This is a genomic window from Planktothrix prolifica NIVA-CYA 540 (assembly GCF_963864145.1).
GTDB classification, from domain to species: domain Bacteria; phylum Cyanobacteriota; class Cyanobacteriia; order Cyanobacteriales; family Microcoleaceae; genus Planktothrix; species Planktothrix agardhii.
In genome coordinates this window covers 4,575,225-4,632,227 of the sequence record NZ_CAWLTW010000001.1, presented here as the reverse complement: position 1 = coordinate 4,632,227, position 57,003 = coordinate 4,575,225, and the positions used below count along the sequence as shown (strand labels likewise).

Here is a 57,003-nt window from a genome sequence, read left to right as displayed (position 1 = left end):
TTACCGCCCTGGGTTTGCTGCATCAAACTCAATAAAAAACACTTAAAACCAGATGGTACAAGAAACAAGGTTTCAAGGAGGGATTTCCCTATTCCCTATTCCCTCCCCCCCCTAGCCCCCCGTGCACGGGGGGCTAGGGCAGGGCTGTTTCAAAGTCGGATCTAAAATGCGATCGCTAAACTCTAAAAGCATTTCTCTGTAAAGAAAAGGAGAATTATTTCAACAGTTTTGATATTTTCTGTTTAAATATTGTCTAAGACTTGCCCCAGATCAAAGGTTTAGCGATCGCAATTTTTGAGAATGAAACAGCCCTGGGGGCTAGGGGGGGCTATTCCCTGTTCCCTAGATCAAGTCCTAGGTGGCAAAGGACTTACCACAACCGCAGGTTTGAGTGGCTTGGGGATTGGTAAACTGAAACCCGCCACCAATTAGAGCATCCGTATAATCAAGGACTAGGCCGTAAATGTAGAGTAGGCTTTTGCGATCGCAAACGACCTTAAACCCCTCATAATCAAACACATCATCATCCTCTCGAATGGTACTAGGGTCAGCAAAATCCATTAAATAGGACATTCCAGAACAACCGCCCTGGCGGACTCCGACGCGCAGACATAGATCTTTTCCTTGCTTTTCCCGCAGAAATTGGACTTGTTTGATGGCTGATTCGGTCATCTGAACCCCTTGGGTTGGGGCTTGAGTCGTTTGTGTCATGGGTTAGCCTGACTCCTGTGGTAATGTTTTAAACTGATCAAAAAATAATAGCCTTCTGATCGAGCTTCTCTATTTCTAATAGTTTATCGCAATTAAACCTTGCTGGGCGACCGAAATTTGTGTCCTTTTTCCTCTGAGGGACGGGGAAAAGCGATCGCTATTTCTCCTCCCAATCGGCTATTTTTTGCCCAACTATTCCGGTTGTTGAGAATGTTGTCTAAGCCGCCAACTGAATAATAAGGCTAGAATAACCGAAGGTAAGCAAACGGCGATTAAGGCAATGGTTGAGGACGTGGGAATTGTCAGCAATGGGCCAACGAATTTGATCAAAACCGATAATCCTAGGGATAGGAGTAGAACTTTAAGTAAAAATGTGATTTTGTTATCCATAGATGGCATTCTATAAATATAGAGGGTGCGATCGCTATTTCATAGTTTACTTTAAAAATACCAATGCCAAACCAAGACCCGGAATTATTAGAAAAAATTCGCCAGCAGTTTGACTCAGCACCCTATCCTAGAACTCCCTTAGAACAATCACCTAAAACCGATTATGAGTTACTATTTATCCATAATTTAGCAACTTGCTATTATCTAAAATATCAGAAAGTTATTAACACAGAAGGTAAAATTATTTTAGATGCTGGATGTGGAACTGGATATAAATCCTTAGTGTTAGCAGAAGCCAATCCAGGGGCTAAAATTGTGGGGATTGATATTTCTGAACCCTCGATTGAACTGGCTCGCCAGCGTTTAAAATTTCATGGGTTTGACAATGCAGAATTTTATGTTTTACCCATAGAAAATTTACCCCAACTGGGTTATGAGTTTGATTATATTAACAATGATGAATCGTTGTATCTGTTCCCTGATATCACAGTTCCTCTGAAGGCGATGAAATCCGTTTTAAAGCCAGAGGGAATAATTAGAAGTAATCTTCATAGTGCGTTTCAGCGTGCTAATTATTTTAGAGCGCAATCCCTATTTAAAATGATGGGATTAATGGACGATAACCCGACGGATTTAGAGATTGAGTTAACTGGGGAAATCATGCAGGCGTTGAAAGATCAAGTCTTCTTGAAATCACAAACCTATAATTCTGAAAAAATCAAAGAAAAGGAATGGGTATTAATGAATTATCTGTTTCAAGGAGACAAAGGTTACACAATTCCTGAACTATTTGCAGCCTTAAGAAACTCAGACTTAGAGCTAATTAGTATGGTAAAATGGCGAAACTGGGAAGTGATCGATTTATTCAAGGATGCTGAGAATTTACCAGCATTTTTAGGGATGAGTTTACCCGAACTCTCAATAGAAGATCGCTTACATTTCTATGAACTCTTACATCCTATCCATCGTTTGCTTGATTTTTGGTGTGGTCATCCCATTGCAAATGAGTCTATCGTTCCGGTGAGTAACTGGACAGATGCAGACTGGCAAACAACCCAAGTCCATCTCCATCCCCAACTGAAAACAACCAAAGCTAAAGAGGACTTAATTGAATGTGTCAAGACCCAAAAGTCTTTTGAAATCAGTCAATATGTTAAGTTACCGACTCTTTTACCAATCACCCTTGAAAGTCGTCGTGCTGCCTGTTTGCTGCCCCTGTGGGAGACGGAACAGCCTATTATGTCCCTGGTAGAACGTTGGCAACAGATCCAACCTGTAGACCCGGTTACCCTAGAACTGATCGATCCTCAAATTGCGTTTGATCAGGTAAAGGAATTACTGACAACCCTAGATGCCTTTCTGTATGTGCTTTTGCAGCATTCAGGATCAAATTGAAAAAAAATTTTGTCGGGGTGATATGAAACTTTAGAGCAGTGGGTAAGTTAGAACTACAAGATAAAAAGTTAAACATCCCCCCAAACGGAGAAAAGATTATGAAGACCGAATTTAAAGCGAAATTCCTGCAATACGTTTCTAATAGAAAAAAAGAAGAAGGTTTCACCTTAATTGAACTGTTAGTTGTTATTATCATTATCGGTATTCTGGCTGCGATCGCTCTGCCTTCCTTCCTCAGCCAAGCTAACAAAGCCAAACAATCTGAAGCCAAACAATACTTAGCTTCGATTAATAAAGGTCAACAAGCCTATTACGCAGAAAACACGAAGTTTGGTTCCAATATTGCAGCACTTGGTATTGGTATTAAAACGGCTACTAGCAACTACACCTATTCTATCGGAACAAGTGGTACAGGTGGTGTAACCTCTGCTGGTAAACCAGCAACCGGTTTGAAAGGCTACGCAGGTGCTGTTGCCCTGATTGGCCCCGCCGGTCAAGACAAAACAACCCAGACTATTCTCTGTGAGACAACCGGCCCATCGAATCCTGCTACACTAACGGTAGGATCAACAGATTGTGGTGCCATGAGCGCCGTCACCAAGTAATGGGTGATAGTTTTAGAGCTTTTGCTTGTTAAAAGCCCAAAGCAGATAGATAAATATCTATCTGCTTTGTTTTTATATTAAGGAATGAAAAGCCAATAAGGTGACTAATTGAGCAATAATTTACGGTAGATCAGGGTTTCTGGGGTTTAATTGTGCAAGTTATTTATTTTTCATTCCTAATCAACCATTTTATAATTTTATGATTACTGATAATTCATTAGAAATTGTACTAGATTGGCAGCAAAAAGCTAATCAATTTTTCATTGATGGAAGCTATGAAAAAGCTGCTGATCTTTATCAGCAAGTGATAGAATTTGAACCCGGGGTGAAGCTGAATTATTGGTATTTAGGTTTAAGTCTATTACTGCAAGGACAAGAGGTTGAAGCTCAAACGACTTGGTTATTGGCTATGGCTGATGGTCAGTCAGAAGAAGTAGAGCAGTGGACAGAAGAATTAATTCAAGTTCTACAAACAGAAGCACAGAAGAAAAAAGAAAAGGAAGAATATGAATTAGCTTGGCTAATTAGACAACATAGTAGAGAAATTTATCCCGCAGATATTAACAATTTATTGGACTTAGTTGGATTATCGACTGTACTTAAAACTTATACAGGAGATCAGCTAATAGAATGGGGAGTCATTGACTTACTGAAAAATGAACAGGCTGCTGTCGATTTTGAATTATTACTAGAAGTATTAACCAGTATCATTTTTATGGCCCCCGATGATCCAGTTTCTTTTACTTTAGTAGAAACTGCTTTGACCATTGCTAAGGACGTTATTCCTTTATTAAAGATACTAATGACATTTGTTAACCAGCTTTCTTACTGTTCCAGAAAATTTACTTTAGCAATTAAGTTTACAGAACTAGGTTTACACTATTCTAATAATCATCCGAGTTTACTGTATAGTTTATCTGAATTTTATCAGGACAATTGGCAATTTGATCAAGGAATAGAAACAGCCAAATTATGCTACTCTGCGATGGAGAGCATACCAGGAAAAGTTCATGCTAGTTTTATGATGATGAAAGCTTTAATGAGTGCGGGAGGTAATTGGGATGAATTCTGCTCAGTTATAGAAAATACCAAACAGCTTTTATATTCTTTAATGTCTAAAAACAAAAATATACAGATTGATGATGTTGATGATATTCCTTGGAATTGTACATTTTTCTTTCCTTATTACCAAGATAATTTAAAAGAAAATCTTGAAATTCGTCGTCAGGTTTCCCAATTTTGTCAAAAGCAATTTCATCAACTGGTGCGAGAAAGAATAGAAAAGAATCAGCAGAAAAAATCGCTCCTTGCAACACAAAATCAGTTAACTAAACGGTTAAAAATTGGATATATTTCCCATTGTTTCAGAAGTCACTCTGTAGGATGGTTAGCGCGATGGTTGATTAATTACCATGATCGAGAAAAGTTTGAACTCTATGGTTACTTAGTTTGTGCAGAACCGAATCCGGGAGCAGTGCAACAATGGTACATCAGCAAGTTTGATAAAGTGCATCAACTTGGAATCTCTGGCTCAGAAGTGGCAGAAAAAATATATGAAGATGAAATTGATATTTTGATTGATCTTGACAGCTTGACTTTAACTACAACTTGTGAGGCAATGGCAACCAAACCTGCTCCTATTCAGGTGACATGGTTAGGGTGGGATGCTTCAGGAATATCAACAATAGATTATTTTATTGCTGATCCCTATGTTTTACCTGAAGATGCTCAACAATATTATGAAGAAAAAATTTGGCGTTTGCCACAAACTTACCTAGCGATAGATGGGTTTGAATTAGCTACGCCAACATTGCGACGAGATGAGTTAAATATTCCCAATGATGCTGTTATCTATTTTAGCGGGCAGAGGGGATTTAAGTACAACCCTAATACCGCAATGCTACAGATGAAAATTTTAAAACAAGTTCCTAATAGTTATTTTTTAGTGAAGGGTCTTGCTGATCAAAAATCATTAAAAAATTTCTTTTTTGAAATTGCAGAGTCTGAAGGAATTGCGAGTGAGCGTCTTATATTTTTACCTTTAGCTGGTTCAGAAGCTGAACATCGCACAAATTTAACTATTGCTGATATTGTACTGGATACTTATCCTTATAACGGTGCAACAACCACAATGGAAACTTTATGGATGGGAATTCCAATGGTAACACGAGTGGGTCAGCAGTTCTCCGCTCGCAATAGTTATACCATGATGATTAATGCAGGGATAACAGAAGGTATTGCTTGGACAGATGAAGAATATGTGGAATGGGGTATTAAGTTAGGAAAAGATGAGAATTTACGCCAACAAATTGCTTGGAAATTAAGGAAAAATAGACAAACTGCTCCGTTGTGGAATGGGAAACAATTTACCCGTGAAATGGAAAATGCTTATGAACAAATGTGGCAGAAGTATATTGAGGGGAAAAATTGATTGTTATATGAATGAATCAGCATTAGCTAAAATTTTGTTCCTTGAGGCGACGACGTTCAATGATTCGTTCATCAGTATTCAGTTGAAGTAAATTAATCGTTGTGCGCCCTTCATGGGTTAATCCAATAAGGTGATAATTTTCTAGGTGAAAATGGTCTAGCCTGGATTGGGTACCAGGGTGTTTTCAAAGTCGGGGGTAAAAAAGAAAATAATAGTGATCTTTTCTTGATAAAATCAAAAATAGATCAGCATTTTTTTGAGTTTTAAAAATATGTTAAATAGTATAATAGAACAAATAAAGTTAGTCAAGGATTTTCGGAAAAATCGAGGCAAAAGACATGAGCTATGGGTAGTGTTGACTATTATTATTTTAGCAATGCTGACGGGAAATGTTAGTTATAGGGAAATAGACAATTTTAGAAAAGCTGAGGAAAATAATCTGATTAAATTACTGGGTATTCCGGCAAAAAAATTACCATCTTATAGCACAATAAGACGAGTAATGATCGGGATAAAACTGATAGATATTCAGTCAACTTTTCAGTTAATAGTTGAGAAATATTATCGAGAAAAAGCCGGATTAGACTGGATTACAATTGATGGTAAAAGTTTGAAAAATACTCTGACAAATCAAGAAAATGAACAACAAAATATGCTAATAATGGTATCTTGGTTTAGTCAAGAAACAAAGTTAGTAATAAAGGCAGAAAGTTTTGAAAGCAAACAGGGGTCAGAAAACGCTAAAGTCCGCTCTATGATAGAAAATTGTGATTTAGTTAATAAGATATTTACCCTAGATGCTCTGCATTGTAGTCAAGAAACAACTCAGGCAATAATCGAGAGTAAAAATGATTATTTAATTACAGTAAAAGGGAATCAGATAAAATTGCATAATCGCCTGAAGCAATTAGCAAAAATCAAGAAACCATTAACCGTATATCAGTCAAAAGATAATAGTCATGGACGTTATGTAGTCAGAAAAATCTCAGTATTTGATGGTCACCAGGTGAAACATAAAAATTACCCTGATCTCAGAAGTTTCATCGAAGTAGAAAGAATAGGTTTTCGAGGAAATAAAGAATATCATCAAACCTTATATTATATTAGTAGTCAAAAATTAAATGCCAAAACATTTGCGGAAAAGATCCAAGAGCATTGGTTAATAGAAAATCAAGTACATTGGGTCAAAGATGTAATTTTTAATGAAGATAAATCAAGAATAAAAGGGATTGACGTGGCCGAAAAATTTTCATTATTAGTAACATTGATTTTGAATATTTACAGAAGTTTGGGATTCGTCTCAATTAAAGATGGACAGTCATGGTTAGGAAATAATTGGTCGAAAATCTTAGCGATCGCCTGAATTGATTCAGTTAAAAAACCTATTTTTATCAAAAAATATCAAAAATATTTAAGAACAAATAGCCATGAAGTCTCATCAATCAAGACAATGGCTATATTTTCCTGTTAATAAATGTCAAAATTGTTCATTCTTAATATTTCCAACTTATTTGATAAAAATTAGACAGAATTTGACCAGAAAATTTGATGATTTTTTTTGAATATAGCGATCGCATTTTTGAAAATGAAAACGCCCTGGATTGGGTACGGGGGTTAAAAAGAAAACTGAATTGTCCTGTTTTTGGGTCAAAAGAACCGAGATCAGACCCTTTATATCGGTTACAACGCCAGCAAGAATAAGCTAAATTATCGGCTTGGGTCAAGCCACCGTGTTTCTCTGGAATAACGTGATCAACTTCGTGAGGAAAGAAACTAAAATCGGCTGTAACTTGACAGTATTCACAACAATAATTAGCCCGTTGTTCAACAAGACGACGGAGTTGAGCCGGAATATAAGTCATAGGTTAGACTGACGAATTAAGTAGGGTAAATTGCCCATTTTTAGCAGAATTATTAAGTGTTCGATGCGTTCATATTCGTCAAGTTCCTGTTTTTCTGAAGGAGTTAGTTTGCCTGCTTGACTACGACTTAAGAGAGTGTGCAAACGGCTTTGCATTTCCGGGGTGGGACGAAACTCGGAAATTTGCTCAGGAGTAGGTTGACTGGCGATAAAAGTCAGGATGTAGTGATAAACTTGAGCCGGAAGTGGAGATTGAACTAGACACTGATGCAAAAGTTCAGGCAGTTTGTCTCCTAATTGAGTAAGTTGAGAGGAAAGTTCTTCAGGGATTTCAATGGTAAAAAGAGCCATTATTCTTAGGGATAAACTGTATAGCCAATTAAGGTTATCTGCTATTATAGCGGAATTTTCTCTAACCTAGTTAACAGCAAATCATTGTATTGTGGTAGGTTGTACATTTAATAAGTTCAATATGGCAAAAGTATCCCCTCAAACTTTGACAATTATTTTCAACCTGCAACGACGGTTAGTGGAACTAATTGATCAAGCAAAAACAGCCGAGTATAATTTGTTTGAAGACTACGGTGAGACGGAGGAAACAATTCCAGAACTGGAACAATTACAAAATGGCGCAGAACGTCTGAGAAATCCTTATTCTCGTCTAGCTACTCTGACATTAGCGATCGCTGAGGCTCAACCTATTGCTCCTGCTGCTATGATCAATTCATTGAGTCAAACTGTGGAAGAGGCATCAGCAAGTTCTGATGCTGTTGAAGCCAGCATTATGGAAATCAAAAGAAGTTGGAATCTGCCATGAATAGAGAACGAACAATACCAGATGCAGAGACAAGAGCGCGAAATGTCGCTCGGATGCGTGATGCCTGCCGTCGGGTTGACGCTGTTACCCTAGCACTGGATGAATTAATCGCTATGGTAGAAGAACATAACCGTCACAGTCCACTAACTTTATACCGATTAGCTAAGTATAAGGGTGAAGCGGTTGAACAAAAGAGTCAGACTTGATGTTAAAGAATACTTGTTGAAATAAGTCAGCCATGAAATCAATTTCGGTCGTAGAGACGTTCCATTTAACGTTTATACGACCAGTTTTAAATGGTTAGTAAAGGCAAGTTTTTAGTGTTCTAAATCATAAACTGGGATGATTTCTGCACCGACAGATGCGATCGCTTCTTGATTTTCAGCATTCAACTTAATTCGACCCTGTAGTTGAGAACATAAAGCAGACCACTGGCTGGAATTTAGCTGACCCATTAAAACAATTTCTACACTGTCATCAAGCTCTAATTCTTCTTCCATTAACAAATTCATCATCACACTAGATAATGCTAAATTTGCATCTTCATCTGATATGTTTTGATGATCAATAAGTAAAGTCATTTTGCTTCGGTTGGGATGAGTTGCGAGGGCTTTAATGAGACTAACTAATTCTGGATAAAGCACTTCTTCAGGTTGATTCCAATCAGGAAACACAACTAAATTTATATCTCTTAAATTAAAACGGATCAGAGTAGCTTTAATTAAAGCTACTCTGATAGTATCGGCCATGTTTGACCAAGAAAACTTCTGAACTTGTTCTAAACCTGCTTCGATTAAAAACTCACGGACTTTGAGTTTCTGTACTTCACACAAAGCATCTGTTAATCCATTTACATCATGATCATTGACATATAAAGCTGCTTCTCCAGCGACTTCAGGAATTGAAGCATTAGAACAAGTAATCACAGGACAGCCACAAGCTAAAGCTTCCAAAATCGGTAAGCCAAATCCTTCATAAATAGAAGGATAAACTAAAGCTACGGCTCCTGAATAAGCCGCTTTTAATTCTTCATCATTGAGTTGTAAAGGATGAACAACAACTCCAGGGGTATATTGTCTAAATTCTGACATAAAGAAAGCACCTGTTCCCGTACACACTAACTCAAAGCCATGAGCCGTAGAAAGTTGAGAAAAAGCTTTAAAAAATAGCTCTCCATTTTTATAACCATTGCTCATCCCCACGAGAATAAAATAGGGTTTATAAATTCCATATTTAATTCTAAATTGACGAATTTCTTCTACCGTAGCCTGAGTATAGATAGAAGATACACCACAATGAGCGACTGTAACGGCATCTAAAGAGAGATTAGGAAACAGTTTTACTAGATCCTTTGCTGTATTTTCAGAAATAGAAATATAAGCAGAAGCATGGCGAATAGCCTGATGTTTTTCTCGCCACATCGGTTCATTCAAATTTCCCCCTAAAACTTCAGGAATCATATCATAAGCCATGAAAACTGAAGGGGTTATTAGAGGAGTAGTATAGTATGTTGAAATGAATAAATCTGCTTCTTCTTCATCGCAGATATACTGCAACATTTGCTTATCTTGGTCTGTGTTACTATAACTATAAGCTGGAATGGTTCGATATCGGATGCCACGGATGCGGGGCGCTGTTCCGGCTCGATCTAAGACTAAAATATGTTTACTAAAGTCTTGAGTAGACCATTCTTCGAGTAAAGATTTCCAAACCCTGGCAATTCCTGTTTGGTAAAGTTGGAAAAAAACGCCATCAATCAAAATTTGAGGTTTAGGGTAAACGCCAAATAGGTCATTGATAAAATTGCAGATGAGGTTAAAGTCTTTTTTCTGATCAAATTTTAAATCTACATCTAAATCAGAAGTATATTGATAATCAATAAATTTTAGACCCTCGGCTGTAAATAATAGATTCCAAGGTCTAATATCCGCTACATTATCAAGAGTATTAAGCCGTTTAAATTGAGATTCTATTTGTTGTTTAACTGTTTCATATTGAGGAGCAAAAATTTGTCCAATTTGAGCAATATCATAAAGGAGAACACCTGGAATGATCTGAATATCTTGCTTCAGATGGGATTTATGAATGACAACACCTTGATCCGTTGATTTAATAATATAGTTACGAGGGTTTAAGGGATAGCCAATATAAGGAAACAACGCTTCTCTTTGGTAATCCGGTGAATCCGCATAGTAAAATGAGCGGGTTAATTCGGTATCACAATGGGTGGTGGCTTCATAATCCATTTTGAGAAAAATGGGTTTAACTTGGCTAATTTTATCCAAGGTAAGCTGGGTTTTTAAAATATCTTTTCCACACACCCTAGACTCATCGGGGTGAGGAAGTTCCATAATAAAAGATTTAGAAATTTTGTTCAGTTCTGCCAAAAAATATTCTGCGTCTTCAATATGATGTAAGACAGAAAGTAAAAGAGTTACATCAAAATAAGTACAGGATTGGGAGGCTTTAGTTAGCCAGTCTGAAGTGACAACAGAATTAATTAAAATAACATTTTTAACCCCTTCTAATTTAATTAATTCGGCTTGTAGACGAGCATAACTATATTGTTTTTCAACGCTGACAAATACATTGTCAGGAAACATTTTTGCTAGATTAATCGTAAAAAAACCAACGTTAGAACCCACATCTAATATCGTCTGACCGGGTTTAATATAATCTTTAATGACTTCTAGCCTTTCCCAATCATTTTGACGTAAACCTTCCCGAACTAATTCCTTTCCTAAGTAAATCGATTGATAAACTTCTGGAAGTTGATCAATTAACGGTTCTAAGGTTTCTAAGATTTGTGGATCAATTGACATCATTCATCTCCTAGTTTTAATTATTAAATTCAACACAGCTTAACTTAAAAGTAAATCATGCCATTGATTCATCAGGGCTTCAAAAGCTTTATGGGGTTGAATTGGATGCTCATGAACTTGCCAGAATGAAAGATAGCGATCAATTAATTGAGCGATTAATTGACCTGAAAATTTAATTTTTTGGTTAACAATCTGTTGACGGTCAGATTTTTGTTTTTGTTCTTTGATAAAATTTGTGAATGATTCCTCAGAAGCAAAAACGTTCTGAAGTTGTTCAAAAGGCATAAATAAAACATCCTGAGAAATTAAACTCGATTGAGGTTTAAGCTGATTCGGATCAGGATTAAAACGGCCTGTTTCTATACTTGTTCCAAAGGGAAGAAATTCTATACTGACTGAGGATTGATCAGAAACTAAAATATCAATAAAAGGAAACAGGGTACAGATATTTAAGGTTCTGGGAGCTACAATAATATTAGGCGGGTTATCGTTTAAAGCAAATTCCTCCATTTCTTGAACAGAACGAAGACAACTTTCATACATTGCTTCTAACCCTTTGGGGTAAGCTTGACCTGGATTAACATAAATATGATTTTTGATAATCAAGTTACAGGAAAGTTTCTTAAACAGGGGTAACAGTTGCTCCCATTCTCTCGTATGTCCCCAAGTTGGTGCATATAAAATGGTAGATTCATAAGGTAAGTTGGTTAACTTTAAATAAAGTTCATTATTACTTTCGGCTAAGTTGATTTTGTCGTATTTCGGCCAGCCTCCTTGTAAAATTAATTGGGTGGGTTTATGAAAAGGTTGTGTATAACTTAATCCTAATGCTTGTTGAGCATAATTGAGATGTAACGAACCGGGAACAAAAATAATATTAAATTCCTTTAACCGTTGCTTTTCAATTTCATAAGCATCCACATCTCCTAAATCGTGAGGAAGATAAAATAAGTATTGATAACCCTTCGCTACTGATTTTCTAATCTGAGGATGATGTTGGGTATGATCGAGTAAAATGGCAGCTTTTGCACCTGTGGGTTGTTGTTCAGGGCCTATTAACCAACGACAATCAAAGTGTTGACTCATGGCTTCAAAAACGGATAGTCCCGCTTGAGCTTGTAAGTCATGGTAAGCGACAAAATCAATCTCAATGGGTTGACTAACAAAACCCAATTTACTTTTTGATGAAATACGCTGGAGTAAATTAGTAGTAGAAATATTTTTAGTATAAGGAACTAACTTGAGACGGCCTTGTTTGTGAATTTCTCCATACCATTTTTCCAGATTTTCTGGAGATACATCATCGCCATGACAAACATAATCAATATTTAATTGATTCAAGTAGTCTAAGGTTACATTTAGAGGTGCATTAGGAATCACTTCATCAACATAACGACAACTTTCAACCACTGCTATTCTTTCTGTCATACTCATTAGGGGTTGACGTTTGTATGCAGCAACGGTTTCATCCGAGTGAATGCCAACAATTAATTGATCCCCTAAAGCTCGTGCTTGCTTCAAAAAATTGGCGTGACCCGCATGAAATAGGTCAGCAACCATATCAACATAAATCCGAATCGGTTTCTTTTCTATCATGGGGGAGTTCCTAACCTCAGTTCTAGTTTATCAGGATTATCAATGTTTATTTTTGATTAAGATATTAAATCGATCAGGATTATAAAAACCTGGGATAGTTTCAGCAGAGTTAAATGCTTCTGGATGGAAAATGAGATGTTCTACACGATGGGATTTGCGGGGTAAATCCCCAATAAAAATAGCCGTTTTAGCAACTCTTTTCATCTCCTGAATAACGGTTTGAGCGTAATCTAAATTAGGAAAATAGTGAAATACACTATAAGCAAAAACTTTATCAAAGGATTGGTCTTTAAAAGTTAAATTATTCGCCGAACCCTGTAAAACTGAATGACCCAGCAGTTGAATATGTTTTTGGACTAAGGATTTGGAATAATCAATCCCGACATAATCACAGTTTAAATATTGGGCAATCATCCCAGCCCCACAACCGACTTCTAAGACTTTATCATCGGGTTTGATTTCTAAAATCTCAGTAATTTGCTTGGCTACCCATTCCGGGTCAATAGAGGTTTCTTCAAACCCATCTAACTCTTTTAAATCAGTCGTTTCTAAACGTCCCTTTCGCTCCCAAACTTCATGCCAATTAAAAGTCATAAGCCCTCCTTTACGATTGCAGTAATTTTTCAAAGCATCCCAGAAGATATTGAATTTCACTTTCTTGAATATCTCCCATATTAGCAATACGGAAAATACTGTTTTCTAACCCTCCTTGTCCTGCATAAATGACAAACCCTGATTGTTTTAAGTGATCATGAATTTGTTGATAAGTGTACCCTGTCGGTAACTTATAAGACTTTAAAACACAGGAATAAACTTGAGGTTCTAAAAGGGTTTCAATTCCCAGGGTTTGTAATTTATTTTGAATTTGGTGAGAGCGATATTGATATAACTGTTGTCTCGTTTTCCATCCTCCTAAATCCTCTAATTCTTTTAAAGCTTCTTGCAAAGCATAACTAATTTGTACGGCTTGAGTAAAGGGTGAGTAACCTTCTTGTTGCTGTTTTTGATAGGGATAAAGGTCAAGATATAGGGTATTAGCGGCGGAGGGACGAGACTCAAAGACGGATTTTTTCACCACAACAAATGACAACCCTGGAACCCCATGCAAACACTTATTCGCTGTTGCTGCACAAGCTTCTAAATTCCACTGGGAGAATTTTAATGTTTCTGCACCAAAACTAGAGACACAATCTAACAATAAAGCAATATTTTTATTGTAGCAAATTTCTCCTAATTTTTCGATATCATTTAATCGTCCTGTCGTTGTTTCATGGTGAACGGCTACGATATGGGTAATGGTTGAATCTTGGTTTAAACAGTTCTCAACTTCATTGAGATTCATCGGTTCATCCCAAGCAGATTTGAGGACTGTTAAGGGTTTATTGTGAGTTTGAATCATTTTAGCCATCCGTTCTCCATAAACCCCATTGGCGACAACTAAAGCTTTTCCTGATGGAGGAATTAAGGTTGATAGCATTGCTTCTACAGCCGAGGTTCCTGAACCTGTTAAAATAATGGCTTCATAATCTTTTGTAGCTTCTGGATAAACCTGCAATAAACGAGTTTTGATGTCTAATATTAATTCAGCAAATTCTGGTTCTCGATGGCATAAATCTTCTCGCAATAAAGCTTTACGAACTCTTTCACTCAGAGTTACTGGGCCAGGGTTTAGTAAAATAGGACGATGGGGAATTTTCATACTGGGGTTAATAAAAATTGTCGTAAACGTTGGGCAACTTCAGGAGGGGTAATGGTGGGTCGAGGTAATTGTTTTGGAATTCCTGGTTTGATTTTAACGTGTAGGAAAGTCAATTGTTCTGAAGGGGAACTTAAAGCACTTTGTAGTTGTTCGGGTGTGGTGACACAGGCGACTTTTTCATACCCACAGGCTGAGGCGATCGCGCTAAAATCTATAGAATGGGAAACCGTAGATTGACCTCCTGTGGATTCATGGCATTGATTATCTAATAAAATATGGACGAGGTTTGCTGGTCGTTCATAACCAATAGTTGCTAAGGCTCCTAAACGCATTAAAACGGCTCCATCTCCATCTAAAACAATAACACGGTGTTGAGGTTTATTCAAAGCAATTCCTAAGCCCAGACTAGAAGCACATCCCATTGACCCAACCATATAAAATTGATTTTGGCAATCTTCAATGGCATACAGTTCTCGACCACAATACCCTGTTGTTGCTAACAGAATATCTGAGGGTTGAATCTGATTTTTAATTGCTTTCAAAATGTCATGGCGACTATAACTTTCATGAGATTCAAATTGTGCTGAAGTATTCGGAACTTGATCAGTTTTAGGGGGTAGGCTAGAATTCAAAGGGCAAGACTCCACTGATCCTTTTTTCATGATTAAAGCATAAGGAGTTTGTTGGGTTTTAAGATGTTCCATTGCCCGGTTTAATGTCGGTTGAATTTCCTCAACTTCTGTGGGAAAATAATCCCAGGGAATTTGCATTAATTCCAGCAATTGCGGTGTAATTTGTCCCATTAGATGATGTTGAGGTTCATCAGCAACTCCATCGGGTTGACCCCGCCATGTCACAATAATTAGGATGGGAATTTTAAAGGTTTGATTGAGGGATGTTAAGGGGTTAACCGCATTTCCTAACCCAGAGTTTTGAAACATAACAATACTGGGAATTCCGGCTAATTCTGCACCGGAGGCGATCGCTACAGCATCCCCTTCATTAGCTGCACTCACATAGCGTAAATTCGGAGAATCAATCACATAATTAATGAAAGGAGTCAGATAGGAACAGGGAACACCTGTATATAATCCAAATCCTAACTTTTGTGTTGCTTGAATAAACGTTTCGGCTGGAATCATTAGAAACTCCCTGCTTTAATCATATCTTCAATTTCATCGATATCTAACCAATTGCCAGTAATATAAATTACCTGAATTGGATATCCAAGCTTAATAATTTCATTGATTAAGCTTGGCATTCTTCCTTGTTTCTGTGCCGTTTCTTCTAACAGTAAACTTTTCAAGGTATCCCGTAAGATCTTTTGACCTTGACTAGAAACTTTTAAAATTCCTGTCCACATCCCACAACTTTCGGATTTTGAAAGTTGATTGTTAATTTGCTGTAAATAAACCTCCGTATAAAAAGCTTGTTTAGAATTGGGTAATGAACAACTCACATAATCTGGGCGAACAGAATTAGATTGACCTTGGCTATTTGCATCGACAACTACTACAAAATCATGATTATTATCTAATAACAGTTGCAAGACATACTTTTTAAATAAAACATCGCCATAACCGATGATTAAATCCTGATTTCCTTGTGAAAATTTTTGTAAGCCTAACTGAAGTGATATCAATTCTCCTGTTGAGTCATAATCATCGTTGTCAATATAATTAAGATTGGGTAAATTAATAACCTCTTTCTTATATCCTCGAACCACAGTAATCTCTTTAATCCCAACCATTCGGTAAGTATCTGCCACTTGAGAGAGTAAAGGTTTGCCCTTTAACTCCAGCATACACTTAGGTTTATCGAGGGTAAATTCTCCCAACTCAATTCCTCTTGATGCGGCTAAGAGTAAGGCACTGCTTTGTTTTTGATTTTGAGGAAGATAACGCTTTTCAGCCGCTTGTAATTCTAAAGCTCCTTGTAATCTAAAAACTTCTGAAACGGGAACAATATCTTCTTCAATATTTAATAAATTTTCTTCTGTAAAAATTCGTTTTGTTGCTTGCTGCATTGCTGTTATGGCGGCTCGACAAACCTGATTAGCCCAGATGGCAATTGAAAATTGATAATCTCGAAAAACTTGAGTCGGTGTGGTATAATATTTAGTGGGAACAATCACAACAGGGCATCGATTTCCCCACTCTTGTTTAAACGCTAAAATTTCATCGGGGACTCGTAAGGAACTGTGAATTAAAATCCCATTCGCTCCAGCTTGATGATAAGCTTCGGCTCGTTTTAAAGCTTCCGATAAACCCCATCCAGCAATAAACGCTTCAATTCTAGCAATCACGACAAAATCTTCATCTAATTGAGCATCTTTAGCTGCCTTAATTTTTCCACAAAATTCGTCAATATCCGCTAAAGGTTGGGCTGTTCCATTGATAAAACTGTTGGTTTTAGGAAAGACTTTATCTTCTATGCAAACGCCAGCAATTCCCCGTTGTTCTAATTTTTTAACTAAACGACGAACATTATTAAAGTTACCATAACCCGTATCTCCATCCAACAAAATTGGAATGGATGTGGCATCGGACATAAATTCAAGCACTTCTAACACTTGTGTCCAACTAGCCTCATTATTATCTCGAACGCCTAGCGCTGCGGAGATGGAAAGACCACTCGCCCAAATGCCTTTAAACCCAGTTTCTTCTACAATTCTAGCACTTAATCCATTATGAGCTTCCATGAGAAACTCTAACTGTTGTGAGTCCAGCAATTGTCTCAACTTAGTTGTTTTCCTGATCATATCTGTCCCAATTTTGATCAACGCAGGTTTTCTCGGATGAAAATAAGGTTATTATATGTATATACGGGGATTAGGGAATTTTCAATCCTCCCACCTTGATTCCAAATAAGTTATTATAATTAGCTTGTAGCTAATCACAGTTGTGTTAGGAGTTATAGCATTGGTTATTAGCATACCCTACTTAACTTATAAAACGATCACTGCTCCTAAATTAATTTAAACTCTTAAAACCGGGTTCCTGAAACAAAGGAACTAACTGTTGCTAAGAGTCTTCTCTTAAAATATCCTACTGTACCTAAACTTCCTTATATATAGCGTAATTTCGTATATATTTTTAGATACTTTTACTGGGTCGGGAGGAAATACTTCTTTAGAAGCGATCGCTTGTAATTTACCCATTGTAACTTGTCCTGGGGAATTTATGCGCGGCCGTCATGCTGATAGTTTCTTAAAAATGATTGGTTTAACAGAAACAATTGCAGAAAATGAAGCAGAATATGTTAAAATAGCAGTTAAATTAGGGTTAGATCCTGTATGGCGCAAAACAATTTCTGAACAGATGAGCGATCGCCATTATCTAATTTTTGATGATCAAGTTTGCGTGGCTGGGTTAGAGGAGTTTTATCAAACCGTTGTCGCTGCTTCGGCGCTATTTTATTTGTCCTCAAATCAGTAGGGGTTGCTTACGAATATTCAGGATTCTGATAACAACATCTATCCGATAGGAATAGGCAATGGTCAATAGGAAAGTTTCCTATTCCCCATTACCCATGGAAAACAATTGACCGTTAATTATGATCAGAATCTGGAAAAGTCCGCTTAAATTCTTCAATTAATTCATCAATTTCCTCTAGGGCTTGATTAACGTCTATTCTAAGAGTTCCTAAATTGGGTTTTTCCAAAAGTTTAACGAGGGATTCTCGTTTACCTTCAATTAAAGCCACTCTTTGCTTAATAGTATTTGCATCCATGTTTTTTTCCTCTCTCAGTAAATCAGTTATTAATTTAACATTATTAATCCTTTGTGGTTGAAATTAATCTCTAATTAGGCCTTGCTGAAGCAAAAGATCCCATTTGTTAGACCCTGATTGATTCTAGGGACTGATGAAAGCCTATGCGCCCTACTGGAATCGAACCAGTCTGAAGGCGAATTATGAGTTCGCTGCCTCCCCAATCGGCCAAGGGCGCTTCCGATAATACAATACCATACTCGCACCCAAAATTGTTAATATAGCAGGGAACACCGGAACAGCCCCCCCAAACCCCCCGTGCACGGGGGGCTAGGGGGGAGGGAACACCGGGGGAAAACACTTTACCGTCTGGGTTCCAAGATCCGTCTGGTGTCTTAACTGCCTTGGCGGGCGCTATAGCGATCGCTAATCCCGAATAAATTCCGAGTAAGCTTTATAGGTGATACCATATCATTCGGTATTAGCCCTTAAAATGGCAAGTTAAATCATATCTAAATCTTGAGATGGGACTAAATTCAACTGTTGTTCTGACTGTCGTTTTACTAACCATGATGTTTGGGGCTGGCTTTACCAGTTCCGTCTGGGGCTATGGTCTGGGTCGTTCGGCGTTGAAAGAAATTACACAACCCGATGTGCGTCCAAACAACCTAGCCAATAAAAATAAAAATGGAAACCGCCATGATGGGGTGCTGTTGCTGAAAGAGAAGGATATCCTAGCAACGGTTAAGAAACGCATGGAAGGGAAGGAAGAAGTGGCGAGTGCATCGGCTAAAGCAGCTAATAAACCCACCTCTACCCAAGCCCAGAAACCGAAAACTGAAAGTTCCCCCGCCCCAGTAGCGAATAATAAATCTGTGTTTCCTATTGTTAGCCGGGATGGGGGAGTCAGCTTAGAAGTGGTAGAGGCGACTCGTAAAGGAAATTCTTTGGTTTTAAACGTTAACCTGAAAAATGAAGGCCAAGAATCTGTTCGGTTTCTCTATAGTTTTTTAAATGTTACCGATGATAAGGGTCGTGCTTTGAGCGCGAGTGTGGAAGAATTACCCGGTCAATTGCCTCCTAGTGGCAAAATATATCAGGGAACGGTTACAATTCCCACGGCATTAGTCGAAAATTCCAAGGAATTAACCATGAGTTTAACTGATTATCCTGACCAAAAAATGCAATTGCAGATGTCAGGCATTCCTGTGGCGCAATAGACATCTGGATTTGTGCAAAGGTAATCATGACACTCACGACTCAAGATGTGCTGTGGCGATTGTTCTCAGTGCTATTTTTGATTACGATTAATGCCTTTTTTGTGACGGCTGAATTCTCCATGGTTTCGGTACGGCGATCGCGTATTAATCAATTAGTTGATGAAGGGGATGCTCCGGCGCGAACCGTTCAACAACTGCAACGAAGAATTGATTTATTTCTGTCTACAACTCAGTTAGGAATCACCCTTTCTAGTCTAGCATTGGGTTGGATTGGAGAAGCAACGGTAGCGATGACTTTAAAGGAAATTCTTACTCCTTTACCCCTACCTGTTTCTTTCCAGAATGCGATTTCTCATTCCTTAGTAGTTCCGATTTTTGCCTTTTTCCTAATTGCTTATTTGCAAATTGTCCTGGGGGAATTATATCCCAAATCCCTAGCATTAGTCTATCCTGAACAATTATCTCGGTTTTTAGCTCCTCCAAGTTTAACGATCGCTCGTTTTTTTAAACCCTTTGTTTGGAGTTTAAATGAATCGACCCGTTGGTTATTGCAATTATGTGGAATTCAGTTTACGGGTCATCCCTATACCAGAGTCACCTCGGAAGAATTGCAATTAATGATTACAACATCGAGTGAATCGATCGGTTTACAAGCTGAGGAACGAGAATTACTGAATAATGTGTTTGAATTTGGGGATGTAATCGCGGAAGAAATCATGGTTCCCCGTACCAGTATTGTAGCTATTCCTAATAACGCTACGTTCCAAATGTTACTGAATGAAATGGCAAATTCTGAACATTCCCGTTATCCGATTATGGGAGAATCTTTAGATGATATTTTAGGAACAATTGACTTTAGAGATTTAGCTAAACCCCTAGCAGATAGGTTACTATCTCAGAGTAGTTTAATCAAACCTTGGGTACGTCCGGCGCGGTTTATTTCTGCACAAATGCCCTTGAATGAGGTATTGTCTTTAATGCAGCGATCGCAATTACAATTAGTAATTGTAGTTGATGAATTTGGAGGAACAGCCGGATTAGTAACTATTCAAGATGTGATTGCAGAAATTATTGGGGATCATTTTAATTCCACAGAATCTGAAGATGTTACGATTCAATTTATTGACGATCATACTTTTTTAGTTCAAGCTCAATTAGACTTAGAAGAACTGAATGAACGTTTAGATTTAAACTTACCTTTAACCGAAGAATATCAAACCCTAGGAGGATTTTTGATCTATCAATTCCAAAAAATTCCAGTCGTTGGAGAAACCTTAAATTATCAAACTTTTGATTTTACCATTTTATCAACAGAAGGCCCTCGTTTAGATCAGATTGAAATTCGGACGATTCTACCAGAAACCCTAGAAACTCCCTCAGAAACCATTAATATAGAAGTTGAGGAATCCCAGGATATTCCTGAAGTTTCTGAAAGTTCCGAACAAGAATAATCAGTCATCAGTTTAAAGATTAGCCGATTTACAATAACTGATAAAGGGACTTCCTCAACAGCAGGATGTTTTTCTAAGGTTAAATTAGATTTTTGAGAACCGGATAAACGCTTGAGCAAAGTGGGTTTAGGATCATGAAGAAGATAAATAATCTGATCTCCAACTTGCCAAGATTCTGAAGCGGCTAAAACTTGGAAATTGCCATCTCTTTCTATTAATAAAGGAATTAATTCCCCAGAGCGAATTAATGCTTGTAGATGGGCTATTTGAAATTCTAATCCGGGTTGACGTAATACTGTTTCACCTAATTTTACTTCCTTGTCTTCCAGATAAGTATTCCACTCTTTTAAAGAAACATCTGGAATAAAAGCCTGTTGAACTTTCTCCCGATTAACAGTTATTGTAGTTTGAGGTTCCCGGGGAAATAATGCTAATACCCGGGGCGGTTTAAATTCGGCATCTGCACGTTCAGCCAGTACCACATTTACTTCCCCATTACTCGTCATTGCTAGGAATGTTCCCATTAATTCTAGTCCCGCTTCCTCCAAAACATTGGCATCTAAAGCACTACTTTGATAAACCCGTAACCCTTGCTGTCGGGCTTTTTCACAGGCTTCGGTGTCAGTATCAATCATCACCACTAACTCATTCCGTTCTTGGAACAATCTACCAATCAATCGACTCAAAGGATTTGAACCAACAATCACCGCCCCCGTTACCGACTGGGAAGTTACTCCTAATTTTTCAGCCATCCATCGGGCAGTTAATCCTTGAATTACCACCGTCATAATAATAGTTAAGAAGACTAAAGCTTTAATTGAGTCTCCCCCATTAATTCCCCGTTGGGTAAGTAAAATCGCAAACAAAGAAGCAACAGAAGCCGATACAATTCCCCTAGGTGAAATCCAAGACGCAAATAATTTTTGTCGCCAATTCAGGTTACTATTTAAAGTACAAAGCCAAATATTAATCGGACGCACAACCCACATTAACGCCAAAACCGTTAATACACTTCCCCATCCCAAAGCTACTATACTTTCTAAGGATAAATCCGCCGCTAATAAAATAAATAAAACTGAAACCGCCAACATCGTTAACTGACCTTTAAATCGGAGTAACTGACGCATTTCAGGAACACCGACATAACGCACCATCATTCCGGCGACAACTGTTGTCATTAAACCCGATTCACTCATTAGCAATTCTGCGGTATCAAATAATCCCCACAAAGCCGCTAATACCACTAAATTCTTTAATTCTTCCGACATAAATTGGGCAGTTTTTAATAACCATCCCAACATTCCACCCCCAATTAAGCCAATTCCCGCCCCAATACCTAAACGCAATAGCAGTTGTCCCATAATTTCTAGGGGGTCAGTATTGCCATTCAGGACAACGTTAAGGACTAAAACCGCTAAAATCGCCCCCACGGGGTCAATTAGAACCCCTTCACCTTCTAACAAAGCGGAAACTTGACGGTCTACGGAAACCTGTTTCAGCAATGGCCCGATTACCGTTGGGCCTGTGACCACCACCAAAGCCGCGTAGAGAAAGGCGATGGGCCAAGGAAATTCCCCTAACCAATGGGCCGCTATTCCAGCCCCCATCAGGGTGATTAAAGTACCAAAGGTGACTAAATTGCGAATACTCCCAGAGACTTGACCCAGCGCCCGCAGGTCTAAACTTAATCCCCCCTCAAACAGAATTAAGGCTACCGACAGAGAGACAATGACTTCTAAACCACTTCCCAACAGGTTTGGCTGTACTAAACTCAAGCCGTCATTCCCCGCCAGAATGCCGAATAATAGCAGAAATACGATGGCAGGAACTTTCAGGTAGTCTGCCAAGACTTGAGCCGAAATCCCAGCCATGACCGTAATGACCATTAACAGGGTGATTTGAAAAGATGATGTCTCCATAGGCGCTATTGTTGCAGACTACCCACTGAATTGAAAAGAGTTGTATTCTGTTCCACTATAGCTTCTGTCTAATCCAGGACTCCCCCGTAGGGCCAGTACCCGCACCATCTTCTCGCTCAACCTCAACTATCCGGTGATGTTATGTCAAAATCGACGATTACTTATTGGAACCCATTAAGTCCACAAAATCAAGACCATTGGAAACCCATTTTAGAGATGGAAAATAGCGTTGAAGAACTAACGTTAAGTCAGGATGCTGATCAATGAGTTATCTTTAGATAGATTAAGCATTGAGAATATCCTGAACCGTCAATTCTACTAATTCCCCTTCCACAAATTCATTAATCTTCATTGAATTAACAGAATAACCATAAAAATTAATTTGATAATCCGTAATTTTAACGCCAGTTTGTTGTTCAACCTGGGCTAATAATTCCGGAGGTAATTCGATATGAATATCTAAAATTTTATCGGTATCCAAACAATTAACATGGGAATGGGAATCGCTAATATGTCCATATAAACGGCCATCCGAACGTTCCACACACTCAATAATATTTTCCCGCGATAGGGCTTCTAAATTTTGATAAACCGATGTATGACCAATAGCTTTACCCTGTTGATTTAATCGATCATAAATATCCCGGGCTGATAAATGTTCTTGAACTTGCCAAAGCAATTCTAAAACTAAACGACGCTGACGACTCAGCCGCATTCCTTTAGCTTGACAATAATTGATTGCATCTTCTAAACAACGAATTGGTTTCACTATTTTTGCCTCAGTTTATTTATGAAATTTCAATAGTTTTGGGAGCACCGATCCCATACTTAGACTATACTTTCTATTGTATCTTAGGGATTTTATAGTAAACAGTGGTTTCTATCTGCAAAGGTTGACATTGAATGGCAATTATCATCAAGCTAAATTCTGAGCAAGTAAATCGTTTAGATTTGTCCCCTGTGCAAAGGGTAATCGATCCTATCCCTGAAAATACCGATATTACAGCCTATGAACAGCAAATTAGCTTCGAGATCGACTATTCCCGTGACCCGGAAGACCCCAGAGAAATTTCAGAAGTTCCTGAAATTCGATTATGGTTTATTCGCCTAGACGCCCAATATCCTTGGCTACCCTTGTTTCTGGACTGGAAATCTGGGGAATTAGCCCGTTATGTGGCGATGCTCGTCCCCCATCAATTCCATCGTACCGAAGGCATCCAATATAACCCGGAAGCCCTAGAAATCTTCTTAATGCAAAAGATCTTTATCCTTGACCACTGGCTCACCCAAAACAACCTTCCCAGTAAATCCCGCCTCATGGCCATGGCTCAAATGCTAGGCTATGACCTTGATGATACCTTCTTTGAAACTTATACCCAAGGGTGTTAATGGTTGGGAGGGCTGCTTCCCAGGGTTGTTTTAAAGTTGGGTGGGAAAAAATCAAGAAGGGGCGCTCGCTAACCATTAACAGCCAACACCCCAATCTTTCAACACCTCAACCTTAACCGTCAACACCCAATAAACATGGGTGCAAATAATGTGATAATGCTTATAGAAGGAAGATCGGGCTTGCCGTTATTCAATCGAGTGAGTCAGATGTTCAACTAAATTCAGTAGATTAACGGCTTCTTTGCCCAGTATTAAGTAACAATCACACAGACAAGCTGCGTCAGTTATGACTCAAATTTCAGTAACCTCCGATGCTCCGAGTATGGGGCGTCGTCAATTCATGAATTTACTGACCTTCGGTACAGTTACAGGCGTTGCTGTCGGGGCGCTGTATCCGGTGATCAAATATTTTCTGCCCCCCTCTAGCGGTTCTGCTGGCGGTGGTGTCACGGCTAAAGATGCTCTGGGTAACGATGTTATCGTCAGTGAATTTTTATCCAGCCATAAACCGGGTGATCGGGTTTTGGCTCAAGGTTTAAAAGGCGACCCCACCTATATGGTGATTGAGTCCGATTCCTCCTTAGCGGAATATGGAATCAATGCGGTTTGTACCCACTTAGGGTGCGTTGTCCCTTGGAATGCCAGCGAAAATAAATTTATGTGTCCCTGTCACGGCTCTCAATATAACTCCGAGGGCAAAGTTGTTCGTGGGCCAGCACCGTTATCCTTACCCCTGGTTCACGCCACGGTTACGGATGATAGATTGAGCTTTACAACTTGGACAGAAACCGATTTCCGCACGGGTGAAAATCCCTGGTGGTCTTAATAAATTTTAAATTCTAGGATTTTAGATTTTAGATAAATACCTGAAATCTGAACTCTGCGATCATTGATTCTGTTGACTTTGACCAGAAATAGAACATTAGTAATGCAACCAATTGATCAATTAGTAAAAATGCCTCGTTTGCGGGCTTGGAAAATCCTTTGGGTTGCCGTAGCAACGGTTGCTTTCTTCCTAACCAGTGATTTTGCCCTACCCCAGTCGGCGGCGGCCTATCCTTTTTGGGCGCAAGAAACCGCTCCCCTAACCCCCCGGGAAGCGACGGGACGGATTGTTTGTGCCAACTGTCACTTAGCGGCAAAATCTACGGAAATTGAAGTTCCCCAATCGGTTTTACCGGATACTGTTTTTAAAGCGGTTGTTAAAATTCCCTACGATACCAACGTTCAACAAGTCACGGCCGATGGTAGTAAAGGTGGTTTAAACGTCGGTGCGGTATTAATGCTGCCCGAAGGCTTTAAAATTGCTCCTGAAGATCGGATTCCTGAAGAATGGAAGGAAGAAATTGGTGATCTATACTTCCAACCCTATCGGGAAGATCAAGAAAATGTGGTGATTGTTGGGCCATTACCCGGAGAAGAACATCAAGAAATTATCTTCCCTGTCTTGTCTCCTAACCCCGAAACGGATAAATCCGTTCACTATGGTAAATTTGCTATTCATGTCGGTGGAAACCGAGGTCGCGGTCAAGTCTATCCGGCCGGAAACTCTAGCAATAATACCGTTTATAAAGCCTCTGCTGCTGGAACCGTTACTCAGGTAACAACGGACGCAGAATCAGGTTCTCAAGTGACCATTCAAAAGGCCGACGGTCAAACCGTTGTCGATGAAATTCCTCTTGGCCCTTCTGTGATGGTTTCTGAAGGTCAAACTGTTGCAGTAGGTGATGCTTTAACCGATAACCCAAATGTGGGCGGTTTTGGTCAGCATGATACTGAAATTGTTCTGCAAAGTTCCACTCGTGTTACTGGCTTAATTGCTTTTATCGCTTTGGTGATGTTAGCTCAAGTTATGCTGGTAATGAAGAAGAAACAAATTGAGAAAGTTCAAGCGGCTGAAATGAATTTCTAACTTTTGAGTCGTTTTGATGATTTCAACCCTTGTAGAGACGTTAAATTTAACGTCTCTACAACTTTTTTTACTCTTCTTTGTGTCTTTGTGTCTTTGTGGTTAAATTAGGCTGGAAAATATTATGTCAATTACTAAAAACGAGATTAAAGTCGGATCTTTAGATTGGTTTTATCGGGAAACAAATCCCGAAACCAATGATAAAATTCCCGTGGTGTTATTGCATGGATTAGTTTCTCAGAGTTATAGTTGGTTAGTAATTTTAGATGAATTAGAAAAACAAGGATATAAAGCGATCGCACCGGACTGGATAGGTTCTGGATATTCGGGAAAACCAGATAAACGGGATTTTAACTATACGCCTGATGCCTTTATTCAAGGTTTAGGAGAATTTTTAAAACAGTTAAAAATAGAAAAATTTTATTTAGTTGTTCAAGGATTTTTAGGCTCAATGGGATTACAATATGCCCTACGTTATCCTGAACAAATTGAAAAATTAATTATTCTGAATACTCCTATTTCCACATCGGTTAAACTCCCCTGGAAATTACAACAAATGGCGTTACCGTTTGTGGGAGATATGATCACTCAAGATCCTTTATTAGTTGATAGAACTTTAGAAGGAGGTAGTAAATATGTGATTGAAGATAAGGTTTTAGAAGTGTATCGTAGTCCGTTTTTAAAGGCTTCTGCGGCTGGACGATCGCTCTTAGCAACCTTAAAAAATTTACGCTTAAAAGATGCTATGATTGAAATAGAATCTGGCTTTAAAAATTGGCATCGCCCAACTCAAATTATTTGGGGATTAATTGATCCTTGGTTGAATTTTACCGATGTTGAAACCTTTGCAAAAGGGATTTCTGATATTGAAATTATCACCTTAGAAAAAGCCGGACATTATCCCCAAGAACATTGGCCTCAAGAAATTAGTCAGGCTTTAATATTATTTTTGCGGAAAAAAGTAGTTTAAGATTATCAACCCCAAAAACCCCCGTTGTTGGGCTTCAGCCCATCTTAAGAGGGGCTAAAGCCCAACAACGGATTACTGAGTAATTTTTTCGGCTTCTTCTGAATCAAGATGTCTGGCCAGCACTTGAGCCGTTGTATCCAACAGGCGTTCTGAAAAGGCTTTAGTTAAGTCTGTCCGCAAGCCTTGTCCTATATAAAACTTCAGCAACGCTTCTACAGACATATCTCGAATTGTCGCTATTTTTGTCAGTGATTCTAAAGTATCTATTGGGACTTCAATCGAGACTGTTTCCGTGATCCGTGGCCGCAATTGCAATTTTATTTCTGCTTCAGGATTGTTCATATAATTTCCTTTCAGTGCGGGTAGCAGGACGGGAAGAAATGATGCAGATTCGCAGACTACGTTCTACATAAACTACGAGTAATAGGCGTTGAGAAAGGGAATAACCCAGTATAAAATCGCGCGGTTCCTGATTAGAAGTAGCGTCTCCCTCCTGATAGAATGGATCGAAGAAAACCTCTGCGGCTTCTTCAAAGCTAACGCCATGTTTTTCTAGGTTGCTCTCGGCTTTGTTTATGTCCCATTCAAAGTCAACACCTTGTAGCCTGTACACACTATCCATACTTCGATATTAACATTATTTAGAGAAAAGCGAAAGTATCGGCGAAACTAAGATTTTCTCTCTTCTGTGAAATTAAATACAGAATGCGATTATTAATCTATTATAAGTAAGTAGGCTCTATAAAACCTCCCTATGTAAACAATTGTTAATCAGTCTAACACTCTCTAATGGATGATCTAAGCCTTCAAACTCCATGAAAAATACCTTTCCAACTAATCAAAAATGTTCCTGTCAGGGGAATTGTTCCCATTTGTTAAGTCGTCGTTGGTTTATGCGATCGCTTTTAACAACTATTGTTTCTATTCCTCTGTTAGAATTTGCTAAACCCGCTCTATCTGCAAATCATCACGCTACAGCTTTAGTATTAAGTTGTATTGATTTTCGGTTTATGAATGCAGAACAGCAATTTCTCTCTAATATTTTACCTCAAAAATATGACTGGACAGCCCTAGCCGGAGCTTCCTTAGCAATTTCTGGTTTTCCCCACAAAGCAGAAGCAACGGTTTTTTGGGATCAATTAGATTTATCCTATAAACTCCATTCTATTGAAAAAGTGATCATTTTAGATCATGAAGATTGTGGAGCATACTCTAGTTTAATTAACCCTAACCTGCATCAAAATCCCGAACAAGAATATCAAGCCCATGCTGATTATTTAAACCAAGCCTATACCAAGATTCGTCATCGTTATCCCAATCTGGATGTAGAACTATATTTTGTTACTTTAGAGTCGCAATTCCAAGCGGTGATACCTAAAAAAATTACCTTTCCTTGGTCTAGCTAAAATCCTGAAGCGACAGAATAACTCCAGAAAGATATAATCAAGATATTCTGTTATTTTTATTAAAGCCATGATGAAACTTGATTCTACTCCATCCCAATCATCTTCGGGTTATCTAGGAAAAGGTGTAATTCTACTGACTATTTTAGCCGGAACTATGGCATTTACCAATCCTAAACGAGAAGAATATATTAATTATGCTTCTGATCAATTATCCACCGAAATTAAAAAATCCATTTGTAAAGAATCTCAAGTCCCTGAATTTTTAAAAGGATTTTCTAGTGCGTTAGTGAATACTTGTAATACCTTAGTGGTCAATCAACGTAACTTAATTAAAGACACGGTAGATAAATCCACAACCCGACAAAATGCGATTTTATTTAGTGTTTATACGACCGAAATCGCTGGATATAAATATCAAACTTTAGGAGGATTTGGTAATTTTCTTACCTTTCCCACAAAAGAGCCTAATTCTGCTCAATCTACTTCTAAAGAATCAAGTTGAGAATTTCGATCAATTTCCGACTTTAAGCGGATAATAAAACTATCTCGGTTAACTTGATTTAAAATCTCTTGAATAGCGGTATCAATACCCTGTTCACCCCAGGTACAGCCTTTTTCTAAATATACTTGCGCCGCCTGACCAACAGTATAGGTTAGATAGGCAGAAATTGAGGCTTGAGTAATCGCAATTCCGGCATAATTAGCGAGATCTGTGGCTAACCCAGCCGCACTTTTACCAAATCCTAATATCCAACCACTACCCATTTCAGCTAATAGTAATCCTCCCGAACTTAATAGAATTTTTTTCCATAATTTCCCCGCTTGATAACTGGTCATCGGTAAACCATATAAACGGGCCAAAGACCGAATTAAAATTAAATCGCTAATTGTTGCACCCAATACATCTAAAATAGCAATGGGATTTAAGGCTACCGCTATAGCTTTATAACGAGTAAATTTCCAGATTAATTCCTCTGCTTCCGCCGCTTGTAATTTAATACTTTGACGGGCGATAATTCTTTCTGCTTCTCGCCCTTGAACTAAAGCATTTAAAGCTAAAAGTGAGCGTCCTTCTCGATTTAATAGCTTTAAAATAATCTGTTTTAATTCATCAATTTGAGATGATGGAGATTCCCATTCATAAGTTATTCGACCATCTGGCCATTCAATTCTAAGTTGGATTGGTGCGGGTTCTGCTGATACTTTGACAATCTCAAATGGTTTAGATTTATTAGGAGATTCAACAATAGAAATATCTTGAGTGTGAGCTAGTTTTTGTAAATTTTGATAGATTTTTTCCTGTTCTATTTCTGTATACAAATCAATTTTATTAAAAACAATAATTAACGGTTTATGAGCATTTTGTAATTCTAATAAAGCCTCATATTCGGTTCTAGTTAAATCCCCCGATACCACAAATAAAATTAAATCCGCTTGGCGAGTGACTTCCTTTGCCATATCCCCCCGTACCTGTCCGGCGACTTCATCTAATCCTGGGGTATCAATTAACTCAACTTGAATCGGATTTTGTTCGTCAATATTATCAATTCGATTCGGTTCTTCAATCTGAGATAAAGGTACACTCCAACGAATAGAACGGGGCCATTGGGTTACACCATTTAACGGCCCGGTTTGGAGAATTTTTTCCCCCAATAAGGCATTTAAAACCGCCGATTTTCCCCGACTAACTAATCCAAAGACGGCAATTCTAATAATTCCTTGTTCTAGTTTTTCTAAATTAGTTGATAGGATTTCTAACTGTTTTTGTAATGTTGCTTGTAATTCAGGATGAGAACTCCTTCGCCCCCGTTGTAAGTGGTTATAACGGGATAAAGTTTGTTTTAAACTAGAACGAGCTTGATTAAAATGAGTATTCATTATTAATGGGTATAGACTGGCTTTTTTGGAATGATGGGGTTTTGGTGTGTATGCCGATCTTACGCACCCTACAAGTACCAAATTGATTCAATTTGATCGGCGATCGCATTTGCTTCTTTTTCTATATTTTGATCGTTTTCTGTCTGAATTAATACCGTTACATGACCTAACTTTCTACCTGGACGAGATGCGGTTTTACCATACCAACGAATAAAGGAATTAGGAATTTCTGCGATCTTTTGACGCTTTTCTAAATATTCACTATTAGCAGTTTCAAACCCCAATAAATTCACCATGATCGCCCCACTACATTTTAAAGCGGTATTACCTAATGGTAAACCACTCACCGCCCTTAAATGTTGTTTAAATTGGGAAGTTTCACAAGCATCTAAACTAAAATGACCGGAATTATGGGTGCGCGGTGCGATTTCATTAACTAATAGTTTGCCTTCGGATGTTAAGAATAATTCTATCCCAAATACACCAATTACTTGTAAACTATTAAGTAAGGTTTTGGCGATCGCTTCTGCTGCTTCGGCTATAGTTTTATTAATATTAGCTGGAGCAATAACCCGATGACAGACTTGATTTTTCTGTACTGTTTCAACAATTGGATAAACTGCCACATCTCCCGCCACCGAACGCGCCGCGATAACAGCTAATTCCCTTTCAAAAGGAACAAATTTTTGTAATAACATCGTAGAATACTTAAATTTTGCCCAAATTTCTGATAATTCGTCTGCATTTTTAACAATAAAAGTTCCCTGTCCATCATATCCATAACGACAGGCTTTTAAAACAACTGGATAACCCAGATTATGATCAATTACTTTACCATTTTCGGGGTTTAAAAGTTGAAATTCGGGAACGGGTAAACCAATTTTTTCTAAATAAATGAGTTGATCATATTTATCTAATAATAAAGATAAAGCTGACAAGCGTGGACGAAAACAAATTCCCTGTTCCGCCAGTTTAGAGAGGGCGTTTAAATCAACAAATTCATTCTCAAAAGTAATAACATCGCAATGATTTGCTAATTTTGCCGTGGCTGTGGCATCATCAATTTTGGCTAAAATTGTTTCGGTCGCAAAAGGTACGGCGGGGTCGTCAGTTTCGGGCGTTTGAACAAATAAAGAAATCCCTAAAGATGTGGCTTCTATTCCCATCATCCAAGCTAATTGTCCCCCTCCAATTACACCAATTTTGGTCAGGGTTTGAGGTTGAATTGTGGGAGTAGATAGGGTGTTCATTTTTTAGCAATAGTCTCAACTTGATTTATTTTAACTGAATATAGCAATATTTATATTAAGCGTGATGTTAAGAGAAAGTTGAGTTACATTGAAGGTGAGATGCGCTGCTGCTTCCAGTGCATTTTCGGTAAGATCAGTTATAACAATCTCCTAGGACTTCTGCACCATGCCTGAAATGACCATCAAAGACCTAGAACGTATCGAGTCCGTCTTGTGTGAAGCGGGTTTAGACTATCAAATTGAACTGGAACAGGGTAATATTACCATTATGGGGCCATCAGATATCGTCGCCAGTGAAGTCTCCTTAGAATTTGCTAGTCAACTTCGTAATTGGGTGAAACCTCGTCGCTTGGGTCGTGTTTTCGACTCCGCAGGTGGGTTTATTTTACCAAATAGTGACCTAAAAGCGCCGGATGTTACTTTTGTTTTGCGCGATCGCTTGCCCAGAAGTGTGAGATATTTTGCGACCCTAGCTCCCGATTTAGTCGTTGAAGTCAAATCTCAAAGCGATCGCATGAAAAAACTGCGAGATAAAATCCAAGTTTATATCCAACAGGGCGTTAAAGTTGCGATTCTGATTGACCCCGATACCTGTCAACTGGAAGTTTACCGACCGGATCAGCCTATAATGATATTAGGAAATGGTGATATTTTAACTGTTAGCGAACTGCTCCCGGGATGGGAATTAATAGTTGCAGAACTTTGGCCTCCGGTATTTGATGAAGATGAATAATCTGCTTTTGCATTTAAAATTTAGGGGTGCGTGATTATGGTATTTTCTCGCACCCCGACAAGGGTAGCCAACAATCCCAAACAACAAACTAAGAGCTTGTTTTTTTGCTCGTTGAGGACTTTTTAGTTGTGGTTTTGGTGGTTTTAGCTGTGGTTTTAGCGGCCGTTTTTGTCGTTTTAGACTTACTCCGAGAACTCGAACCCGAATCCGCTTTTGCTGCTAACAATTCCAACCCTTGGGCTAAGGTAAACGCCTCTACCGCCGCATCCTTGGGTAAGGAAGCATTGATTTTTCCATGTTTAATGTATGGCCCATAACGACCATCATAAACATTCACAGGTTCACCATCTGCGGGATGGGTTCCTAACTCGCGTAAAGGCGGAATTTCTTTTTTACCCCGTCCTCCCCGGCCACTGGTTTTCGGTTGGGCTAACAGTTCTAAGGCCCGTTCTAAACTAATAGTTAAAACATCATCCGGGGCTTTCAGCGACCGATAATCCTTACCCTCTTTCCCCTGGTCATGGACAATGTATGGCCCAAACGGCCCCAAGGCGGCTTTAATCTTAGCCTCGGTTTCAGGATGGGTTCCCAACAGTCGCGGTAGGGCTAATAACCCCAAAGCCATTTCCAAGGTGACGTTTTCCTTCTCAACACCTTTAGGAATAGATACCCGTTTCGGTTTTTTACTGTCTTCGGCTTCTAACCCCAACTGCACATAGGGGCCGTATGGGCCGATTAATATATAGATAGTTTCTCCCGTTTCTGGGTGAACTCCTAATTTTTCTGGCCCTTCGGTTTTTTGTCCCACCAACTCCCGAATTACCTCCGGGGTTAAATCCGCCGGAGTCAAATCCTGGGGAATGGAGGCGGTAATCATGTCCTCTCCAGTCCCCGCCTCAATATAGGGGCCAAACTTACCAATACAGACGCGATATTGAATTGGGTCATCTTCATCCCCCAAATTTTCTAACTCAATAGTTCGGGCGATTTTGGTATCAATTTTACTGGCTTGGTCTTTAACCTGATTTTCCAGTCCAGCATCGCCTAAATAGAATTTTTCCAAATAGGGTAGCCAAGGAGCTTCTCCGGTAGCAATATCATCGAGGGTGTCTTCCATGCGGGCGGTAAATCGCAAATCGACCAAATCCGGGAAGTATGTTTCTAAGAGGTTGGTAACCGCAAAGGCCGTAAAAGTTGGAATCAGGGCGTTATTTTTTAACTGAACATACCCCCGATCAATAATAGTTCCAATTACACTGGCGTAGGTACTAGGGCGACCAATACCTTCACTTTCTAGGGTCTTAACTAAAGACGCCTCCGTAAACCGAGCCGGAGGTTGGGTTTCGTGTCCAACTACATCTAACTTTTTGCAGTCGGGATGGTCGCCAACTTTCAGAGGGGGTAATAATACCTCTTGGTCTTCCAAGGCTGCTTCTGGGTCGTCGGAACCCTCCACATAGGCCCGCAGGAACCCAGGAAAATCAATTCGTTTTCCGGTACTGCGGAATCCGGCATCCTCAACTTTTAGCTCAACGGTAATATTAGTTTGGCGAGAGTCAGCCATCTGGGAGGCAACGGTACGCTTCCAAATTAAATCATAGAGGTTGAGTTCAGCCCCACTTAGGGCCGTTTCTTGGGGCGTGCGGAAAGAACTTCCCGCCGGACGGATGGCTTCGTGGGCTTCCTGCGCTCCTTTAGATTTAGTCGTATATTGCCGAGGTTTGGGACTAAGGTAGTTTTTCCCATATTTCTGTTCCACACATTCCCGGGCTGCGGTAATCGCTTGCTCAGATAAATGTACGGAATCCGTTCTCATATAGGTAATATATCCCCGCTCATACAAACTTTGGGCGGTTTGCATGGTCTGACGGGCACTTAACCGGAGTTTACGGTTAGATTCCTGTTGCAAGGTGGAGGTGGTAAACGGAGGAGAGGGTTTGCGAGTAACGGCCTTTTCCTCTAAGTTGGCCACCGTCCAGGGTTTACCCGATAACCTTTGTTTTAAAGCTACTGAAGCGGCTTCATCCAGTAAAACCACCTTCCGACCTGCGGCAATTTTTCCAGTGGTTTCATCGAAATCGCTTCCGGTCGCCACTTTTACCCCGGCCAGACTCACCAGTTTGCTTTCAAATTTACTTCCCGCGCCTCCCTTTGAATCGGGGGGGTTGGGGGGGGTATATTCCAGAAGGGCTTTTAAATCCCAATAGCCCCCAGACCGGAAAGCCCGACGATCCCGTTCTCGACTGACCAGTAAACGCACGGCCACGGACTGCACCCGTCCGGCGGATAATCCCTTAGCAATTTTTTTCCACAACAGGGGGGAAAGAGTATAACCATAGAGGCGGTCGAGGATGCGGCGGGTTTCTTGAGCATGAACCAGTTCTTCATCAACGGTGCGACAATTTTTTAGGGCTTCACGAATGGCCTCTTGGGTAATTTCGTGAAATACCATCCGTTTAATTGGGACTTTCGGTTTCAGAATTTGGAGTAGATGCCAACTAATACTCTCTCCCTCGCGGTCTTCGTCAGTAGCGAGAACGAGTTCGTCCGCTTCTTTGAGGGCGGCTTTGAGTTCCTTAACAATTTTTTGCTTATCTTTGGGGATAACGTAAATGGGTTCAAAGTTCCCTTCCACATTCACTCCTAGTTTTGCCCACGTTTCCCCCTTATATTCTTCGGGGATTTCCTCAGCAGAGGGGGGAAGGTCACGGACATGACCCATTGAGGCTTCTACCCGATAGCTCGATGGTAAGAAGTTGCGAATGGTACGGGCTTTGGTTGGAGATTCAACAATGACTAAAGTTGACATAGCACCTTCTCAGGTTACAGCAAACACCGGACTTGGGGAATGAAGAAAAAGCGTTGGTAATTGCTTTTGTTGACAATATTAGCACTACATACAGCCAATAAAACTTTAGGTAAACCCTGAAAGGGTTGGGTGAGGGGATCTCCACACACTCACTATTTGAGTAATCCTATTTGAGTTGTGTTCAAAAGTCCTGGGCAAAAGGGAGCGCCGGAACGCCGGAACGCCGGAACACCGGAACATGGGTAATACTTCTAGCTGTTTCATGTCAGTATTAAAATGTTACAACCTATTTAGGATTGCTATATGAGTAATCATGTTCTTGTCATTGAAGATTTAAAATTTGACTCCGAAGTTCTGAAAGCAGAACTTCCAGTTTTAGTATATTTTTGGGCGGATTGGTGTGGCCCTTGTCGGCTTATGTCTCCTTTTATGGAAGAGATCGCCACAACCTATAGCGATCGCTTAAAAGTAGTAAAAATGGCGATAGATCCCAATCCTATCACTGTTAAATCCTATAAAGTGGAAGGGGTTCCCGCCTTGAGGTTATTTAAAGATGGGAATCTTGTCAAGTCCCATGAAGGGGCTATCCTTAAACCTAAAATAATCGAGTGGCTAGAAGCAAGTTTATCCGCTTGATATCCGCCCCGCCCGTTCAGGGCGGGGATTCCATCTATTGACACTCCCTGTGCCTGAAGGCGTGGGGATTCTTGGTTCAGCGAAACCACTTAATCAAATTACCTTGCAGTGCTTTAACCAGAGGTGGGATTATCCCCAAGCTAAAGAGCGGGTATGCCCCACTCTATTCGTATGAATGCGAGTTATTTTTTAAGAATCTTTTACCCACTACTGGGGAGAGGCTAAAACTGTGCAGTAGAACCCTATAGATTCACTTGATAATCAATCCGAATCTATCCGGCGATAGTGACCCAAAATAAAATCTTCCGATAGCATCATTGTATAATGGGCCAAGGGTAGTTTTTTACAAAGCCAGGGTGGGATCGTGAAAGCCCACTGGCTTCAGCCGTGGGATGAAACGCGACGCAGGCACTTTTAAGTGCCGTCATCTACCAATTAATTTGTACCCAGTTATTAGATATTTATGTTATCATATTTTCCATGATCAAAGTAACTCGGACGATTAAATTAAAATTCGCAAAACTCAACCGTTGTCAAGCTCAAATGTTTGAGCAAATGACGGAAGAAAACACGCAGATTGCTAATAAGCTGTTGTCATTGCCAATTAAAGAACGGCGAAAAATGACAACAGCTAAAATCATGTCCGAGTTAAAATCTGCTCTGGTCAATCAAGTTATTCGACATACCACATCCCCAACGGGTCGTAAAACCAAGCAATATAAAGTTCTTCCTGTAGAAGTTAACAATCAAAATTGGAAATTAACTCAAAAAGGGAGTACCTATTCAATTAGCTTCCCGACCCTCAAAGGTGAAAAAAGAATCCCCATTGAAGTAGCATCTCCTCATTGGCAACCCGTTTTAGATGGATTGTTAGAGGAAACAATTCAAGGGGGTTCTTTTAAATTGATTAAACATCGAAATAAGTGGTATGCCTATCTGTCAATTACTGAGGATGTTCCAGAAGTTGAGACAGAGAAAACATTAGGATGTGACCGAGGGCAGAATAATTTAGCGGTAGTTGCACCAAAAGAAGGTTTCGGTAAATTCTTTAATGGTCAAAGCGTTAAGCATCGGAGACGTTATTTTCAACAAAGAAGGCAACAACTTCAAGAAGCTAAAAAGTTTCGAGCTTTAAAGAAATGGAACAAAAAAGAGCAACGATGGATGGAAGCTATTAACCATACAGTCAGTCGCCGAATTGTTCGTTTTGCTGAATACCATAACGCCGATATTGTTATAGAGGATTTGGAAGGATGTCGTAAAACCATGAAACAGAGCCAGAAATCTCGTTCTGATTCCGGTGAATCTCGACACACTTGGTCTTATTATTCTTTGGAGCAGAAACTTAATTATAAGTTGGCTTTGAAAGGATTGAAATTAATCAAAAGACCTGCACCATATACCTCAAAATCTTGTTCAACTTGCGGTGTTATTGGCAAAAGAAATCGGCATGATTTTAATTGCCCTAATGGTCACTACCACAATTCTGATTTTAATGCTGCACGAAATCTGTCTCAATGGGATGGTTTCGCTTGTGATTTAAACCTAAAGAGAGATGCTTCTGTAATGGATTCATCCGGTTTAAATTATGGGGTGTTTGGCGCACCCCCGAACTCGGTGAAAAACAATCAAAAAGAGTATATTCAACTGTCTTTATTTGATTGGGCTAGATACGAGAATCCCACCCCTTTAGCGTAGCGTAGGGGTGGGAGTGTCAACTACAATAGAGGAAACCCGAAAAACTAATGGCAAGGATACGCATTCACGCCATTAGAACTTGTAGAGTAATCTGTATATTTAACAGTTAAAACTGAAATTCACTATTAGCATGACATCTGAACATATCCGCCAACGCTCCGAAATTCTCGGCACTCAAGTTATCACCCGTGACAGAGGTAGACGACTTGGAATCGTCAGCCAATTATGGGTAGACATAGATCAGCGTGAAATTGTAGCGATCGGAATCCGTAATAATATTCTAGCGATCGCTGGAATGCCAAAATTTATGTACCTGAGTAGTGTCCGCGAAATCGGGGACGTAATTTTGGTGGATGATGATACCGTCCTTGAAGAAGATGTGGATGTAGAAAACTACAGTACCCTGATCAACAGTGAGGTCATTACCGAAACCGGGGAACCCCTGGGACGGGTGCGCGGCTTCAAATTCGATACCCGGGATGGCAAACTAGAATCTTTGATTATTGCCTCCATCGGTCTACCTCAAATACCTGAACAGGTGATCAGCACCTATGAATTATCCATTGAGGAAATTGTTAGTAGTGGCCCGAATCGCTTAATTGTCTTTGAAGGTTCAGAAGATCGACTGCAACAGTTATCCGTCGGTCTGTTAGAACGTTTAGGTTTAGGAGAAGCACCTTGGGAAAAAGAAGATGAGGGAATGTATTATCCCCCAACGGTAAAACCTGCTAACCAGTTAGGCACCGGACTACCCCAAACGGCTCCACAACGAGCGAATCGCGCCCCGGCGGTGGCTCAGGAAGAAGCCTGGGATGAAAATGATGCCTGGGAAGAACATCCCGCCCCAGTTCAGCCTTTACGCCAACCCCAACCGATTTACAATGACTATGAAGAAGAAGATAATTGGGGCGATGTGGAACGGGATGAGGATGATCGTTATCGAGAACGGGAATTAGTTCCGATTGACCCGACCCCCCGTAAAGAACAAAAGCTCTATGCCAGAGAGTTAGACTATGAATATGAAGATGAGGTAGATTCGGACGCTTGGGATGAGGGCGAAAATCCCAAACCCTATCAACCTCCTCGAATTAATATTCCAGAGAAAACAAAAATTCCCGAATATGAGGAATAGGAAATATAGCAAAAGGGTTTTGACGGTCTTGTTGATGTCCTAACTATCTTGATTACTGCTATACACCCAACCCCATAGCAACAAAACCCCCGGCTAAACACTGGGGGTTAATTTTATTGCCTTTTTTACCCCGGTTTGAAAACACGGGGCAGCCCATCTCTGATGATGTTTGTGTTTTAGGATACAGAATCATTGTTGGAATCAATGAGCAAAATACAGATTCAATCTTTGGATATTGGTTATAGGAAAAGAATAGTAGCGATGCTGAAAAAATTAGGAATTATTGGATTACTTACATTCATTCTGTTAGCTGGCCCTATGACGGGAACAGCTTGGGCGCAAGAGGCAGTAGAAAATCCGATTAATACCGGAGATACCGCCTTTATGTTGATTTCGGCTGCCTTAGTCCTGTTTATGACACCCGGTTTAGCCTTCTTTTACGGGGGCTTAGTCCGCTCTCGAAACGTCCTCAACACCATGATGATGAGTTTCATCTTAATGGGCATTGTCGGCGTTACCTGGGTATTCTGGGGATATAGCCTCGCCTTTGATGTCTCAACTCCCGTCTCGGAAGGTTTTGGCAAAGGCATGGAACAGTTTATTGGCGGATTAGATTGGGTATTTTTAAATAAAGTCACAGCCGAGGCTCCTGACCCCATTGGCTATGCCGGAACCATCCCCCACCAGTTGTTTATGGTGTATCAGATGATGTTTGCCATCATCACCCCAGCCTTAATTTCTGGGGCGATTGTGGAACGCATCACCTTTAAGGGCTATTTTTCGTTTGTCTTACTTTGGTCTACATTTATTTACTCTCCCCTAGCCCATTGGGTTTGGGGTCGGGGTTGGTTACAAGCCATTGGTTCCTTAGACTTTGCCGGGGGAACCGTTGTCCATATTAGTTCTGGGGTGTCGGCGGTAGTTATCGTTTGGATGATTGGCTCGCGGAAAAGTTTTATGGTGGTTCCCCATGCCCCCCATAATGTTCCTTTTGTCCTATTAGGAATTGGGATGTTATGGTTTGGCTGGTTTGGCTTTAATGCTGGCAGTGCTTTAAGTGTAGGTTCTTTAGCTACCGTTGCTTTTGTCGCCACCATGGTTTCAGCATCAGCCGGAGGATTGACTTGGGCAATTGTGGAATGGTATTTACGCGGTAAACCAACGGCCGTTGGGATTGCTAGTGGTTTCCTGGCTGGGTTAGTTGGAATTACTCCCGCAGCAGGATTTGTTACCCCGGTTGGTGCTATTTTAATCGGTTCTATCACGACCGTTTGCTGTTTCTATGCCGTCAGTTGGCGGGTGAAATTAGAATTTGATGATTCTTTAGATACCTATTCCGTTCATGGTGTGGGTGGAACAGTTGGGGCTATTTTAACCGGAGTTTTTGCTACAAAAAGTGTCAATCCGGCTGGATTTGATGGACTTTTGTATGGCAATCCAGGGCAATTAATTCCTCAAATTGTTGGGGTAGTTGCTACCTACGTTTTTGCTGGGGCTGGAACTTTTGTGATTATCAAAATTCTCGGTTCCTTAATGGAATTGCGAGTTAAACCGATGGTCGAAGAACAAGGTTTGGATATTGACCAACATGGAGAAGAAGCTTATGGCGAAGACTTTGCTTCAGGTTTAAGTTTTTCAACTGGAAGTTTTTCTGGAAAAGAAAGGTAATTTTAGGGATTTAGGGGTTTCATTACTAAAATGAAACTCCTATAAATCTAATTTTTAGTTAGAAACAGAGTTTTTAATTATTCGGCGGTTGAAACCGCAGCTAAACAAACAAAACCCGCCTGCGCGGGTTGAAGATTCTGGGAGCGGATTTTTCCTACCCACATACTCTCCTTGTCCGCGCAGGCGGACATCGTTTGTGTAGCCGCGATTTCAATCGCCGAGGGCTTGATTTCTACATAAAGGGAATGTCAGATCAAATCAAAGTTTTTAATTATCCGGCGGTTGAAACCGCAGCTACACAAACAAAACCCGCCGACGCGGGTTAAAGATTCTGGGGAAGGATTTTTCCTACCCACATACCCTCCTTGTCCGCGCAGGCGGACATCGTTTGTGTAGCCGCGATTTCAATCGCCGAGGGCTTGATTTCTACTGCTGTAATATCGGTGTCAATTCATCGCTTAAAAATACTGATTCATAACTCAAATATTGAGATACTCTACCGCTAAATAAGTTATTAATAGTTTGAGCAACTAATTTTAACCAGAGGGGATTACCTTGATAAAGGTTAATCAATTCTGGCCAGCGATCTTCATCTAATAAACCTTTTTCTCTAATAATTTCTGTGGCGGCTTCACCTAAGCCAGTTAATTGTAATAAACATACTGCTAAATTATCATCGGTAAATGTTAAAATATCTGAAGGGGGTTCCCAACTATTGAGGATTAAGCAGCTATTATGAGGAATTTCGCCGATAAGTTTAAATAGGGTTCCATAATTTTCATATCCGGGTTTATAATTGCCTGCAAGTTGGCCGCTGTTGAGGATTTGCTGCACGTCATCTAGGATGATCAGACAGCGATAGGTGCGTAGTTAAAATGACCTGAATTTGAAACTTTAGAAATTTGATATCTTTCAATTGCAGACTTAAAAGTAGATTTATTTACATTTTCCTCTAAAATTTATGACATAATTTTCCATAATTTTGAGGCGATATTTCCCACATGACGTTCCGTACAATAAAATTCTTTAGCAACTTGAGAATATCTTTATACAACCCCTACTGGAACAATAAACAGGCAAGCCAAAAGCTGCCCAATTTAGAACTTGCCGAGTCTTTGGGATTGAAAATACCAAAAACATTAGTTACGAATAATTATGAGAAAGCCAAAGAATTTGGAGACAATTCCCTCAACATCGGCTTTGATGAGGTGGCATTTTGGGAGTTGGAGGCTATCAATTGTCTGCACCTCGACTTGCTCCCCATCTCCTAAACCACCAAGTTCTAAACCACCAAAATTATTACTCTTTTTATACTCAATAAACGGTACTCTTATAACTCCAGTCTCTTTGCCAAGAACTGCATGGCGTGTGATAACATTAGTTAGATCATTCAACACTAAATTTGCACACAGAGTCTGGAAGATGAGGCGTTGTGGTTCAAAGGCAAAAACAGTTCCTTCTAGTCCAACAGCTTGAGCAAGAAAAATAGTGTGCGATCCTATATTTGATCCAGCTTCAACAACCACAGCACCGGGGTGAAGTATTTGCTTAAATATATCTATCTCGGTTTCTGACCACTCTCCGTAAATATCTAGCGATCGTCCAATAAAAATGTCATACTTGCTGTACACCATAAAGCCATAGCGACAGGATGATATGTTAGGTATTAACTTCATTAATCTCCTACTTCTAATTTTTGCCAATTTAGCAATATTCGTTTCTTGACTAAGCGTGCGATCGCCTCTTCCTCAAAAATTATTAACTACTCAGATTTAAACTGGTGGCCTGCGAATTCTCGTCTGCATTTCATCTGCAACCACCAAACAGCCTTGCAAAGTTTCTAGTGGTTGCTCGCTGACAACACGGGACAGTACATCAAGCACATACTGACGGCTACGACTGCGAGAACGTAACAATAATATACCCGGATGAGTTCCTGGCGGGAAACGACGGACATCTGAAAAGTCTAAGTCTAGGGTGATAAAAAAACGCCCCTCAGCACAAGCTTGCTGCCATACAATCTCGTCATCAGCACCCGATAGTCCTTCATCTGTGACGCGATCGCAATCGTAACCCATTTGTCGCAAGAACTCAGCGTGTGCGACACTCATATTTTCATCTAATTTTATCAGCATTGTACTCATCGAATTGGCAATAATTCCTCTTCTCTTGTCAGTGCCGCAGCATAGGAGAGCGCAGCCTTTACATCTTCTAATTGAAGTGGTGGATATTCGGCGACAATTTCTTCGGCTGTCAGTCCATCCGCTAAGTTATCAAGGATAACTGATACCATAATTCGAGTTCCTTTAATGCAAGGTTTCCCATGACAAACCTTGAGGTTGATAGTAATATATTCTTGCCAGTTCATTTTTGTGCAACGAGGGTACATCTACCAGTATATCCTATATGTTTAACGGACGAATTTTTTTAATTTCTGCTCCCATTGTTGGGTCAAAATTAGTCAACCAAATATCACCCCGTTTAGGAAAAAGAGAGTTAGTAGTCAATTAAATCTCCCGCTTCTAATTCTTGCCATTCTCTATCTTCCTGGTAATGCGACAACATTGCCTCAGCTTGTTTTGCTAGAATGTTTCGCCTCTCTTCTAATGGCAATTGCATAAATTCTCGGCGACTGGGATAATTAGCTAGTGTTGGTATTTCTAAATCTATATCAGTCTGCAAATTGTGAATCTGACGCTTAGAACTCAATGCTTCTATTCGATCCGCTTCTGCTTCTTCGGCTGCAATATCAGCATCAATTTCCTCTTTGTTAGCCAAGTCACATCAAATCAAAGGCGGTTGAAACCGCAGCTACACAAACAAAACCCGCCGACGCGGGTTAAAGATTCTGGGGGCGGATTTTTCCTATCCACATACCATATAAGTCCGCGCAGGCGGACATCGTTTGTGTAGCCACGATTTCAATCGCCGAGGGCCTTATTATGAGGAATATCACATCAAATTAAAGTATTTTCATTGCTTCCACAACTTTTTGAGAAATAAAAGGTAAGATTTCCTCGTTCTTACTTTGGGCTTTTCCCTCCGTAAATACTACTAATAAATAAGATTGAGTCGAATTAAGTTCAATATAAGCCGCATCATGGCGAACTTGGCTAGTATGTCCGGCTTTTGACCAGAGTTTTGCCGTTTTAGGTAATCCACCTCCTAGAAAACCTGCGACTTGATTCTCTGGATTTTTCGCTAAATCTTTGGGGTCAAGACTGCGTTGAATTAATGTCATCATCTGACCAGAAGCAATCGAAGAAACCGCCACCCCACCAATAATACTATGCAATAATCTCGCGGTGGCATTAGTGGTTAACATATTGCGATTTTCCATTAATTCCCCTAAAAAAATTCGTTCTCGACCATAAGCTCCATCACCCCAAGTTTTTTGATTCACATTAATTGATTCAAATTCCGACCAGTTAAGGGTTTGCAAATAACGATTAACTAAATTGCGCTGACTTTTCCAGGTTTCAAACGGCCCTGTTGGTAATTCTGGGCCGCTTGTAGTTCCAGTTAATACATCAACTACTAAACTGGTAGCATCGTTACTAGAATCAATAATCATATCTCTAGTCGCTCTTTCTAATTCCGGGGTTGTCCGTAACATTCCCTTTTCTTTCCACTCAAAAATGGCCAGTAAATAAAATAATTTCACAATACTAGCCGGATAAATTTGTTCAATTCCCCGATAGTCAAATCCTCGAACGGGATATTTCCAAAATTCCTCCGGGGTTAAGGCACCCCCGGTATTCACAGAAATAGGCGGGTCATAAACTAACCAAGTCATAGCAACTTGATTGGCGGCTAAACCTGGAAATTGTGCGCGAGTTGCATCTATAATGCCAGTACCTTGGGTTTCTAATTGTTCATCGGAATGGAAAAAAGTCATTTCAATTGTCAGTGTCGAGTGTCAAGTTTGCTAGTTTTGGCTAAGAGTCAATAGTCAACCCCCAACCGTCAACATCCATTAAATTAATTATGATTGCCAAACCCTTATCAGATACGATTGAGTATTGCTGTAGAGAGAATTTGGATCTCTATGATGGAGCCGACTGCCAAACTTTAGCAACGCAAGCGGCTGTATCTCGTCATTTACGTCTACTTCCCCAATCTAAAAATCACACTAATAATTCCCCTAATATTCTAGTTCAATTATGTGAAGATAATTATACCGCTTGGTTACTTGATTCGGATCAAAAGTATTTAGAGATTGCCACTCAGCCCTATCTCGCTCCGATTTGGTCAGAGGCTCAAATTCAAGCCGCAATTCCCCAGATTATTCAGTTTACTCAAGTCGCAATGGCAACCCCTAATTACTATCTTTGGGGCGGGACGGTCAGCCCTAATTATGATTGTTCGGGTTTAATGCAAGCTGCCTTTGCTGATGCCGGAATTTGGATTCCCAGAGACGCCTATCAACAAGAAGCCTTTGCCAAACCCATCACTTTTAATCGAGAACAATTGGATTTTTCGGGTCTTCTCCCTGGGGATTTAATATTTTTTGGAACTGTCGAAAAAGCGACTCATGTTGGATTATATCTCGGAGACAAAAAATATATTCATAGTTCGGGTAGCGAACACGGTCGTAACGGCATAAAGATTGATGTGTTATCATTAGAAGGAGATACCTGTATTCAGTATTACTTTAAACAGTTACGGGGGGCAGGACGAATAATTTCTAGTTATCAACTGCTTCCTAAGTAAAGTCATGTCCTGCTTAACGGGTGGAGTCTGTTAATATGGCCTGGGATTAAGATTGGGTATCCTTAAATTATTATTATATCAACTTTGTTTTGGAGACTGGCAATGCGTCAACTTTGGTTTCTATTCTCCATCGGTATTTTGGCAGTTGGGTTAGGGGGATGCGGTTCTAAACCTGAAGAAACTGCCACCACTCCGAGTCCAACTACTTCTCCTGCAACTTCTCCATCGGCCGTAGCTTCGCCGAATCCCAATGCAACCCCGACCCAGGGGCAAACACCCCCGTTTAAAGATCCGTTAGTCAAAGAACAGTCAAACGTGGCTGCGGGTGCGGGTTTGATTCAATCGACCAATTCAGAAGAACGGTTACGTCTCCTGGGTAAACCTTCGACGGCAACTTCTACTGCACCGTTAACAACAACGGCTCCCTCTGCGGTGAGTATCGATCCTTTTGCAGTTTTACCTCCATCCATTGTCCAAGCTGCTCCTGAAGTGGGCAAAGCACCAACTGTACCGGAACAGACAACTCGGGCTGTGCCTGAATTACCTAAATTAGCGGTAAGTGAAGCCCCCATTCGCTGGGTCTCTACTAGCACCAATCTTCTACCTCCTAAAACCCCTGGAACCATTAGAACCCCTGGAACCATTAGAACCCCTGGAACCATTGGAACCCCTGGAACCATTGGAACCCCTGGAACCCAACCGGGGAATGGAGTGACAACATTCACACCTCAAATTACTAGGTCTGTAAGAGGCGTACCCACTTTACCGAGTTTACCCATTGCCCAAGTCCCCGATTTACCGGCAATTCCCAATATACCGACACCCCAATCCTGGCGTGATCCTAATCCCCCGCCACCCCGTCCCGTTGCTACCCAACCTTTTGTTCCTCCGCCTCCATCTACAGACTTAGCTCGAGGGATGGAAGTGACCGGGGTATTGCAAGTGGGAAATCAAACTAAGATTATTCTTAAGGCTCCCGCAGAACCGACCAGTCGTTATGTGAACGTGGGACAGCGTGTGTCTAATGGTCAAGTTTTGGTTAAACGAGTCAAGTTTGATACTGGTGGTGAACCTGTTGTTATTTTCGAGCAAAATGGGATTGAGATTGCTAAATCTGTAGGTGCTATTCCACCGGCTGATCCCAAGGTTAATAATATTGGTCTGCGATCTTCGGGAGTTCACTCTGGTTGAATAGGATAGATCTAATCTGGAGAAATTTGTATGTTTTTTTCATAAGAAAAAGTTGGAATTAACCATGGTTTATTCAATCCGAAAATGGAGTTTTTTGATGCTAACTCTATCGAGTTTAGCGGTTGTTGTTGGTGTTAATCATCCTCTACCTTCTCTTGCACAAAAAGCTGACGGAAAACGTCCTCCGATTTGTGAAGGACAGTTACCGACGGGAATGGTCAAGTGTAACTATGAGGGAGGAGATAACTATAAGGGAAGTTTTGTTAATGGTAAACCGGACGGTCAAGGGATTATGGTTTATGCAAACCGCGATCGCTATGAAGGACAGTTTCGCAATGGTTTACCGAATGGACAAGGAGTATTTATCTTTGCTAATGACGACCGGATCGTTGGGATATTTAAAGATGGCAATATTACCCAGGGGACGGTGATTTTTGCTAATGGCGATCGCTATATTGGAACTTTTAAACTGGTGCGAGAAGTTGGGGGCGGAACGGTTAGTAGTCAACCCAGTGGTCGCGGACAGTTTATCTATTCCAATGGCGATCGCTATGAAGGTGAATTCTTTGCCGGATCTCCCTTTGGTCAAGGGGTGTTTACCCGAATTAATGGCACTCGCTGTCAGGGACAGTTTTTTAATCAACAACTTGATGGTAAGGGAACCTGCACTTTTGCCAACGGAACTCGCTTTGAAGGTGAATTTCGCGGTGGGGTTCCCCATGGCCAAGGAACGATTATTGATGCCAAAGGAAAACGCTTTCCAGGTAGTTTCCGTGATGGCCAGAAAGTATAGGAGGGAATGGGGAATTACGAATTACGAATGGGTAATGGGTAATGGGTAATGGGTAATGGGGAATAGAAAGAATGCACCTTATATGTGTCTTTCCAGGGGATAATGGCTGGGTTAGCAATAAAACTTAAAGAGTTAAATTAACTTAGACAGCCAATCCAGTAGTACCCTGAGTTTATTGAACGTCTTTATTCGTTTTTTGATTGAAAAGGGGAAGAAAAACCAATGGTTCAACGTGGTTCTAAAGTTCGTGTCCTACGCAAAGAGTCCTACTGGTATCAAGAAGTAGGTACAGTTGCTTCCGTAGACGCCAGTGGCATCAAATATGCTGCGATTGTTCGCTTTGATAAAGTGAACTACTCCGGTATCAATACCAACAACTTTGCCGTGAGCGAACTGTTGGAAGTGGAAGCTCCCAAAGCTACCGCTAAAAAATCCGCACCCGCCGCTAAAAAATAGCCTGTGCCGGAATTACCGGAAGTTGAAACCGTTAGGCAAGGTCTAAATCAAGTGACCTTGAACCAAACAATTGTGGGGGGTGAAGTGTTGCTTCAGCGCACTCTCGCCTACCCCTTTTCCATTGATGAATTTTTGCAGGGTTTAACTGGAGTGGCGATCGCATCCTGGCATCGCCGAGGAAAATATTTACTGGCGGAATTGGTTAAATTAGACAGCCAGAGAACCTCTGGAGGCTGGTTAGGGGTTCATTTACGGATGACAGGTCAATTATTATGGGTTAGCCCCCAAGACCCCTTACAAAAGCACACTCGGATTCGTTTATTTTTTGCGGAAAATCGAGAATTGAGATTTGTTGATCAACGCACTTTTGGTAAAATTTGGTGGGCGCCACCCGGTCAGGAAGTTTCTAGTATTATTACCGGATTAAATAATTTAGGCCCAGAACCTTTCACTTCAGAATTTTCCGTTGAATATTTACAAGAACAATTTAAAAAACGTCAACGCCCAATTAAATCTGCCCTTTTGGATCAAAGTTTAGTGGCCGGAGTCGGAAATATTTATGCGGATGAGTCTTTATTTTTAAGCAGAATTTCCCCAACCACTCCCTGTAGTGCCTTAACTCGTCCCCAACTCGAACAGTTACATCGCCATATTATTCAGGTGTTGAAAACCAGTATTGAAGTGGGCGGGACAACGATTCGTAACTTCCTGAATGTTCAAGGGGTGAATGGTAACTATGGCGGCACAGCTTGGGTTTACAACCGTACTGGAGAACCCTGTCGAGTCTGTGGAACTCCCATTGAACGTTTGAAACTTGCCGGACGGTCGGCTCATTTTTGCCCGAAATGTCAGTATTAGGGGCAATATTTTGGTGGGATATAGATTAAAAATTAAACCTATTTTATCAGGCGTGAACGCCTCACTACGAGGGTTTCACGCCTAGAATTAAATGGGGTTTAACCTAAGTTTAAATCCGTGACAGCACCAACACTACTCGATGAAACTAATTTCGCATATTTGGCTAAAACTCCTTTAGTATAACGGGGTTTTGGAGCTTGCCAATTTTGCCGACGTTGGGCTAATTCTTCCTCAGAAATATTCACTTGCAGTAACCGTTGATGGGCGTCAATAGTAATACTATCTCCCTCTTGAATTAAACCAATATTCCCACCAACAGCCGCTTCTGGGGCGACGTGACCCACAACCATTCCATAAGTTCCTCCAGAGAAACGACCATCGGTAATTAATCCGACTTTATCCCCTAAACCTGCTCCAATAATTGCCGAAGTTGGTGCTAACATTTCCCGCATTCCTGGCCCGCCTTTCGGCCCTTCATAACGAATCACAATCACATCACCAGCGCTAATTTTTCCGGCTAAAATTGCATCCAAACATTCTTCTTCCGATTCAAAAACTCGCCCTGGGCCAGTAATAACTGGATTTTTAACTCCGGTAATTTTAGCAACTGCACCTTCTGTGGCTAAATTGCCTTTTAAAATCGCTAAATGCCCTTGAGCATACATAGGATTATTCCAAGGACGAATTACATCTTGGTCGGCACTGGGTTCGGAGGGAATATCGGCTAATTGTTCAGCAACAGTTTTCCCGGTTATTGTTAAGGCATCCCCGTGAATTAAGCCTTTTTCTAATAACATTTTCATCACTAACGGAATACCACCAGCCTTGTGTAAATCCGTGGCAACATAACGACCACTGGGTTTTAAATCACATAACACCGGAACCTTAGCCCGAATAGCTTCAAAATCATCAATAGTTAGTTCAACTCCGATGGCATTAGCAATAGCTAATAGGTGTAAAACCGAATTAGTTGAACCGCCCACGGCCATAATTACAGCGATCGCATTTTCAAAGGCTTTTCTGGTTATAATTTGACGGGGAAGAATCTGATTTTTAATTGCTTCTCGTAACACATAGGCCGACTGTTCTGTACTTTCGGCTTTTTCCGCATCTTCTGCCGCCATGGTTGAGGAATACATTAAACTCATTCCCATCGCTTCAATCGCAGAAGACATGGTATTTGCTGTGAACATTCCCCCACAGGAACCCGCCCCCGGACAGGCGCGACGTTCCACTTCAATTAATTCTGTCTCGTCAATTTTTCCAGCACTATATTGTCCGACGGCTTCAAAAGCGCTAACAACAGTTAAATCTTTACCATTATAATGTCCGGGTTTAATGGTTCCACCATACACAAAAATGGACGGAATATTCATTCTAGCAATCGCAATCATCGCCCCCGGCATATTTTTATCACAGCCACCAATTGCTAAAACCGCATCCATACTTTGGGCGTTACAAGCAGTTTCAATCGAGTCAGCAATTACCTCTCTTGAAACCAAGGAATATTTCATCCCTTCAGTCCCCATAGAAATGCCATCGCTGACCGTAATTGTTCCGAACATTTGCGGCATCGCCCCCGCTTGTTTCAGGGCAGCTTCAGCGCGTAATGCTAGGGCGTTAATGCCCATATTGCAAGGGGTGATGGTGCTGTAACCGTTGGCAATTCCAACGATGGGTTTGGTAAAATCTTGATCTCCAAATCCCACCGCCCGTAACATAGCACGGTTGGGGGTGCGTTGGGTTCCTTGGGTAATAGCTTGACTTCTCAGGTTATCGGACATTAATTGTTCCTCTTGTGTGCGGGTTGTGTTCCAACGGTTCAACGACGTTTTTTGTATTGTTGTTACTCGCTGATCTAACCCATTTTTTATATCGTTATTATTATCTCAGAAAATGTGATAAATTATTAACGGCTTTAGAAATTGATGGGTTTGACTCAATAATACCTTGATAAATTTTAGTTCTGAATCTGTAAAAATTTCAATCATTATTCCGGTTTTAAATGAAGCGGAAAATATTGGTTTAGTAATTTCATCGATTCAACGGGCGGAAAATATAGAAGTTATTATTATTGATGGTGGCAGTCAGGATAATACGGTTAAAATAGCTGAAAATTTGGGGGTGAAAGTGATAGTGACAAATCGAGGACGGGCGCTACAAATGAATGCGGGGGCAAAAATAGCGACGGGGGAGATTTTATTATTTTTGCATGGAGATACCCAATTACCCCTAGGATTTGAAACAGAAGTCCGAGAAACATTTATTAATTCTAACATAATTGCCGGAGCGTTTCAATTAAAAATCAATGGTGATCAATTGAGTTTAAGGGTAATTGAAAAAACCGTATTCTGGCGTTCAAAATATTTACAAATGCCCTACGGAGATCAGGCTATTTTTATCAAGGCTATCACTTTTGGGGAGATAGGTGGATTTCCTGAACAACCGATTATGGAGGATTTTGAATTAATCCGTCGTTTAAATCATTTAGGAAAAATTGAGATTTTATCAAGTTCTGTAATCACATCGGGACGACGGTGGCAAAAGTTAGGCGTATTCAAAACCACATTAATTAATCAGTTAATTGTTATCGGATATTACTTAGGAATTTCCCCGACAAAATTAGCTCAATGGTATCGGAGGAATGCAGGTAATGGGGAATAGGTAATGGGTAATGGGTATATAAAATCAGTTTTTGCCATTGTCCTGAAAGAATGTTGACAATTGAGATCGGGTTTTGCTACAATATGACATCGTGCGAATATAAGTTCGTTGCTGCTTTAGCTCAGTTGGTAGAGCGGTTCACTCGTAATGAACAGGCCGTCGGTTCAAGTCCGATAAGCAGCTTTTTGATTTCAAATCCTTGCACAGCCATACTGAGGGCTTAATCCCCTAAACCTAAGACTAATAAATTTAATCTTTTGTTATTGGTGTTAGGTTTTGCTGCTAAGTCTAGGGAAGAAAGCCCTGAAGGGCTTACTACTTTTAGGAGTGTTAAAAGCCTTTTATCCAAAATTATCAGACACATAACTTTCAGCTAACTTAACAAAATCAACTGTTATCAGACGAATATATCCATCCATAAATTCTTGACCGTCCTCAAACATTGATTTTTGATTATATACCGGCAACAAAAAACTACTGCGAATTTTTAATTGATTTAAGTATTTAGGAAACTTCTTAACTTCCTTCTGCATCAGATATTCATAAACAAACTGCTTCCTAACACTTCTATCTTTTATGTTTTCTATGTTTTGGGAATCTAAAAAATAGCTGGTTTTATCATATTTTATATCAATAATATTTATATAATTATCATCCATATTAAAAAAAACTTCAAGGAATGAATTGAACCTATTTTTTATATTATCTATATTAGCTAGATTAATATGTTTTAATAGGGAATATTTAATAATAGGTCTTAAATGATCATACCAGCTAATTTCAAATTGTCTAGGATTTTCGATGTCAGGATCGAGCTTGTCAGAATTTATTGTATCCCATAAATCAAATTTTTGAAATATATAAATATTGAGATAGATATAAAACAAATGCTTAAAATAATATATTTTATGAATTTCTTCAATGTCTAAATTTTCAGGCTCAATTTCCCAAAATGAGCTAAATTCAATTGGTAAAGGTTTATCGATTATTAATCCTGTTTTTGATAGATGCTTGGAGCCATATTTTTGATGCGTTTTATCCATAGATTTTCTGGCATAATTATTCATACTATAAAATGTGTGTATTTCTTCTTCCTGGTGAGCATAAGCAATTTTTAATTCTTTCTCTTCATATTCATTTAATATCTCAAATGTAGTTTTATAACCACCATCATCCCAAACTAAATTTGAATAGATTTCGTAATATCTTTCTTCTATATTATTAAAAATGGATGAAAAAACTACTGCATCAGGAACAAGCTGAGAACCATTAATTTTAAATAAATCATTAGATAAAGAAACTATTTTTGAAGACTTTTTAAAAATTTGAATCCAATAATTAGAGATAAAACGACTATCTAAATGCAGGAGATAATTAAGATTTTCTTTTACTATATAGGTTAAACACATTGACTCCCAAACACTATAAAAGTTGTTAATTCCCCAGATTTCACCTTCATTTGTTTGACGAAGTTCGCCATACAGGAATAACTCTATCGCATCATAAAATTGCCAATAGTCAATATCTTTAAAAGGGGTATTGTGATCAATTAACTCTAACGCATCTTTTAAACTATCGATCACTTGACTATAATATTCTTCTTCAAATAAACCATAATTACCACCGATATAGTGTTGTTTAAACTGTTCTGCTAGAGCTTTAATTTCTACGCCCACTTCCTGCTTAAGTTGTTGTTTGATTTCCCATAAAATATAACAGTACATCGCCACAATATCTGTTGACTCAAAGCGGACTTGTTGACGGGGTAAGTCCATCGAGTCAATATAAGCAGCACCATTCGGTAAAAAAACAGCACGATGTAAAAATTTGTGAATTTGGCTATGGTCAAAACTGTCTGACCTACCCAGTCGATAAACTAAACTTAAAATTTTGGGTTCATCATGGGCTTTCAATATCCCACTAATCATATCGAGTTTAGAATAAAAAATATTTTCATCTAACTCGTCATCTTCGCTAATATCTGCACCTTGATGGATTTTAACCATACCATCTCGGTCAGATGTAGTCATATCATTATTTTTTTCTAAATATCCTTTTTCTATACAAATATTCTTAAATTGGTCAAAGACTTTATAAAGCAGAAAAAATAAATCCCGCTTTGTGTTAAACGTAAAGCGTTGAAGTTCTTTTGGTTTATTAGGAAATCCTTTCGGTAGACAAAAACGAATCTGGGAGTTACGCCGTTCTAGTCCCACAAAAGAATATTTTTCATTAACAACCAGTTCAAGATTATTAAAATTAATCATTTTTATTTGCTCTATAGAATTTCTAAAAAACTAATAATTTTTATTCCTTTCTGTCAAAATATTTCAAAAAAACTTCCGTTTTTTCAATAAAATTATCATAAGTAATTAATTTAATATCTGTGTTTCCAGAGATTTCTGAAATAATTTTTTCTAAGGGTCTTTTATCTCTGGCAAAAACGCTGTCCCAAAGATAGAACATCAGTTTATCTTTAACTTCTTCTAAATTAATTTTTCCATCGTCATCAGGTTTGATAAACCAAAAGCCAATTTGTTTGTCTTCAATTCTTCTGATTGAATCAGAACTCTTTATAATCAATTGATTTATGTTTTCTATAATTAAACCCCAGTTTAATTGTGTATTATCTACTGCTTCATCTTTATTAAAAACTAATTGAACTGATGTATCATATTTTGATTCCAACATATATCGACTGCTTTCTATTGAAATATATTCCCAATTCCAACGTCTTTTAAACGCACTGTCAAGATAATAAATTGATTCATCAGAAGTATTGATGGTTGCTATTATAGATAAATTTTTAGGAATACTGATTTTGTTTTGTTTGAGAAGACCTAAAACTCTTAATCCGTTATCGTTATTGCTGTTTTTTAAACTCTGTTCTTCTTCATAAAATTCATCACATTTAGTGTACCGTCCATCTTTTTTCATTAGAATCGAACCATCGGTTTGAACATTGGGTTTATATCCCATTGAATTTAGCAGTCCTACTAACTCCATTTCAGAAACATCAACTTCATAACTAGACCAATGATCACTTTCTCGATCTAAAAGTTGAAAAACCGTTCCAAAAATAGCAGCCGCATTCCCTCGGTTGAGTTCATCAATCACTAATAAGTAATGTTCATTTTTTCCTTCTATTAACCCTCGGTAAGCCATTCCCAAGACTTTTAAAAAATGCCCAGGATAAAATTTATAAATTACGTTAGTTCCCTGAGTCAGAGGTAACAGTTTACCCATGAAATCACCATAGGTATATTCAGGATGGAATACCGTTTTGACCGTATTTTTAAGAATTTTAGTATCCGAATCAAAGCTTATATCGCATGAGAGCGATCGCTATTTCTCCAAATCTCTGTTGATCAAAATATAGGTGCGTGCGCTAAACCTAACACTAATAAATTTAATCTTTTGTTATTGGTGTTAGGTTTTGCGGCTAAGTTTAGGGAAGAAAGCCCTGAAGGGCTTACTACTTGTGACCCCAAAATTTCCTAGTCTACGGTATGACCAACGACGGTGATCGCTTCTTTAATCTCGGTTTCAGAAGGTGTACCGTTAATATTAACTATCTTTGTCTCTAAATTAATTTTAATATCAGCCTCAGCATCCAAAGATTTAATCGCCTTAGTAACAGTATTGGCACAGGCTTGACAAACCATGGAAGCAACTTTGATTTCAACAGTCATGGGTTTTGCTAGTAATCAATAATTCTAATGATTAACTTGCTTTACCATAAAAAAGATTAAATGTCAAGTCAATTCGGGATAATCGTTAGTGATCGGTTGTTGGTTAACACCTCAACACCGGAGACATGAGTGTTAATTGTTAAAATCTATTAAGATAGAGACAGGATAATATTGTTTCAGAAGTTAAGCGTAACCCTGCTATGACCTCACAAGTTTTAGTTGAAAAGAAAAAGTTAGAAAAACCTCCCTTTGAGATTCACTATTTAGGCGATCGCGCCTTGAGAACCCCCGCCAAACGAGTTTCCCGCATTGATGATGAAATTCGTCAACTGGTGCGGGAGATGTTACAAACCATGTATAGTGCTGACGGTATTGGTTTAGCCGCGCCCCAAGTCGGCGTGAATAAACAAGTGATTGTGATTGACTGCGAACCCGATAATGCGGCTAACCCCCCTTTAGTCTTGATTAATCCGACTATTATTAAATCCAGTACGGAAATTTCACCCTCTCAAGAGGGATGTTTGAGTATTCCGGGGGTTTATATGGATGTAACTCGCCCGGAAGTGGTGGAAGTGTCTTTTAAAGATGAAAATGGCAGACCGCGCACCCTGAAAGCGACGGAATTATTAGGTCGTGCAATTCAACATGAAATGGATCATTTGCATGGGGTTTTATTTGTAGATCGAGTGGAGAATAAATTGGCTTTAAATGAAGAATTAGCCAAACATAAATTTTCACCAAAAGCTGTTAAATCCGTTAAATAATATAGGATAATTCAAGATGGTCGGTACTCCAAAAAGCATGGTTTTATTATTAGGTTCTTGTATAGCTGCGATCGCCTCTGTCGGTTCAGTTTTTGAACTATCTTCAGGAAATCCAGAACTAGGAAGTTTAACCACCAGTGTAATTTTAGCCTTGAGTATTCCTTTAAGTGTGTTTCTGTTTTTTGCCGCCGTTAAAGATGCTCAAATGAATCAAGAATAAATCTCTAATAGTGAGCCCTTCAGGGCTTACTATTAGGAGTCGTGGCTAACGGATGGGGGGGATATCAAAATTAGGATTGTTGACAATAGGTATAGGTAAATGCAGATTACATTTTTAGGTACTAGCTCGGGGGTTCCCACGCGATCGCGCAATGTTTCCAGTATAGCTTTGCGTTTACCGCAACGGGCTGAAATTTGGCTATTTGATTGTGGAGAGGGGACGCAGCATCAATTCCTTCGTAGTGATTTAAAAATCAGTCAAATTAGTCGAATTTTTGTTACCCATCTACACGGCGATCATATTTTTGGGTTAATGGGGTTATTAGCTAGTTGTGGGTTAGCGGGAAATCCCAAACGGATTGATATTTATGGGCCATCGGGATTATCCGAATATTTACAGGGTTGTATTCGCTATTCCCAAACCCATTTTTCTTATCCGGTTAAAGTTCATACTATTGAGCCCGGAATCATTTTTGAAGATGAGGAATATCAAGTGGTTTGTGGGCCGTTAAAACATCGAGTCCCAGCCTTTGGTTATCGAATTATAGAAAAGGATAAACCCGGACGATTTGACGTAGAAACAGCCCAAAAATTAGGGATTCCCCCAGGGCCAATTTATGCCAAACTGAAACAGGGACAGACCGTAACCCTTAATGGTCGGGTAATTCGGGGTACGGAATTATGTGGCGAAGCCCAAGTTGGTCGTAAATTCGTCTATTGTACCGATACGGTATTTTGTGATGGGGCGGTAGAATTAGCGGAAAATGCAGATGTATTAGTTCATGAAGCCACCTTCTCCCATCAAGATGCAGAAATGGCTTTTCAAAGATTACATTCTACCTCAACAATGGCGGCACAGGTAGCACTAGCCGCCGGGGTCAAACAATTAATTATGACTCATTTTAGCCCCCGTTACGCCCCCGGAAATTCAGTTATTTTAGAGGATTTATTAACAGAAGCCAGAAGCATTTTTCAAAATACAGACATGGCTTATGATTTCCTCACCCATACAATTCCCCGTCGTCCCTCCCCGTAGTAAGCCCTTCAGGGCTGTCTTAATCCCGTAGTAAGCCCTTCAGGGCTTTCTTTATTTCTCTAGTTTTTGGAATCAGAATGAGTCCTAAAGGACTTACTACGGGACTCACTACGCAATACTGAACTTTTCTATCCTTTTTGATCTTAACTGCCGCCAAATAGGTTTTATTCAGTCATACAGAAGGTTTCAAAACTCCTGAACTTATCCCTATCGACAGTTTAACTAATATCGAACACACTTGAACTATAGATAGATGATATAGGGTTTCCCCAAGAGGTAAGACCATGATTAGAACTATTTTAGTTGTTGAAGATAATATCGTTAACTGGAAAGTCTTTGAACGGATTTTAACCAGACGTGGCGGGTTAATGGCAAAACATACCGAAGATGTGCAAACTGTCATGGAAATGGCGGCTAACAAACAAGCGGATCTAATCTTAATGGATGTGTCTTTAACCAATAGTTATTATGGCGGGAAAGCTGTTGATGGGATTGAAATTACCCAAATGTT

At 39.6% G+C, this 57,003-nt stretch carries 59 protein-coding genes, 2 tRNA genes and 2 pseudogenes (1 of these 63 cut by a window edge); 32 read left to right on the top strand and 31 right to left on the bottom strand.

The window, feature by feature from the left end:
- Nucleotides 1-354: 354 nt before the first annotated feature.
- Together AC559H_RS20520 and AC559H_RS20515 are read right to left on the bottom strand one after the other, a co-directional pair.
- The gene (locus AC559H_RS20520) at nt 355-711 is read right to left on the bottom strand and encodes a HesB/IscA family protein (protein WP_026788329.1); all 357 of its coding nucleotides are present in this window, start codon (nt 709-711) and stop codon (nt 355-357) included.
- Nucleotides 712-903: 192 nt separating this feature from the next.
- Nucleotides 904-1,101: a hypothetical protein gene (locus AC559H_RS20515; protein ID WP_071782746.1), complete on the bottom strand. Its 198-nt coding sequence runs from the start codon at nt 1,099-1,101 to the stop codon at nt 904-906.
- A 63-nt stretch (nt 1,102-1,164) separates the two neighbouring features.
- On the opposite strand from AC559H_RS20515, the gene AC559H_RS20510 reads away from it, so the two are divergent.
- The 4 genes from AC559H_RS20510 (at nt 1,165) to AC559H_RS20495 (ending at nt 6,895) form a co-directional block, all read left to right on the top strand.
- Entirely contained in the window at nt 1,165-2,496 is a 1,332-nt protein-coding gene (locus tag AC559H_RS20510; protein ID WP_026795100.1) for a class I SAM-dependent methyltransferase, read from the top strand.
- Nucleotides 2,497-2,594: 98 nt separating this feature from the next.
- Nucleotides 2,595-3,101, top strand: coding sequence for a type IV pilin-like G/H family protein (locus tag AC559H_RS20505; RefSeq protein ID WP_026795101.1), 507 nt, complete (start codon nt 2,595-2,597; stop codon nt 3,099-3,101).
- 199 nt (nt 3,102-3,300) lie between these two features.
- Nucleotides 3,301-5,532: an O-linked N-acetylglucosamine transferase, SPINDLY family protein gene (locus AC559H_RS20500; protein ID WP_051319725.1), complete on the top strand. Its 2,232-nt coding sequence runs from the start codon at nt 3,301-3,303 to the stop codon at nt 5,530-5,532.
- A 271-nt stretch (nt 5,533-5,803) separates the two neighbouring features.
- Nucleotides 5,804-6,895: an ISAs1 family transposase gene (locus AC559H_RS20495; protein WP_026795103.1), complete on the top strand. Its 1,092-nt coding sequence runs from the start codon at nt 5,804-5,806 to the stop codon at nt 6,893-6,895.
- 130 nt (nt 6,896-7,025) lie between these two features.
- On the opposite strand, the gene AC559H_RS20490 is transcribed toward AC559H_RS20495, so the two are convergent.
- Nucleotides 7,026-7,394 carry an HNH endonuclease gene (locus AC559H_RS20490; RefSeq protein ID WP_026795104.1) on the bottom strand — a complete coding sequence of 123 codons (369 nt, stop codon included), beginning with the start codon at nt 7,392-7,394 and terminating at the stop codon, nt 7,026-7,028.
- Nucleotides 7,391-7,744, bottom strand: a complete 354-nt coding sequence (locus AC559H_RS20485; protein WP_026795105.1) for a hypothetical protein — start codon at nt 7,742-7,744, stop codon at nt 7,391-7,393. Before AC559H_RS20485 ends, AC559H_RS20490 begins: the two co-directional genes overlap by 4 nt.
- A 121-nt stretch (nt 7,745-7,865) precedes the next feature.
- Between AC559H_RS20485 and AC559H_RS20480 the strand changes: the two genes are divergently transcribed.
- Together AC559H_RS20480 and AC559H_RS20475 are read left to right on the top strand one after the other, a co-directional pair.
- Nucleotides 7,866-8,210: a hypothetical protein gene (locus tag AC559H_RS20480; RefSeq protein WP_026795106.1), complete on the top strand. Its 345-nt coding sequence runs from the start codon at nt 7,866-7,868 to the stop codon at nt 8,208-8,210.
- Nucleotides 8,207-8,416 carry a hypothetical protein gene (locus AC559H_RS20475; RefSeq protein ID WP_026795107.1) on the top strand — a complete coding sequence of 70 codons (210 nt, stop codon included), beginning with the start codon at nt 8,207-8,209 and terminating at the stop codon, nt 8,414-8,416. The genes AC559H_RS20480 and AC559H_RS20475 overlap by 4 nt, the downstream gene beginning before the upstream one ends.
- A 111-nt stretch (nt 8,417-8,527) precedes the next feature.
- On the opposite strand, the gene AC559H_RS20470 is transcribed toward AC559H_RS20475, so the two are convergent.
- Genes AC559H_RS20470 through aepX form a run of 6 tightly spaced genes read right to left on the bottom strand, consistent with a single transcriptional unit; the run spans nt 8,528 to nt 17,088 of the window.
- A complete protein-coding gene (locus AC559H_RS20470) occupies nt 8,528-11,032 on the bottom strand; it encodes a glycosyltransferase (protein WP_026795108.1) in 2,505 nt (834 codons plus the stop codon).
- A gap of 39 nt (nt 11,033-11,071) precedes the next feature.
- Entirely contained in the window at nt 11,072-12,628 is a 1,557-nt protein-coding gene (locus AC559H_RS20465; protein ID WP_052349340.1) for an adenylyltransferase/cytidyltransferase family protein, read from the bottom strand.
- Nucleotides 12,629-12,667: 39 nt separating this feature from the next.
- Entirely contained in the window at nt 12,668-13,222 is a 555-nt protein-coding gene (locus AC559H_RS20460) for a class I SAM-dependent methyltransferase (RefSeq protein ID WP_026795109.1), read from the bottom strand.
- Between the two features lie 10 nt (nt 13,223-13,232).
- Nucleotides 13,233-14,327, bottom strand: a complete 1,095-nt coding sequence (locus AC559H_RS20455) for a 2-aminoethylphosphonate aminotransferase (protein WP_026795110.1) — start codon at nt 14,325-14,327, stop codon at nt 13,233-13,235.
- Nucleotides 14,324-15,469: a phosphonopyruvate decarboxylase gene (gene aepY, locus AC559H_RS20450; protein WP_026795111.1), complete on the bottom strand. Its 1,146-nt coding sequence runs from the start codon at nt 15,467-15,469 to the stop codon at nt 14,324-14,326. The genes AC559H_RS20455 and aepY overlap by 4 nt, the downstream gene beginning before the upstream one ends.
- Nucleotides 15,469-17,088 (bottom strand): phosphoenolpyruvate mutase, encoded by a 1,620-nt coding sequence (gene aepX / locus AC559H_RS20445; protein ID WP_042155018.1) that lies wholly within the window; start codon nt 17,086-17,088, stop codon nt 15,469-15,471. The genes aepY and aepX overlap by 1 nt, the downstream gene beginning before the upstream one ends.
- A gap of 283 nt (nt 17,089-17,371) precedes the next feature.
- Here aepX and AC559H_RS20440 point away from each other — a divergent pair, with 283 nt between their 5' ends.
- Nucleotides 17,372-17,764, top strand: a complete 393-nt coding sequence (locus AC559H_RS20440) for an O-linked N-acetylglucosamine transferase family protein (protein WP_081694810.1) — start codon at nt 17,372-17,374, stop codon at nt 17,762-17,764.
- A gap of 112 nt (nt 17,765-17,876) precedes the next feature.
- Here the strand turns inward: AC559H_RS20440 and AC559H_RS20435 are convergent, their stop codons facing one another.
- Both AC559H_RS20435 and AC559H_RS20430 read right to left on the bottom strand, forming a co-directional pair.
- The gene (locus AC559H_RS20435; RefSeq protein ID WP_026788339.1) at nt 17,877-18,059 is read right to left on the bottom strand and encodes a hypothetical protein; all 183 of its coding nucleotides are present in this window, start codon (nt 18,057-18,059) and stop codon (nt 17,877-17,879) included.
- Between the two features lie 144 nt (nt 18,060-18,203).
- Nucleotides 18,204-18,276 (bottom strand) — tRNA-Met (locus AC559H_RS20430).
- A 286-nt stretch (nt 18,277-18,562) separates the two neighbouring features.
- Between AC559H_RS20430 and AC559H_RS20425 the strand changes: the two genes are divergently transcribed.
- Together AC559H_RS20425 and AC559H_RS20420 are read left to right on the top strand one after the other, a co-directional pair.
- Nucleotides 18,563-19,258, top strand: coding sequence for a hypothetical protein (locus tag AC559H_RS20425; protein WP_026788340.1), 696 nt, complete (start codon nt 18,563-18,565; stop codon nt 19,256-19,258).
- Nucleotides 19,259-19,284: 26 nt separating this feature from the next.
- Nucleotides 19,285-20,544, top strand: a pseudogene (locus tag AC559H_RS20420) (hemolysin family protein); the annotation flags it as partial.
- Nucleotides 20,545-20,588: 44 nt separating this feature from the next.
- Here AC559H_RS20420 and AC559H_RS20415 read toward each other — a convergent pair.
- Entirely contained in the window at nt 20,589-22,628 is a 2,040-nt protein-coding gene (locus tag AC559H_RS20415) for a cation:proton antiporter (RefSeq protein ID WP_081692270.1), read from the bottom strand.
- 141 nt (nt 22,629-22,769) lie between these two features.
- Here AC559H_RS20415 and AC559H_RS20410 point away from each other — a divergent pair, with 141 nt between their 5' ends.
- On the top strand, nt 22,770-22,895 hold the full coding sequence (locus AC559H_RS20410; RefSeq protein ID WP_267879850.1) for a hypothetical protein: 126 nt from the start codon (nt 22,770-22,772) through the stop codon (nt 22,893-22,895).
- Nucleotides 22,896-22,911: 16 nt separating this feature from the next.
- On the opposite strand, the gene AC559H_RS20405 is transcribed toward AC559H_RS20410, so the two are convergent.
- Entirely contained in the window at nt 22,912-23,397 is a 486-nt protein-coding gene (locus AC559H_RS20405) for a Fur family transcriptional regulator (RefSeq protein WP_043937880.1), read from the bottom strand.
- Between the two features lie 134 nt (nt 23,398-23,531).
- Between AC559H_RS20405 and AC559H_RS20400 the strand changes: the two genes are divergently transcribed.
- The 4 genes from AC559H_RS20400 to AC559H_RS20385 all read left to right on the top strand — a co-directional run bounded on the left by AC559H_RS20400 (nt 23,532) and on the right by AC559H_RS20385 (nt 26,896).
- Nucleotides 23,532-24,017 carry a CRR6 family NdhI maturation factor gene (locus AC559H_RS20400; protein WP_026788341.1) on the top strand — a complete coding sequence of 162 codons (486 nt, stop codon included), beginning with the start codon at nt 23,532-23,534 and terminating at the stop codon, nt 24,015-24,017.
- Nucleotides 24,018-24,303: 286 nt separating this feature from the next.
- The gene (gene petC / locus AC559H_RS20395; RefSeq protein ID WP_026795115.1) at nt 24,304-24,843 is read left to right on the top strand and encodes a cytochrome b6-f complex iron-sulfur subunit; all 540 of its coding nucleotides are present in this window, start codon (nt 24,304-24,306) and stop codon (nt 24,841-24,843) included.
- 129 nt (nt 24,844-24,972) lie between these two features.
- On the top strand, nt 24,973-25,929 hold the full coding sequence (gene petA, locus AC559H_RS20390; RefSeq protein ID WP_026795116.1) for a cytochrome f: 957 nt from the start codon (nt 24,973-24,975) through the stop codon (nt 25,927-25,929).
- A gap of 121 nt (nt 25,930-26,050) precedes the next feature.
- Entirely contained in the window at nt 26,051-26,896 is an 846-nt protein-coding gene (locus AC559H_RS20385; RefSeq protein ID WP_026795117.1) for an alpha/beta fold hydrolase, read from the top strand.
- Nucleotides 26,897-26,968: 72 nt separating this feature from the next.
- Here AC559H_RS20385 and AC559H_RS20380 read toward each other — a convergent pair whose 3' ends face one another.
- The gene (locus AC559H_RS20380; protein WP_026788345.1) at nt 26,969-27,238 is read right to left on the bottom strand and encodes a hypothetical protein; all 270 of its coding nucleotides are present in this window, start codon (nt 27,236-27,238) and stop codon (nt 26,969-26,971) included.
- The gene (locus AC559H_RS20375; RefSeq protein WP_026788346.1) at nt 27,225-27,518 is read right to left on the bottom strand and encodes a BrnT family toxin; all 294 of its coding nucleotides are present in this window, start codon (nt 27,516-27,518) and stop codon (nt 27,225-27,227) included. The genes AC559H_RS20380 and AC559H_RS20375 overlap by 14 nt, the downstream gene beginning before the upstream one ends.
- Before the next feature lie 193 nt (nt 27,519-27,711).
- Between AC559H_RS20375 and AC559H_RS20370 the strand changes: the two genes are divergently transcribed.
- On the top strand, nt 27,712-28,302 hold the full coding sequence (locus tag AC559H_RS20370) for a carbonic anhydrase (RefSeq protein WP_026788347.1): 591 nt from the start codon (nt 27,712-27,714) through the stop codon (nt 28,300-28,302).
- Between the two features lie 67 nt (nt 28,303-28,369).
- Entirely contained in the window at nt 28,370-28,804 is a 435-nt protein-coding gene (locus AC559H_RS20365; protein WP_026795118.1) for a DUF4359 domain-containing protein, read from the top strand.
- On the opposite strand, the gene AC559H_RS20360 is transcribed toward AC559H_RS20365, so the two are convergent.
- A complete protein-coding gene (locus tag AC559H_RS20360) occupies nt 28,777-30,180 on the bottom strand; it encodes a GTP-binding protein (RefSeq protein WP_036833291.1) in 1,404 nt (467 codons plus the stop codon). The two genes, AC559H_RS20365 and AC559H_RS20360, sit on opposite strands and share 28 nt — an antisense overlap.
- 68 nt (nt 30,181-30,248) lie before the next feature.
- Complete coding sequence (locus tag AC559H_RS20355) at nt 30,249-31,430, bottom strand: 5-(carboxyamino)imidazole ribonucleotide synthase (protein ID WP_026795119.1); 1,182 nt, start codon at nt 31,428-31,430, stop codon at nt 30,249-30,251.
- Between the two features lie 166 nt (nt 31,431-31,596).
- Between AC559H_RS20355 and AC559H_RS20350 the strand changes: the two genes are divergently transcribed.
- Complete coding sequence (locus AC559H_RS20350) at nt 31,597-32,163, top strand: Uma2 family endonuclease (RefSeq protein ID WP_026795120.1); 567 nt, start codon at nt 31,597-31,599, stop codon at nt 32,161-32,163.
- An 88-nt stretch (nt 32,164-32,251) separates the two neighbouring features.
- Here AC559H_RS20350 and topA read toward each other — a convergent pair whose 3' ends face one another.
- Nucleotides 32,252-34,972, bottom strand: a complete 2,721-nt coding sequence (gene topA, locus AC559H_RS20345) for a type I DNA topoisomerase (RefSeq protein ID WP_026798579.1) — start codon at nt 34,970-34,972, stop codon at nt 32,252-32,254.
- 303 nt (nt 34,973-35,275) lie between these two features.
- Here topA and AC559H_RS20340 point away from each other — a divergent pair, with 303 nt between their 5' ends.
- The 4 genes from AC559H_RS20340 to AC559H_RS20325 all read left to right on the top strand — a co-directional run bounded on the left by AC559H_RS20340 (nt 35,276) and on the right by AC559H_RS20325 (nt 40,106).
- Nucleotides 35,276-35,608, top strand: a complete 333-nt coding sequence (locus tag AC559H_RS20340; protein WP_026795121.1) for a thioredoxin family protein — start codon at nt 35,276-35,278, stop codon at nt 35,606-35,608.
- A gap of 480 nt (nt 35,609-36,088) precedes the next feature.
- Nucleotides 36,089-37,306, top strand: a complete 1,218-nt coding sequence (locus tag AC559H_RS20335; RefSeq protein WP_052349631.1) for an RNA-guided endonuclease TnpB family protein — start codon at nt 36,089-36,091, stop codon at nt 37,304-37,306.
- Between the two features lie 130 nt (nt 37,307-37,436).
- A complete protein-coding gene (locus tag AC559H_RS20330) occupies nt 37,437-38,438 on the top strand; it encodes a PRC-barrel domain-containing protein (RefSeq protein ID WP_026795123.1) in 1,002 nt (333 codons plus the stop codon).
- 204 nt (nt 38,439-38,642) lie between these two features.
- The gene (locus AC559H_RS20325; RefSeq protein ID WP_237745591.1) at nt 38,643-40,106 is read left to right on the top strand and encodes an ammonium transporter; all 1,464 of its coding nucleotides are present in this window, start codon (nt 38,643-38,645) and stop codon (nt 40,104-40,106) included.
- A 426-nt stretch (nt 40,107-40,532) separates the two neighbouring features.
- On the opposite strand, the gene AC559H_RS20320 is transcribed toward AC559H_RS20325, so the two are convergent.
- The 8 genes and pseudogenes from AC559H_RS20320 to AC559H_RS20285 all read right to left on the bottom strand — a co-directional run bounded on the left by AC559H_RS20320 (nt 40,533) and on the right by AC559H_RS20285 (nt 44,004).
- The gene (locus tag AC559H_RS20320) at nt 40,533-40,940 is read right to left on the bottom strand and encodes a hypothetical protein (RefSeq protein WP_026795125.1); all 408 of its coding nucleotides are present in this window, start codon (nt 40,938-40,940) and stop codon (nt 40,533-40,535) included.
- Between the two features lie 125 nt (nt 40,941-41,065).
- A pseudogene (locus AC559H_RS20315) lies at nt 41,066-41,137 on the bottom strand (hypothetical protein); the annotation flags it as partial.
- 108 nt (nt 41,138-41,245) lie between these two features.
- A complete protein-coding gene (locus tag AC559H_RS20310) occupies nt 41,246-41,782 on the bottom strand; it encodes an FkbM family methyltransferase (protein ID WP_051319707.1) in 537 nt (178 codons plus the stop codon).
- 96 nt (nt 41,783-41,878) lie between these two features.
- Nucleotides 41,879-42,241 (bottom strand): DUF5615 family PIN-like protein, encoded by a 363-nt coding sequence (locus AC559H_RS20305; RefSeq protein WP_162832336.1) that lies wholly within the window; start codon nt 42,239-42,241, stop codon nt 41,879-41,881.
- A 5-nt stretch (nt 42,242-42,246) separates the two neighbouring features.
- The gene (locus AC559H_RS20300; RefSeq protein WP_233423087.1) at nt 42,247-42,495 is read right to left on the bottom strand and encodes a DUF433 domain-containing protein; all 249 of its coding nucleotides are present in this window, start codon (nt 42,493-42,495) and stop codon (nt 42,247-42,249) included.
- A 13-nt stretch (nt 42,496-42,508) separates the two neighbouring features.
- Nucleotides 42,509-42,613: a type II toxin-antitoxin system PemK/MazF family toxin gene (locus AC559H_RS20295; RefSeq protein ID WP_148292042.1), complete on the bottom strand. Its 105-nt coding sequence runs from the start codon at nt 42,611-42,613 to the stop codon at nt 42,509-42,511.
- Complete coding sequence (locus AC559H_RS20290; RefSeq protein ID WP_036833185.1) at nt 42,603-42,884, bottom strand: hypothetical protein; 282 nt, start codon at nt 42,882-42,884, stop codon at nt 42,603-42,605. The genes AC559H_RS20295 and AC559H_RS20290 overlap by 11 nt, the downstream gene beginning before the upstream one ends.
- Before the next feature lie 184 nt (nt 42,885-43,068).
- Nucleotides 43,069-44,004, bottom strand: coding sequence for a serine hydrolase (locus tag AC559H_RS20285; RefSeq protein ID WP_026795126.1), 936 nt, complete (start codon nt 44,002-44,004; stop codon nt 43,069-43,071).
- Nucleotides 44,005-44,093: 89 nt separating this feature from the next.
- On the opposite strand from AC559H_RS20285, the gene AC559H_RS20280 reads away from it, so the two are divergent.
- The 5 genes from AC559H_RS20280 (at nt 44,094) to AC559H_RS20260 (ending at nt 48,117) form a co-directional block, all read left to right on the top strand.
- Nucleotides 44,094-44,819 carry a C40 family peptidase gene (locus AC559H_RS20280; RefSeq protein WP_026795127.1) on the top strand — a complete coding sequence of 242 codons (726 nt, stop codon included), beginning with the start codon at nt 44,094-44,096 and terminating at the stop codon, nt 44,817-44,819.
- A 102-nt stretch (nt 44,820-44,921) separates the two neighbouring features.
- The gene (locus AC559H_RS20275) at nt 44,922-46,010 is read left to right on the top strand and encodes a hypothetical protein (protein ID WP_051319706.1); all 1,089 of its coding nucleotides are present in this window, start codon (nt 44,922-44,924) and stop codon (nt 46,008-46,010) included.
- Nucleotides 46,011-46,074: 64 nt separating this feature from the next.
- Nucleotides 46,075-46,803, top strand: coding sequence for an MORN repeat-containing protein (locus tag AC559H_RS20270; RefSeq protein ID WP_026795128.1), 729 nt, complete (start codon nt 46,075-46,077; stop codon nt 46,801-46,803).
- Nucleotides 46,804-47,025: 222 nt separating this feature from the next.
- Nucleotides 47,026-47,259, top strand: coding sequence for a photosystem I reaction center subunit IV (locus tag AC559H_RS20265; protein WP_026788198.1), 234 nt, complete (start codon nt 47,026-47,028; stop codon nt 47,257-47,259).
- A gap of 3 nt (nt 47,260-47,262) precedes the next feature.
- Complete coding sequence (locus AC559H_RS20260) at nt 47,263-48,117, top strand: DNA-formamidopyrimidine glycosylase (RefSeq protein ID WP_026795129.1); 855 nt, start codon at nt 47,263-47,265, stop codon at nt 48,115-48,117.
- 98 nt (nt 48,118-48,215) lie between these two features.
- On the opposite strand, the gene ilvD is transcribed toward AC559H_RS20260, so the two are convergent.
- Complete coding sequence (ilvD, locus tag AC559H_RS20255; protein WP_026795130.1) at nt 48,216-49,901, bottom strand: dihydroxy-acid dehydratase; 1,686 nt, start codon at nt 49,899-49,901, stop codon at nt 48,216-48,218.
- A 166-nt stretch (nt 49,902-50,067) separates the two neighbouring features.
- On the opposite strand from ilvD, the gene AC559H_RS20250 reads away from it, so the two are divergent.
- Entirely contained in the window at nt 50,068-50,781 is a 714-nt protein-coding gene (locus AC559H_RS20250) for a TIGR04283 family arsenosugar biosynthesis glycosyltransferase (protein WP_330942793.1), read from the top strand.
- 110 nt (nt 50,782-50,891) lie between these two features.
- A tRNA-Thr gene (locus tag AC559H_RS20245) sits at nt 50,892-50,964 on the top strand.
- 158 nt (nt 50,965-51,122) lie between these two features.
- On the opposite strand, the gene AC559H_RS20240 is transcribed toward AC559H_RS20245, so the two are convergent.
- The 3 genes from AC559H_RS20240 to AC559H_RS20230 form a co-directional block, all read right to left on the bottom strand.
- Nucleotides 51,123-53,048, bottom strand: a complete 1,926-nt coding sequence (locus AC559H_RS20240) for a hypothetical protein (RefSeq protein ID WP_026795132.1) — start codon at nt 53,046-53,048, stop codon at nt 51,123-51,125.
- A 40-nt stretch (nt 53,049-53,088) separates the two neighbouring features.
- Nucleotides 53,089-53,946: a restriction endonuclease gene (locus tag AC559H_RS20235; protein ID WP_237746376.1), complete on the bottom strand. Its 858-nt coding sequence runs from the start codon at nt 53,944-53,946 to the stop codon at nt 53,089-53,091.
- 332 nt (nt 53,947-54,278) lie between these two features.
- The gene (locus AC559H_RS20230) at nt 54,279-54,473 is read right to left on the bottom strand and encodes a heavy-metal-associated domain-containing protein (RefSeq protein WP_026795133.1); all 195 of its coding nucleotides are present in this window, start codon (nt 54,471-54,473) and stop codon (nt 54,279-54,281) included.
- Between the two features lie 200 nt (nt 54,474-54,673).
- Between AC559H_RS20230 and def the strand changes: the two genes are divergently transcribed.
- From def to AC559H_RS20210, 4 genes are all read left to right on the top strand, one after another.
- Nucleotides 54,674-55,237 carry a peptide deformylase gene (def, locus tag AC559H_RS20225; protein ID WP_026795134.1) on the top strand — a complete coding sequence of 188 codons (564 nt, stop codon included), beginning with the start codon at nt 54,674-54,676 and terminating at the stop codon, nt 55,235-55,237.
- A 16-nt stretch (nt 55,238-55,253) separates the two neighbouring features.
- Nucleotides 55,254-55,457 (top strand): hypothetical protein, encoded by a 204-nt coding sequence (locus AC559H_RS20220; protein ID WP_026788190.1) that lies wholly within the window; start codon nt 55,254-55,256, stop codon nt 55,455-55,457.
- A 99-nt stretch (nt 55,458-55,556) separates the two neighbouring features.
- Nucleotides 55,557-56,492: a ribonuclease Z gene (locus tag AC559H_RS20215; RefSeq protein ID WP_026795135.1), complete on the top strand. Its 936-nt coding sequence runs from the start codon at nt 55,557-55,559 to the stop codon at nt 56,490-56,492.
- Between the two features lie 287 nt (nt 56,493-56,779).
- Nucleotides 56,780-57,003, top strand: the 5' portion of a protein-coding gene (locus AC559H_RS20210) for a response regulator (RefSeq protein ID WP_026787812.1). Its footprint extends 178 nt past the window's final position; the window shows 224 of its 402 coding nt (coding positions 1-224); it begins with the start codon at nt 56,780-56,782; the stop codon falls past the right edge of the window.

Excerpts from the sequence above, each read along its gene's own strand:
- AC559H_RS20235 (WP_237746376.1), bottom strand. The coding sequence starts at position 53,946 with ATGGCTTACCGAGGGTTAATAGAAGGAAAAAATGAACATTACTTATTA.
- AC559H_RS20280 (WP_026795127.1), top strand. The coding sequence starts at position 44,094 with ATGATTGCCAAACCCTTATCAGATACGATTGAGTATTGCTGTAGAGAG.
- AC559H_RS20415 (WP_081692270.1), bottom strand. The coding sequence starts at position 22,628 with ATGGAGACATCATCTTTTCAAATCACCCTGTTAATGGTCATTACGGTC.
- AC559H_RS20510 (WP_026795100.1), top strand. The coding sequence starts at position 1,165 with ATGCCAAACCAAGACCCGGAATTATTAGAAAAAATTCGCCAGCAGTTT.
- AC559H_RS20485 (WP_026795105.1), bottom strand. The coding sequence starts at position 7,744 with ATGGCTCTTTTTACCATTGAAATCCCTGAAGAACTTTCCTCTCAACTT.
- AC559H_RS20465 (WP_052349340.1), bottom strand. The coding sequence starts at position 12,628 with ATGATAGAAAAGAAACCGATTCGGATTTATGTTGATATGGTTGCTGAC.
- AC559H_RS20385 (WP_026795117.1), top strand. The coding sequence starts at position 26,051 with ATGTCAATTACTAAAAACGAGATTAAAGTCGGATCTTTAGATTGGTTT.
- AC559H_RS20275 (WP_051319706.1), top strand. The coding sequence starts at position 44,922 with ATGCGTCAACTTTGGTTTCTATTCTCCATCGGTATTTTGGCAGTTGGG.
- AC559H_RS20230 (WP_026795133.1), bottom strand. The coding sequence starts at position 54,473 with ATGACTGTTGAAATCAAAGTTGCTTCCATGGTTTGTCAAGCCTGTGCC.
- AC559H_RS20305 (WP_162832336.1), bottom strand. The coding sequence starts at position 42,241 with ATGCTGATAAAATTAGATGAAAATATGAGTGTCGCACACGCTGAGTTC.
- petC (WP_026795115.1), top strand. The coding sequence starts at position 24,304 with ATGACTCAAATTTCAGTAACCTCCGATGCTCCGAGTATGGGGCGTCGT.
- AC559H_RS20425 (WP_026788340.1), top strand. The coding sequence starts at position 18,563 with ATGGGACTAAATTCAACTGTTGTTCTGACTGTCGTTTTACTAACCATG.
- AC559H_RS20480 (WP_026795106.1), top strand. The coding sequence starts at position 7,866 with ATGGCAAAAGTATCCCCTCAAACTTTGACAATTATTTTCAACCTGCAA.
- AC559H_RS20355 (WP_026795119.1), bottom strand. The coding sequence starts at position 31,430 with ATGAACACCCTATCTACTCCCACAATTCAACCTCAAACCCTGACCAAA.
- AC559H_RS20240 (WP_026795132.1), bottom strand. The coding sequence starts at position 53,048 with ATGATTAATTTTAATAATCTTGAACTGGTTGTTAATGAAAAATATTCT.
- topA (WP_026798579.1), bottom strand. The coding sequence starts at position 34,972 with ATGTCAACTTTAGTCATTGTTGAATCTCCAACCAAAGCCCGTACCATT.
- AC559H_RS20470 (WP_026795108.1), bottom strand. The coding sequence starts at position 11,032 with ATGTCAATTGATCCACAAATCTTAGAAACCTTAGAACCGTTAATTGAT.
- AC559H_RS20455 (WP_026795110.1), bottom strand. The coding sequence starts at position 14,327 with ATGAAAATTCCCCATCGTCCTATTTTACTAAACCCTGGCCCAGTAACT.
- AC559H_RS20520 (WP_026788329.1), bottom strand. The coding sequence starts at position 711 with ATGACACAAACGACTCAAGCCCCAACCCAAGGGGTTCAGATGACCGAA.
- AC559H_RS20370 (WP_026788347.1), top strand. The coding sequence starts at position 27,712 with ATGAAAAATACCTTTCCAACTAATCAAAAATGTTCCTGTCAGGGGAAT.
- AC559H_RS20410 (WP_267879850.1), top strand. The coding sequence starts at position 22,770 with ATGTCAAAATCGACGATTACTTATTGGAACCCATTAAGTCCACAAAAT.
- def (WP_026795134.1), top strand. The coding sequence starts at position 54,674 with ATGACCTCACAAGTTTTAGTTGAAAAGAAAAAGTTAGAAAAACCTCCC.
- AC559H_RS20375 (WP_026788346.1), bottom strand. The coding sequence starts at position 27,518 with ATGGATAGTGTGTACAGGCTACAAGGTGTTGACTTTGAATGGGACATA.
- AC559H_RS20460 (WP_026795109.1), bottom strand. The coding sequence starts at position 13,222 with ATGACTTTTAATTGGCATGAAGTTTGGGAGCGAAAGGGACGTTTAGAA.
- AC559H_RS20365 (WP_026795118.1), top strand. The coding sequence starts at position 28,370 with ATGATGAAACTTGATTCTACTCCATCCCAATCATCTTCGGGTTATCTA.
- AC559H_RS20335 (WP_052349631.1), top strand. The coding sequence starts at position 36,089 with ATGATCAAAGTAACTCGGACGATTAAATTAAAATTCGCAAAACTCAAC.
- AC559H_RS20505 (WP_026795101.1), top strand. The coding sequence starts at position 2,595 with ATGAAGACCGAATTTAAAGCGAAATTCCTGCAATACGTTTCTAATAGA.
- AC559H_RS20400 (WP_026788341.1), top strand. The coding sequence starts at position 23,532 with ATGGCAATTATCATCAAGCTAAATTCTGAGCAAGTAAATCGTTTAGAT.
- AC559H_RS20310 (WP_051319707.1), bottom strand. The coding sequence starts at position 41,782 with ATGAAGTTAATACCTAACATATCATCCTGTCGCTATGGCTTTATGGTG.
- AC559H_RS20475 (WP_026795107.1), top strand. The coding sequence starts at position 8,207 with ATGAATAGAGAACGAACAATACCAGATGCAGAGACAAGAGCGCGAAAT.
- AC559H_RS20500 (WP_051319725.1), top strand. The coding sequence starts at position 3,301 with ATGATTACTGATAATTCATTAGAAATTGTACTAGATTGGCAGCAAAAA.
- petA (WP_026795116.1), top strand. The coding sequence starts at position 24,973 with ATGCCTCGTTTGCGGGCTTGGAAAATCCTTTGGGTTGCCGTAGCAACG.
- AC559H_RS20300 (WP_233423087.1), bottom strand. The coding sequence starts at position 42,495 with ATGTACCCTCGTTGCACAAAAATGAACTGGCAAGAATATATTACTATC.
- AC559H_RS20380 (WP_026788345.1), bottom strand. The coding sequence starts at position 27,238 with ATGAACAATCCTGAAGCAGAAATAAAATTGCAATTGCGGCCACGGATC.
- aepX (WP_042155018.1), bottom strand. The coding sequence starts at position 17,088 with ATGATCAGGAAAACAACTAAGTTGAGACAATTGCTGGACTCACAACAG.
- AC559H_RS20325 (WP_237745591.1), top strand. The coding sequence starts at position 38,643 with ATGAGCAAAATACAGATTCAATCTTTGGATATTGGTTATAGGAAAAGA.
- AC559H_RS20215 (WP_026795135.1), top strand. The coding sequence starts at position 55,557 with ATGCAGATTACATTTTTAGGTACTAGCTCGGGGGTTCCCACGCGATCG.
- AC559H_RS20330 (WP_026795123.1), top strand. The coding sequence starts at position 37,437 with ATGACATCTGAACATATCCGCCAACGCTCCGAAATTCTCGGCACTCAA.
- AC559H_RS20435 (WP_026788339.1), bottom strand. The coding sequence starts at position 18,059 with ATGGATGCAAATACTATTAAGCAAAGAGTGGCTTTAATTGAAGGTAAA.
- AC559H_RS20340 (WP_026795121.1), top strand. The coding sequence starts at position 35,276 with ATGAGTAATCATGTTCTTGTCATTGAAGATTTAAAATTTGACTCCGAA.
- AC559H_RS20490 (WP_026795104.1), bottom strand. The coding sequence starts at position 7,394 with ATGACTTATATTCCGGCTCAACTCCGTCGTCTTGTTGAACAACGGGCT.
- AC559H_RS20360 (WP_036833291.1), bottom strand. The coding sequence starts at position 30,180 with ATGAATACTCATTTTAATCAAGCTCGTTCTAGTTTAAAACAAACTTTA.
- aepY (WP_026795111.1), bottom strand. The coding sequence starts at position 15,469 with ATGATTCCAGCCGAAACGTTTATTCAAGCAACACAAAAGTTAGGATTT.
- AC559H_RS20270 (WP_026795128.1), top strand. The coding sequence starts at position 46,075 with ATGGTTTATTCAATCCGAAAATGGAGTTTTTTGATGCTAACTCTATCG.
- ilvD (WP_026795130.1), bottom strand. The coding sequence starts at position 49,901 with ATGTCCGATAACCTGAGAAGTCAAGCTATTACCCAAGGAACCCAACGC.
- AC559H_RS20495 (WP_026795103.1), top strand. The coding sequence starts at position 5,804 with ATGTTAAATAGTATAATAGAACAAATAAAGTTAGTCAAGGATTTTCGG.
- AC559H_RS20220 (WP_026788190.1), top strand. The coding sequence starts at position 55,254 with ATGGTCGGTACTCCAAAAAGCATGGTTTTATTATTAGGTTCTTGTATA.
- AC559H_RS20515 (WP_071782746.1), bottom strand. The coding sequence starts at position 1,101 with ATGGATAACAAAATCACATTTTTACTTAAAGTTCTACTCCTATCCCTA.
- AC559H_RS20265 (WP_026788198.1), top strand. The coding sequence starts at position 47,026 with ATGGTTCAACGTGGTTCTAAAGTTCGTGTCCTACGCAAAGAGTCCTAC.
- AC559H_RS20350 (WP_026795120.1), top strand. The coding sequence starts at position 31,597 with ATGCCTGAAATGACCATCAAAGACCTAGAACGTATCGAGTCCGTCTTG.
- AC559H_RS20285 (WP_026795126.1), bottom strand. The coding sequence starts at position 44,004 with ATGACTTTTTTCCATTCCGATGAACAATTAGAAACCCAAGGTACTGGC.